The organism is Bacillus sp. F2HM (assembly GCF_019266135.1).
GTDB lineage: Bacteria > Bacillota > Bacilli > Bacillales > Bacillaceae > Bacillus > Bacillus safensis.
Genome location: NZ_LRMO01000001.1, coordinates 346,029 through 389,916, shown reverse-complemented (window position 1 = coordinate 389,916; position 43,888 = coordinate 346,029). Strand labels below are relative to the sequence as shown.

Sequence of the window (43,888 nt, the reverse complement as noted above, 5' to 3'; positions counted from 1 at the left end):
GTAGAAGAACACTTTTTAGATAACGCAGTACATATGGGCATCAAGAATGCCAAAAGCATTGTGAAGGATCAAAAAAAGGCACTCAAAACCATTTTTCAAGACATTGATGACCTCATTTCTCTAGAGGTATTTGATAGTCAAACCTTTGATGAAAAAATAGAGGATGCGGAAGATGAACGAAAAAAGACGGTCAAAGATCTGAGAGAGCTTGATCAAAATTTAAAAGATGAATATGCTTTGTCAGAGACGGAGCAGCAAGCTACAATGGCATTGTATGCTGAAATGATGAATGCGACAAATGACGGAAAAGCGATTTCGCCTATGAATTTTGACAAGAAAGCGTATCAAAATAGCGACATCTACAAGGCAAAAAGCGATATTGAGAAGCAAACTTCTGAATATCTGAAAATCAAAAAAGAACAAGAAGAAGCCCGCGAGATCGCAAAGGAACAAGAAGCGCTCGCCAACCGTCCTTGGTATGAAAAAGCACTCGATTATGGTGGAAACATCGTGAATGAACTGACAGGTGTGAACGATGCAAAACGTGCCGCAACGGGCATTGATCCAATCACAGGCGAGGAACTCACCGCAGGACAGCGAGTCGCCGCAGGAGGCATGGCAGCAGCAGGCTACATCCCAATCGTCGGCTGGGCAGGACGCATTTTCAAAGGCGGAAAGGCTGTCTATAAAACGACTCAAGCCACATCAGCCGCAGTCAGAGCAGTCGACATCTACAAGACATCTCAAAAATCCTTTGACGCCTTAAAAACATCTCAAAAAGGACTATATGGCCTCACCGCCACCAACGGATTCAGCGAAGCGATTACAGGCCGAGACATGTTTGGAAATAAGATCTCCAAAGAACAGCAGGAAGCGAGTATGAACGCGGCGCTTGGAATGTTTTTGCCGTTTGGTAAAAAGAGCATCAATGGTAGTCTGAGGATCGGTGAAAAAAAAGTTGCTGAGAAAATTATAGCAGAAAGAACCAAGGGATTAGATTTAAGGAAGCACCCTATACAAAGAAAGCAGTTAAGTGCTAAGAAGATGAAAGAGCTGAAAGACAAATTTGAGAATAGGACGATTACGAAATTAGAATATGAAAATTATAAATGGAATAAAAAGTTTGCCAAACATAGAAACACTGGTGTGAATGAGTTTTGGTATCAGGAACGTCAAAGGATTTTGAATAAAGAGGATCCAACCAGAAACTGGGATAAACAGCAATTAAGTGATATTCTAAATGGTAAGAAGCCTAAAGTAGATGGAAAAACTGTGCAAGGTCACCATTCTTACAGTGCATCACAATATCCACATTTAGCGAACAAAGGTGAAATTATATATCCAGCTACACCAAATGAACATTTTAATGGTTGGCATGGAGGTAATTGGAAGAATAGTCTGCCTGGAGAAAGAATTAAACCTATTGACGATTTCTAATCTTATGGAGGAGAAACTAAATGCCTAAAATGAAAATGCGAATAGAGAAAGATGATGATCAAATCAAATATATCTCGATTCTAAGAAAACATACAGATAAAAGTATTTCTGAAATAAAAGAAGCAATAAATAAAAATGATTTTATTTTATCTTATAATTTATTAGATATTGATGAATTGAAAGAGATGAAAAATATTATCAGTTTACTAGAAAAAGCTGGAGCTAAAATGCATATTTATGAAGATAGTCGAGAGGTTAGTGTTGAATTTTTAGATAATCTTATTGAATCTTATTTAGATACAGAAAAGTATCTAGAAGAAGTTGATGAGCAAATAAATGAAGATTAAATTTTGTGGCTTTGAAACAGATGACGAGTTGGACTGTATAAATTATTCACTATAAACCTTTAATATGAAGGTGATTAACTTATATGAAGTATTCATATGAATTTAAGTAAGATCAATTTGGTAACTTAGCAATAATACTTCCAGAAGAAATAAGTATTTTCGCAGATTTTATACAAGATATTTCAACAGTAGAAGAAGAGTATATAGGATATATTCAAAATGTTATAGATGGAGAATACGAAAACTTTGAAATTACATTGAATACTACAAGTGTCATTATCAAAAAAAATGAAACAATAGTTGAACACAATTATAGGATTGAAGAACCTCTTGAAAATAAAATGGAAACGAAGGAATTCATAGAGCTGTTGTTGATTTGGAAAGGGAAAATACCAGAAATATTTGAAGATTAAATATAGATTAAATATTATTATTGACGAGTAGAAACATAATGATTCAGGCACTTGATTAGTCCTTCAGGCTACAAGTGCTTTTGTTTAATTAGAAATCTGAAGATGTTTGAATACAAAAAGTAAGTTAACCCTAAAATGGTGATTTCTATGAATAACAACAGAAAATCAAAAATCAAAACCTTAAAAAGAAAAAGCAGAAGAAAACACTTAATAACGAATTAAGCGATATGACACTTCCAGAACACCCCTTTTTAGACATCGAAGAAAATCAATTATTTTGTCAGAAGGTGTTTGCTTTCCTTCAATCGAGAGAACATAAAATCCAAATACATGGAGAACACTATCGAGAGCATGAAATTGCAGCACTTTAATTGAATGTGAAAAAAGCCTTTATTCATTTAAATCGCCTACTTGAGCAAACAAAATTTTTAAGTGGGTATGGGGATTTTATTTTAGTGGCAGAGGATTTCCGTTTTGGATTATGCATCGAGAGAACGGAATATTTTTATGATCTAAGTATTTGGGGGCTGCGATGAACAGAATTGAGACATCATTTAAGGAGTGGCAGTTAACCACTCCTTTTTTTATCGATGGTGTCATACGCTTGATCAATGAATTCCCTTCAAATTTAAGCAATTCACTATCTTTACCTTTCGCATTCGTATAAAATAAGAGCAGTGAAAAATTGAAGAAATGCTTGATACATGAAGGGCGTGTAAGCTGTGAGCTGCATGACATGATGAGATGTATGAACGTGAAGGCTGCAAAGCTGTTCTTCCTCACATATGAGATCTTGTAAGCGTAACCATTATTTGTCACTTCATTGCGATGGTGTTGAGGGGTGTGTCAGGATGAGGAATCCGTATGTGAGAACGGCTTCTAGTCTGTATATTAATTATTTTTTATTAGGTATGGTCAATATTATTTTGGCTTCAAATATGCCATTTTTAATCAAACAATTAGATACCAATAGTGCGGGAATTAGTTATATGATTTCAGCGCTTGGCATTGGCAGGGTGCTCACGTATGGTTTATCAGGCGTACTGTCAGATCGTTTTGGGCGAAAACCGGTCATTTTGGTTTCTGGTGTGCTGATGGCGGTGTTCCTCATCGGAATCCCATTGTCTCCGAATTATCAAATCGCGTTTGCGTTTGCGATTTTGGCAGGGGTCGCGAATTCGGCAATGGATGCAGGAACGTATCCTGCGTTAATGGAGGCGTTTCCGCAAAACTCGGGATCTGCGAATGTGATGGTGAAGGCCTTTATCTCCATTGGGGCAACCATTTTGCCACTGGCGATTTACTTTTTAGCAGAGCATGATTTGTTTTATGGAATGGCATTTTTTGTTCCTGCTCTGATCTATCTTGTGAATGTTTTGATGCTGTGGACCTTGCCATTTCCGAATCATCGCAAGGTGGAGCAAGTCCAGGTAACGGAGTATGACGGACTTCCGCGCTTCTCGACAGAGCCTACATTTTGGAGGGAAGGGATCGCACTCATTGTGATCAGCTTTACGTCAAATGGACTGTATGCGTTGCCGCAAATTTGGCTTCCTACGTACGGTGAGGCCATCTTGGGGATGGCATCGGGCAGTGCAGTAAAACTGCTCAGTTACTATAGCATGGGCGGGCTGCTGTCTGTCGTGATGCTCGCGTTTCTGCTGCGCCGTTTTGTCCGTCCGGTCACTGTACTGCTGATCTACCCAATCATTACACTTGTTTCCATTTGTGTGCTCTTGGTCGTGAAATCACCAGTTATAGGAACCGTCAATGCGTTTGTATTGGGATTTTCAACGGCAGGAGTTTTTCAGCTGACGTTAACTGTGATGGCTGAATTCTTCTGGAAAAACAAAGGGACGATGACAGGGATTATCTCTACAGCGGGCGGCGTGTCGGCTATCGTCATCCCGGTCGTAACAGGTTTAATTCAGAGTCACGCGTCCATTTTACAAATCTTTATGTTCGATGCAGTGGTGGCTGTTGCGGCCATTATCGGCGCACTATATATCCTGTATCGATACCGTCAAGTTATGGTACATGATTAAAAAAAGACGACCTCCGCTTAGGAAGTCGTCTTTCTTTTATTTTAGAAACGGTCATTTTCAAAAAGAATTTGTTTTACTTGATCAACTGGCATATCTTCACCAGTAAAGAGTTTGTAAGCAAGTGCACCTTGCCATAACATCATTCCAAGACCGTTAATGGTTTTGGCGCCAACTTCCTGTGCTTGCGCAAGAAGCTTTGTTTTTTGCGGGTTGTATACGACATCTGTCACGATCAAATCTTCACGAAGTACATCAAGTGTATCATCGATAATGCTGAGTTGATCCAGTGGTTTCATGCCAAGACTTGTCCCATTTGCCAGGATCGCACTTTCTGCTACTTCACGGCGGAATGCGTCTTTGTCTTCAAGTGGGAAAATGTTTGCTTTGACACCGAAGGATTTCATTTCGTTGTTGATGTAATTTACATTTTCTTCTGCTTGAACAAAGTATTGATCATTACGAGCAAAAATGCTAATTTCACGAATGCCGGACTGTGCAAGCTGAATCGCAATCGGAGTCGCAGCGCCGCCAGAGCCAACAAGTGTAACTTTCTTGCCGGCTAATTCAACGCCATGTTCAATCAAGTTTCTTACATATCCAAGACCATCTGTGTTGTAGCCGATGAGCTTACCATCCTTGTTCACTACAGTGTTACTAGCACGTGTATATCTTGCAGAATCATCTAGTTCGTCTAAGTAATCCAGTACTTTCATTTTGTTCGGCATAGAGACGTTAAATCCAGCTGCACCCATTGCTTTCATACCATTTACGGCTGCTTCTAGTTCATCATTCCCTACTTCAAATGCAAGGTAAGCATAGTTGATACCTGTTAGTGTATAGCCAAGGTTATGCATACGTGGTGAAAGGCTGTGCCCGATTGGTGTAGCAAGAAGGCCGACTAAATTTGTTTTCCCATCAATATTTCGTTCATGTATGTTTGTCATGATTGACATCTCCTTTAATTATCTAAATAATTTTTTCATGCGTCCAAGAACAAAGACCGCTAGTAATACGCTAATAACTGCGATGATCATATCGAAAAATAACGTCATTTTAATATCGTACGAGCTGACCAATCCACTTGTAATGAGCGGCACGAGAATAAACGCTGAGCTTGCCGCAATGTTGACGTAGGATGAAGCCGTTGCTTTGTTTGTCGGGAACAATTTCATCATAATACTCATCGCCAGCTGGAAGATTCCCGCTGTAAATAGTCCTAAGAAGAAGGTGCTGACAATGACAATGCTGTACGTTTCGATTTGGAAAAGTGAAAGCATTGCAAGGAACGCCCCAATTGGATAAATGATCGCGACCATAATCGGTGAAATGAATTTATCTAAGACGATCGAAAGCAATAGAACAGATACCAGTGCACCAATACTAAAATAAGATAGAAGCTGTGTGGCTTGTTCTGTGCCAAGTCCGATTAGTTTTAACCCGAGCTGCGGAAGCCATGTCTGCCATACGACAAACAATGCAGTCGATGTGAATCCCATCAGTACAACAGCTAAACCTTCGCCAAGCATTTTTGGTTCTTCCTTCAGCTGGTCCTGTACTGGAAGAGCCTCTTGTGAAGAAACTTGCTTATGGTTCGGGAATGGCATAAAGATTAAGTAAATTCCTACAAGTAAATAAAGAAGCCCTAGTCCAAAGAATGCCCAGCCCCAGAAGATATCATGTGCCACTAGGAACGCCAAGATAAATGGAAGAACAGTCGCCCCAATGGATACAGACGCTTTCACTAAAACAGAAGCCGAACTTGCTTTTTTCGGAAATGACTCTGTCAAAGCAGGATAGGTTCCTGAATCAAGCAGTGAGTTGGCAATCCCTGCTGAGATCGCAAAGATAAATGCCAGTGTATAACTTGTTGTCGTTGGAATACCGATTAAGAATAATAAGTAAAGAAAATTACCTGTAATAATGACAGGCTTACGTCCCCAGCTGTCGGCTAACCGGCCTGAGAAAAAGAGCGCAATAAGTTTACCAATTCCGATCGCCGATACAAGCAAGCTGATTTTCGGAATATCTACATGGTAGCGTTCAGATAAGCTGTCCATGTTGGAAGCTACAATAATATTGATCATGCCAAGCATGAAGTAGTTTAAATACATGCCAAGTGACGATTTTATATAAGGATTTTTCATGTTCCCACTCCTATATTTGAAACCCCATTTAAGGTCAAATTCTTTGTATACCCTTTGTTATTGTTTCCTTCAAAATGAATAATATGAAGCCCATCACAACACCCCTTATGTGATTGATGAAAAAATAATGAATATTCATCTGTTCTTCAATCAAGTACATCGTTCTACTAAAATGCAAAAAATAATAACACCCTTGATTAGAAAGTGAAACTTCATGATTTGATCAGAATCATAAAAAATCACTTTCAACTGTTTTTTGATAGAAATAAAGATATGACGAAACAGGTATAACGATATACTAAAAGAAGCAACGAGATAAATATACTCCTGCATTTTAAATGTGTCAAGTTTATGACTTTGTGATTTAAAAAAAGAAAAATGAAACAAAGAAATAGTTGACTTGATCAATAAAAAAAGAGAATTGCTGCACGCAATTCTCTTTTTTATGATGAGGTAGAGGTTTCTCTAATATGAAGTTGAGGCTTTAAAATCAATCGCTGCAGCTCTTCATCCTGCTCGTTCATTTTATGATATAAAAGGTTCGCTGCTTTTACCCCGATGGATCGGGGGAAGGAGGATACAGTAGTGAGCGGCGGATGATACATTTCCGCTTCAGGAACATTATCGAATCCAACGACATCGATATCTTCACCAGGCTGGATGCCCCGTGCTGACAGTGCTTGAATGACCCCAAAAGCGAATAAGTCACTAAAACAAAAAATAGCAGTAGGGGGCTCAGGCTGATCCATCACTTGGGCAAGTGCTTCTTTCCCGCCTTCACGAGTAGGTTCTATATCAATAATAAGAGAATCATCAATCGTCACATTTTCTTCGTCATGAGCTCTTTTGAAACCTTTCATCCGCTCAATCCAAGTCGAAGAAGTCTTGATGCCGCCTAAAAAAGCGATGCGGCGATGCCCCTTTTGAAGAAGATGATGAACCGCCATCCAAGTACCTTGTTCATAATCAACACCGACATAGTCACATTGCACATCTGATAATTCACGATTTGCCAGTACTTTTGGGGTGCGAATTTGATTTAATTGTTTGACCGTTCGAGCAGAGCTTTTCGAAGCTGGGTTTAAAATAATCCCGCCCACTCGGTGCTCTACCATGGTGGAAATGAGCCGCTCCTGTTTATCCACACTGTCAAAGGTTGTACCAAGTAAAACAGTATAGCCCAGTGATTCAAGCGTGGTCTGTACGCCAATTAAAAACTCCGAAATAAAGGTGTTAGAAATATCCGTCACAATCACACCAACGATATTTGAGCTTTTTGACCGCATGTTGGCAGCAACGCGGTCGTATACGTATCCTAAGTCCTCCATGGATTGCAGTACTTTGTTTCGAGTGGCTTCAGAGATTCTAGGATTATTTCGAACAACGAGTGATGCCGTTGAAGTCGAGACACCGGCATGCTTGGCGACTTCCTGTAATGTGACACGCTGTTTGTTCATTTTTTTCATTTATCTTCACCAACTTCAATGGATTGCCTAACTTTGTTCATCATCAAGAGGGATTTCTCTATCAGACGAGCCGAACATCTTTTGATTTATTATACATGAATCAGGGGGGATTGATGAAGTGAAGACATATGAGTAACGCCGTAAATCCATAAAAGATTACCATTGACAGCTTTCAGATTGAGGCGTAAAATATGAAATTATTCAGAAATAGCAACATTTTAATTAAATAACGAAGGCTATGAATGCTGTGGGTCACACTATAGCAGGAGCAGCTTCTGGAGAGACCGCATGTATGTGCGGCGCCGAAGGGTTCACAATCTCAGGCAAAAGGACAGAAGAGTACGAAATATTGTATTTGTGATGCATGGATGATGCCGTGTATGACTTTTCTCTATTTTGCTATTCTTTTATGACCGTGAGATTGGAGCGCATCCAATCTCTTTTTTTATGGACTTTTTAAAGGGTTCATTATTTCAGGATAAGATCGTGTCGTAGGAGGGTGTTAGCATTGGCACAACAAGAATTAAAACGAGATTTATCAAACCGTCATGTGCAATTGATTGCCATTGGCGGAACCATTGGAACAGGGCTGTTTTTAGGCTCTGGAAAAGCTATTCAATTGGCAGGTCCCTCAATCATTTTTGCTTATTTAATTGTCGGGATGGCCATCTTTTTTGTCATGAGGGCACTTGGAGAATTGCTTTTATCGAAGGCGGGCTATCAGTCATTAACCGATATTGCGGAGGACTATCTCGGCCCGTGGGCATCCTTTGTAACAGGGTGGACGTATTGGTTTTGCTGGATTATGACAGCGATGGCGGATGTCATTGCGGTCGGGGTGTATGTGCAGTATTGGTTTGACATCCCGCAGTGGATTCCTGCCATCATTTGTTTGTTGATTTTACTAGGATTTAATTTGTTAACAGTGAAGCTTTTTGGAGAAATGGAATTTTGGTTTGCACTCATTAAAGTGATTACGATTCTATTATTGATCGGTGTTGGAATTGTTCTTTTAATCATTGGTTTTCAAACAGATGCCGGACCGGTGACAGTAACGAATTTATGGTCTCATGGTGGGTTTTTCCCGAATGGTGTCACAGGCTTCTTGCTGTCATTCCAGATGGTGATTTTTGCGTATGTGGGAGTTGAACTGGTTGGTGTATCCGCAGCAGAAACAGCCAATCCGCAAAAAAACATCCCCTCTGCGATTAATAAGATTCCATTAAGAATTCTATTTTTCTATGTAGGTGCGATCTTTGTTTTACTATGTATCAACCCATGGACTGAGCTCAGTGCATCAGAAAGTCCTTTTGTGAAAACCTTTGGACTCATTGGGATACCAGTAGCAGCGGGGCTTATCAATTTTGTTGTGTTGACGTCTGCGGCATCAGCTTGTAATAGCGGCATGTTCTCGACAAGCCGTATTCTGTATAATCTCAGTCATCAAAAGCAGGGGCCAGCTTCCTTTGGACGTTTGAACAAGCACGCTGTCCCTAGTAATGCGCTATTCGTTTCAACGATTGTAGTATCGGTCGGTGCTCTTTTAAGCAAGCTGATTCCAGAACAAGCCTTTGGGATTGTTACCACGATCAGTGCCATTTGTTTCATTTGGGTATGGAGTATTATTTTAATTTGTCATTTGAAATATAAAAAAACACGGCCTGAACTGCATGCAGCATCTACCTTTAAAGCACCGTTCACACCTTTTGTGAATGTTTGCGTTCTTGCGCTCTTTGCTGCCATTCTCGTGATCATGCTCTTCGCAGATGCAACACGTCCAGCGCTGCTATTGACACCGGTATGGTTTGGTTTCTTATTTTTGATTTATGCACGAAAGAAACGCCGTGCATCGTAACGTACGGAAAAAGCACAGCCTTTTGACAGAGCTGTGCTTTTTATCATTTAACGATTTCTAATCCTCAACACATAATTTGCATTCAAAATGATCAAAACAACCCCAATGACCACGATCGAGAAGAGTTGAGAGTGATTGGCTCCGAGGGAATACACAATCAAAATAAACATGGCACTGGTCAATAGGATATTCATCATTTGATACGTGTGAAACAGTCCGCCAAGCATGACATGCTTTTCCCCTTCGTCTGAAATGGCGAGCAGCTTTTTACTATAGTCTTTGTCGGACGGATTTGGCAGATTGCGATTAGGATAGACAAGTTTGAGGACGGATATCGCTGCATAAGAACTGATAATGGTGACGATAAATAAAGCAGCATTCACCAGAATCAACCAGAGTGGCTGCTCGGTGACGATGGTTATACCGATGGCAATAATGGACAAAATCGTACTCACCGTATTGGCTAATGTCGAATCAGTAAAGGTCCGATATTGCTTTGCCTCCAGTTCATCTTCCTCATCTCCAGAGACCGAAAGAGACACTCTTTTTTTCATACGTGAAATCCCTGAAAAACAATAAATAATCAATAAAATCGTCAATCCACTGATGACAAGAGTTGCTTCAAATGCAATATCAAGAAGTGTCATCTCAAATTCGGCTGCCAGCAGACAGTAAGCACCGAGAAAGCCAAGGAGAGCACCTAAGAGCATTTTGTATACAGTTTTCATGATAGTTCATCCTCCTCGAATAGAAAAATACGTTCAATGGGTTCCTGAAAAATTCGTGAAAGCTTAACAGCGAGCAAGAGAGACGGCATTAATTCATCTCGTTCCATTAAGCTGATGGTTTGACGAGAGACCTTTGCACGCTTTGCAAGCTCAGTTTGGTTTAAACCATCACGCGCACGAAGCTCTTTTAACCGATTTTTCATTCTGTCACCTCAAGTTTTGATTGAAATCTTTCCTTGATTGTAAAGCATTATATTCATTTTGACAAGTAAAGTTGTCAAAATGATAAAAATAATTGTCAGAAAGATCATCTTTATTCAAAAGGTGAACCATGATACGCTAAAGGAAAGAGAAACAGAAAACAGGTGATGGCCGTGTTCATTGATCAATTAAAAAATGACTTACATCAATCACAACCGTTGTTCATTGGAGAAGAGACAGCGTTCAAAGCAGCAGTCCTTATCCCTTTAGTACAAGTAAATGGAGAATGGCATATATTATTTGAGGTACGATCACTGTCGATGAGAAAACAGCCGGGGGATATTAGCTTTCCTGGGGGCAAGCTCGACGGCAGCGAAACAGCACAGGAAGCTGCACTGCGAGAAACACATGAAGAGCTGGGCATCCCGCCAGAATCGGTCGAAATCCTTGGACAGCTCAGTCCTTATATCGCTTCTCCATCCTTTGTCGTATACCCATATGTCGGTATCATTGATGAGCAAAAAGTGAAACACTCCTATAATCAAGAAGAAGTAGAAGAAACCTTTACCGTGCCTCTATCATGGCTCAGCCAATATGAGCCGTACCTACATCATGTATCCGTTCAGCCAACACCAGGAGAGGACTTCCCTTATGAAAAAATCATGAATGGTGAAAAATACAGCTGGGGGAGCCGTTCGATTGAGGAATGGTTTTATGATTACGAAAACTACACCATATGGGGATTAACAGCCCGCATATTAAAGCATTTTGTGACCGTTGCAAAAGGAAATTCCTAGAGAATCGTTCTCTAGGAATTTGTTGTATTCAGACGTTCCTTCGCTGTTTGTTTTTCTTTACCAATTGGAATAGGCGCTCTCGCTTGGCTCAGTCCGTAGGAAGGCATGTTCACGTAGACGGATTCATACGAGCCGGCTTGAATTTGGTATGTGATAAATGCCGACTGCATCATTATTTCGTGCCATTTGGTTAAATCTTTTCCAAGCAGCCAAATGCTTCTCCATCTTGGCATAGGCAAGGAGGTCATCTGTTGATTTCCAATATTGAATCATTGCTGTCGTACGTAATCCAAAGTAATTTTCTGTCCCAAGAAGACCTAGCTCCTCTTGATGGGTATACAGCTCCTTGATCATGCCAGGCATCGCCATGAACACAGGCATCCATTGATGAATGGCCCAGCGTTTGTTGATTCTCATTCCGATAATGAACACAACAATCGAATCAGAATTGTCCGTTGTAAATCTGCCAGCACGTATGTCTTTTTTCATTCATTTATCCTTCCTTCTTCATCGAATGGAATGTCTCCACGCACCAATCAATTCCAGCTTGAGCCACTCTTTTCCCATAATCTAAAGTAAACAGCCAATACTTCGCATCCGCTTCATCTAGGTAAAGCTCTTGAATGTTTTGTTCAATCGCAACATATGTCTCATAACGAATACGGAGCTGCCTCTCATAATCCTGTAAAAGCGCTAGTTTCTCCTCAAACGAAAGATATTGACCGAGATGCAACATCAATTAAATGTTCTTTTAAAATGGCAGGCGGTACAATAGAATTTAAAGCTATCACGAAAGAGGAATATCAAGAACAAACGGAAGCATTCAAAAAGCAGGCTGAAGAAAAAATAGATGATGATAACCAGATGGGTCATTTTAAATTTATCTGTTTTTTAAACGAAAATTGTTTTTGGTGATGACAAAAGGAAATTTTTTGTATAGAAAAGTGGGAGGTTACTTCAACTATGAAAGAAGAGCAATTTAGGTATATAGACCTTTATAATTTTTAGAAAAATAAATGTTGACGCTTTCATATAATACATATATACTAAAAACAAATCCAATATGAATAAATTAGACATGTGACTGGTCATGCAGGCAGGATCTAAAAACGATGAATTTTTCTTTTATTTGTCGTTTTAGGTCCTTTTTTTATTGCCGAAATATAGGTCTCGTGTATGAGAAAAGGGGGAGAAAAATGAATTACACACAAGTTGCCAAAGACGTTTTACAGCATGTAGGTGGCAAAGAAAACATTGCGCACCTTGAGCATTGTTCAACAAGACTTCGCTTCACACTAATTGATCAGAAAAAAGCAGATGTACCAGCACTGGAAAAAACACCGGGTGTCATAGCTGTTAGAATGACAGGACAATGCCAAGTAGTCATTGGGAATGATGTCATTGAGGTGTATCAAAAGGTAACAAGTTTAATAGGCAGCAGCTCATCAAGCCAAGACGTGCCATCCAATCAGCCAAAAGAAAAAAGAAAAGCAGGCACAGTTCTGTTAGATTTCATTGTCGGTGTCTTCCAGCCGCTTGTACCAGCTATCGCAGGCGGAGGAATTTTAAAATCATTTCTTCTCCTTTTCTCTTTATTAGGCTGGATGGATGCAAAGGGACAAACCTATCAAATACTGAACATGGTAGGTGACGCACCACTTTACTTTCTGCCTTTACTAGTTGCTGTAACGACGGCGAATAAACTAAAAGTAAATCCACTGGTCGCACTATCAGCAGTCGGTGCGCTTCTTCTGCCGAACATGACGGCGATGCTTACAGAAGGTGCACAATTACTCTCATTCGATGTAAAAAATATAGCTTATGCGTATCAAGTGTTTCCGGCAATCCTTTCTGTATTGCTTTACGCGCAAATGGAAAAATTCTTTACACGGTTTTCACCAAAACCAATTCGGATTTTCTTCGTTCCGATGATGTCATTGGTCATTACTGTACCAGTTACGCTACTTCTGTTAGGACCGATTGGTTTTACAGCGGGGCAAGGTTTTTCATCTATTATTCTTGCGATGTTTAATACGGTAGGCTGGGTAGCTGTCGCCATTTTAGCAGCGGTCCTCCCATTCATGGTTGCATCGGGCATGCATAAAGCAATGGTTCCTTATGCAGTCACAACGATGGGAACCCTTGGGAAAGAAGCACTTTACTTACCGGCATCACTTGCGCATAATATTGCGGAAAGTGGAGCGTGTTTCGCTGTGGCACTTCGAACAAAAGACAAGGTACTTAGATCAACAGCCATTTCGGCAGGGATATCAGCCTTTTTTGGCATCACAGAGCCAGCGCTGTATGGTGTGACACTGCAAAATAAGCGAGTTCTAGGAAGTGTCATGATTGGTTCGTTTGTTGGCGGAATTTTCATTGGATTAGTTGGTATACAAGCCTTTGTGCTTGTTGGTCCTGGTTTAGCAAGCATGTCGATGTTTATATCAGATGAGCTCCCGCGAAATCTGATGTTTGCTATCATTGGAGCAGTGATTTCGTTTATTGTCGCCTTTATCGCTGCTTTTGTATTAGGTAAAGATCGAACAATAGAAGAAAAGACAAAGGACCAAGCTGGGTTTGCTGAAAAAATTGGAGCAGGAGAAACATTCAAGAGCCCTGTGATTGGCCAAATGATCTCTCTATCCGAAGTGAAAGATGATATTTTCTCTTCAAAGGTCATGGGAGAAGGAATTGCCATTGTACCTTCAAAAGGAGCACTTTATGCACCTGTAGATGGAGAGGTAACCTTGCTGTTCGAAACAAACCATGCACTTGGTATGAAAACGGACCATGGAGTTGAAGTATTATTCCACATCGGCATTGACACCGTTCAGTTGGAAGGGCAGTATTTCCATCCAAAAGTACAGGCTGGAGATCGTGTTCAAGCGGGTGATTTATTGATTGAATTTGATCTAGAAAAAATCATGGAAGCAGGATATGATCCAGTAACACTTGCTGTAGTCACAAATACAGATCAATATGATATTAAGGTACAGCCATTACAAGAGGTCAATCGTCAAGATACATTGATGGTTGTTACACAATTAGGAGGCTAATCATATGACAGAAATCAAAGGTTTTCCAAAAGGATTTTTATGGGGCGGCGCTATTGCTGCTAACCAGGCAGAAGGCGCCTGGAATATAGATGGAAAGGGACCGTCTGTTGCAGATATTGCAATGTACCGTTCCAACTTGAGTGTAGAAGATTATGAAGGTCATCTTGCTGTTACCACTGAAAATATAGATCGTGCGATGAAAGATCCAGACGATAAAAAATACCCAAAACGCAGAGGGGTCGATTTTTATCATCACTATAAAGAGGATTTGGCTCTTTTTGCTGAAATGGGATTTCAAACACTTCGAATTTCTATTGCATGGAGTCGTATCTTCCCTACTGGAGAAGAAGCGGAACCAAATGAAAAAGGGCTGCAATTTTATGATCGTGTCTTTGCAGAAATGAAAAAACACAACATAGAACCGATCGTGACTCTCTCTCATTATGAAATGCCTTTAGCCCTTAGTGTGAAATATAACGGCTGGGTTGAAAGAAAAGTAATCGACCTCTTTGTGAAATTCGCCAATGTTTGTTTCGAACGTTATAAAGATGATGTGAAATATTGGCTTACCTTTAATGAAATTGATAGTATTCACCGCCACTCTTTCATTACAGCGGGAATTATCCCTGATCGCTGCCCAGAAGGAAAAGTAGAAGAGACGGTGTACCAAGCACTTCATCATCAATTTGTCGCATCTGCTCTCGTAACAGCAGATTGCCATCGTATCATCCCAGGCAGCCAGGTAGGATGTATGCTGACAAAATTGACAACGTATCCGCATACGTGCCACCCGAATGATGTAGAACAAGCTTTGAAACAAAACTTAGAAAACTATTTCTATGCAGATGTGCAGGTGTTTGGTGAGTATCCGCCGCTGATCAAGCGCATGCTTGAGAGAAAAGATATTCATATTCAAATGGAAGCAGATGACGTTACCATTTTAAAAGAAAACACAGTAGATTTTATCTCATTTAGCTACTATATGTCTTTAACGGAATCAGCCCAAGATGGATTAGAAGAGACAGAAGGGAATACCATTCGTGGAGTCAAAAACCCTTATCTTCCTTCAACGGAATGGGGCTGGCAAATTGATCCGGTTGGTCTGAAAATTTCTTTGATCGAACTGTATGATCGCTATCAAAAACCTCTTATCATTGTCGAGAACGGCATGGGTGCAAAGGATGTAGTTGAAAGTGATGGCTCAATCCATGACGACTATCGTATTAACTATTTCAAAGAGCATTTCCGTCAAATGAGAGAAGCCATTGAAGAAGGCGTCGATCTCTTTGGATATACGAGCTGGGGCTCTATTGATATTATTAGTGCAGGTACATCGCAAATGTCAAAACGTTACGGCTTCATTCACGTAGATCAAGATGATGACGGGAACGGGACATTAAAACGATCTCGAAAAGATTCATTTTATTGGTACCAAAAAGTCATTGAGACAAATGGTGAATCGCTTGATTGAACACCACAATCATGAAAACAGGTGATGACGATGTTTAAAATCAAAAAAGTTTTAAACTCGAGCGTGGTCCTGGCTGAAGATCAGAACCAACAGGAGATGGTTTTGTTCGGCCGAGGAATTGGCTATGGCCAGAAACCAGGTCAAATGATAGAAGAGAAAAAAGCGGACCAAGTCTTTATGTCAGTCGATAACATGAGAGCAAAAGAATTTCTTCAATTGTTAGATTCAATGCCTCAGGATTTTATCGATTTAACTCAGCAAATTGTCAAATATGCAGAAAAACGTTTAAACTCAACTTTAAATTCAGGTGTTTATTTTACCTTAATGGATCATTTGAATTTTGCAGTGGAACGTCATAAAAAGAATATTAATATTACAAATCGTGTGTATTGGGAAATCAAAAATTACTATACAGAAGAATTTGAAGTAGGGAATTACGCACTTGAGTTAGTCAATGACACATTGGGCATACAATTACCAAAAGAAGAAGCTGCCAATATTGCTTTTCACTTAATTAATGCATTAGGTGAAGAGTCCGAGTCGAAAGATGGTATGAAATACGCCAAGATGATCGGAAGTATTGTTAATCTTGTGCGCTATACGTTGAATATGAAAATGGATCAAGAGAATATTCATTACAGCCGGTTCATTACACATGTGAAATTCTTTGTAGAAAGATTTTATGCTGATAAATTATTATCAGATCAAGAAAATGAGTTATTTGAACAAATTGCACATTTATATCCTCAAGCGATGGATGTTGCTTTTAAGATCAAAGACTATATTAAACAGGTGCATAGTATCGTCATTCCTAATGATGAGCTTACTTATCTTGCGGTACATATACACCGCCTCATTTCTTATCAGCAACTAAAATAAATGTGGAACCACTTGCCTTGATGAGGCGAGTGGTTCTTTATTTGGCAAATGTTTATATTAAGTTCCGATAGGTCGTTCTGTAGTACCATTTTCATCATTTAATGAATTGAAAGTCCCTGTGTGTCCTAAAACAACGATGGTCAAAGTGATAATCAATAAACTCATTTTTTTCATTAGAATTCCCCCAGTCAATGATAGGATGTTTCACGCGATCAGCTTCCTTTAGAAAGAGATAGGCTTGATGAATTGCTCCCAGCTCTTCAAAGTGTTTTGCTGCTAATGCACTTAATTCACAGACTCCTTCAGCATCTTTTAATTTTTTAAGAATGCTGATTTCATCGAAACAGGCTTGAGCTTTTTGAGCCATATCTTCAGTGAAATATAGATGGTAAAGCAAATTCATTTTTGCTGTATAGATGGGGCATTTCTCTGATTCATGTTTTTGGTTAACCAATTCGAAGTAATAGAGAGCTTGTGTTCTTTCATCGATAGAAAGCAGCTCTTTCATTAACATGTACATGGAGTGATGGAAGTAGCACGATGAGAGATAGTCTTCGTCACTAAGAGCCTTTTCTAGGGCATCGATACATTTTTTTGATTCGCCAGCTTCGGCGTACAAAATACTGATATTATGATAAAGCTGTGATGTTAGAAAATGATCGTTTAGACTGTCTGCGATGTGTAATGCTTTTTTGTAGTAATTTTCTGCCCTTATAAAGTCGCCAATGTCCATATGATTAGCAGCGGCGATGACAAAGGCTGCAGCTAGTCTTCTTTCATATCCTTCATGGCTTTTGAAAATATCAATAGCATTCTGAATATAGTGTAGAGAAATTAGGCTTTGACGAAGCAGCATATATAAGTTGGCGATTTTCGTATGGAATTCTGCTACTTCTATTTCATCAGGAATGTGTTGTAGTTTTTTCTCAGCAATTTTAAACAGTCCAATGGCTGATGCATAGTCTCTTTTATATGACGCGTAAAGGGCTTTGTATAGGTAAAAATAGTATTCAATTAAGTCGTTTGTTTTAGAGAGGCAATCTGGTTCTGTCTGTTCCTTCAGTTTTATACCTCTTCGTTCATATAACATGAGCTTATACTTGCCTTCTAGCAATGAGTAATAGGTCAAGACCTCCTGATTCTCTTCCATTTTTTGAAGTAATTCCTTTACTTCTGTATACATTGCTTTTGCACTGTGTACATCATGCTTGCGAATTGCAATTCTCCAATCATTTAAACGATTCCCCACCTGTTCAGCAGAAATGATAGCCATGGAAATTTCACCTCTTTAAGTTCCTTTCACCTGTTTCATAAAAAACGATATCACAATTTTTGGTAAAATATAATCGTTTCGGTGAGGTGATTGACAAGAGGTAATAAAAAGGACCTAAGGTCATGCCATGTACGACATTGTAAGGGTGATTGCTTGTTAACACAAATGAATAAAATCTCTTTTTGGAAATCTAAAAAAGGGATATATACAATGGATTTTATGATAATGAACGGAAATATCACTCATATATTTGGAATAAAGAAGTTTTAGCTATTTCAGAGGGAAAATGAAAGGTCGATCTAGGAAAGAAAATCAGGTATGATGTTGCTAGATCATGAGATAAGAAACTGATAGATGACGACAAAAGTAAGTATTAAACACAAAATCCGACCTTTTAGAAAGGATGTTGAAATGAAAAAAAGATTTCAAAGCTTAAACAGACAAATCACAGTCATTATCACGACTCTATTACTTGTTTTAGTGACTCTATATATGTCAAAGAGATACTTTTATAGCAAAGAAATTGAGCTGATGACAGAATCTTGTCAACAAGCTGGCGGCAAAATTATCTTAGAAACAAATAGTTTGTCTATGGATTACTCGTTTGAGTGTCAGAAAAAGTAGAACAGGCAGTTTCCTGCCTGGTTTTACTCAAATTAAAAACCTAAATTTTGCAGCCATTGATTTAATCTCATTTCTCGGTTCTCGGCAGTTGAACGATCATATCTTCCTAATTGTAAACTGTCTGCCATTTCTCCGTCATTCATAAACATGATTCTTTCAGAACGAAGAGCCACCTTGGGGTCATGTGTGACAAGTAGCAGTGTTGCTCCTTCAAAGTGGATTCTTGAAAAAATATTCATCACTTCCTTTGTTGTACTGGAATTAAGAGCACCTGTTGGTTCATCAGCGAAAAGTATGTCTGGTTCATTCATGAGCGCTCGGCAGATAGCGGCTCTTTGAAGCTGTCCTCCCGATACTTCTGTCAAATATCTATTTGCCAAATGATCAATTTCAAGTTTTTCCATTAAATATTGAGCTCGTTCATTCACTTCTTGTCTTGGCTTTTTCTTTGCTAAATAAGCTGCTGCAATGATGTTGTCAAATAGATTAAGATTTTTTAATAAGTGGCTGTGCTGAAAGACAAATCCCATCTCAGTTAAGCGCAGAGCACTTAACTGTTTTTCTGTCATTTCTGATAGTGATCGGCCTTTATATTTGATCTCTCCTGTTGAAGCTGTTTCTATGCCGCTAAGCTGATAAAGTAAGGATGTTTTTCCACATCCAGAAGGTCCCATAATGGTCACGAATTCCCCGCGCTTTATCGATAAATGAATATCCTTAAGAATCGTTTGTTTCTGTCCTTTTAATGAATTGATATGCAATGACAATCGCTTCGTTTCAATCAAGTGTTCCATGTGAAACATCTCCTTATAAAAGTGTATGCCTTGTCGTTTGACTAGAAAAAAACGTCTTCAATAACCAGGTGATCAAAGCTAAATTGACAATAAATAGTGTGAGTGGATACACAACCGACACCCATTGCGGTGAGAGCCACTGAAGGCTCGACGCCCCTAATGAAGCTCCACCGACACTCATCAAAGCAGGACCAATTGTATTGACCGCGATTGTTCCAATAAAGGCGCCAAAAGAGAGAACAACGATAAAACTTGTTATATATTGTGCTGTTATATCTGTTATAGAAAATCCAATTGTTCTTAACATGTTGTTCCGGCTTGAATCTTTCGCCTTTAACATGTGCAGAAACATGAAAAGCATTAAGCTGGCGGTTCCAAAGGCAGCTAATGCAGCAAAAAATGCAACGACTTTTACGATAGCTGCTGTGCTGCCGATCGTTTGATGAACGTATTCTTTCATATCTGTCACTTTTGCAGGAGATGCCTTTTTTTCAAATATTACCTTTTTATCTGCAATATTTACTCTTGGTTTTAGTTGGATTTGAATGGTTTTCCAAAGAGCTGATTGAGGAAATGGCTGTGATATTGCTTTTGCTGTTTTGCCTCCATTGGTGACGTCCTGATAAATACCTGTCACCGTTCTTTGCGTTTCATGCCCGTTAGTTACGAGAGTGATTCTTTCTCCTATCTTTTTCTGAAGTGAATCCGCATTTAACACGGATAAGGCAATTTCATCATTCTTAAAAGGCTGCCGCCCTTGTAAATAGGTTAGTGGAAATGCTGAGAGCTCACCTGTTTCTAAGTAGAGCGTTTCTAATGTGTTCTCCTTTGATTTCGCCTGAAGAGAAGTAGTTTCATAGATGGCTGCTGTTTGAATGCTCTGATCCTCACGAATCATTGATTCTATTTCGTTTGTATTTTTCGCTAGATGATTTCCTTGGCGTATATCAATTCGAAGGTCACTTTTACCAGAGCCAAGGTAGGTGATGAAATTCGGTGATTGTAAGGTATGCCATAGCTGAATAGGCATCAGCATTAAAAATGTACAAAGTGCAATAATACAAGTAATCGTTGTGTACAACTTCTTTCGTGATATCAGGTCTTTTAAACCAAGCCAAATATGGATCGGTATAAACCTGCTTTTCTTGAGGTGCATAGGTGTTTTCTTCTTATGATTCGGTGAATTGATACCACCTTGAAGGGCTTGAGCAGCTGATATTTGACCAAACTTTCTTAGGACAGCATAGCTGCAAGAGATGACGATCATTGCCGTCATAATAGAAACAAAAAGCGGGATTAACAAATGAATAAAAGAAGGCTGATTCCCCATGTATTGCTGAATATTGGCCGTAAACATATCACCAAATATAAGTGTTAACACATAGCCTGCTATACATCCTGCAAAAGCAAGCACGGCATACTTTCCAACGTATAATTGCTTAATTTTTGTTAAAGGAATCCCAATTACCTTCAGTATGCCAATTTCACGTTCATCTTCTTCTATAGAAGCTGTCATAGCAAGATGGAGTGAGAGAAGGGCTATACTAATGAGCAGCAGGCAAACAAGCAGGAGAATGGCAATCACCATTCCATCTGTTAATGCATTCAGCATACGCAGCAAAGGCAGTGTGACAGCTGGGCCTTGTTGTGGCAGCTGTGATGATTGGTAGATTGCTTGAAAAGCATCTGTCTGCGCGGCATCATGCAGTAAAAATTCGATTAAGTACTCTTTTTGTTGAAACACTTGATTTATTGCATCCCAATCCTCGTTATGAAGAAGAAATCTTTTTGAACTGACAAGACTGGGGTTCATTTGTGCATCTCGCAAGAACGCTTTGATGCGAAAGGTGAATTGATTCGCCCCTTTCTCAATCAGTAACGTTTCACCTATGTTGAGCTGATACTTTTGTTGAAAATAAATTGGGACAGCCACTTCACCTTTATTGACCGTGAGCTTTTCGTTTTGTTGATTTAAAAGAAAATCAAAATTGCGATTTTGCTTCACAAATAAATGATCCATCACACCTGCTTTGGCAGGCTCATGTCCGAACCTGATGTTTGCATGTTCAATTGGTATCATTGGGACGATTTGATGAGCTTTTACCATGGACTGCTTACTTGAAAATGCTTCAATGTCTTTTTCATTTAGGTCGCCGTCATGCATTTGGACAAAGTCTGGCGCTTTAGCAGAATGGAGCAGGCCAGAAATGGACCCATTCAGCTGTACTGTCATTTGAGCTGCACTTGCTGCGAGAAATGAAGTCATCATGATGCAAATGGTTAAACCAATTGAAATAAGACGGTGGCGGGTTAAGTCTTTCTTTATAAAGGCGAATCTCATGAGGCTGATTCCCCTTCATGTTGAAGCATATTTTTTGTTAGGTAGGCTAGGGCAAACATGAAAACACTGACGATTAACACAGTCACATACATGTTGGCTGAAAACGTATTAAACAAGAACCCATACATCATTTGACCAAGCGGAACTGCACATTGAGAAACCATTGTTAGGTTGGCCATCACTTTTCCTAATTGGTGATTTGGTGTTTTCTTTTGAATATGTGATATCACAACGACCGAGATCATTGTAAGCAACATAGCAATTGGAAGACATCCTGCTAAAAAGAGAAAATAAGCTGGATAAGTGCCAAATTGTAGAGCCATAGTCGATGTTGAGAACGCCACAGGCAACAGGATGATGGCGATGACAAGCATCCAGCGATATAAAGTAGGAATGCGCCAATGCTTCGCTACAAGTCCAACTAGCAGAGCACCTGCGATGACAGCGAACTCAATCAAGCCCATTCCTACTCCATACATGATGTCACTGGTTTTCATTGTGACCCTTAAAATGATTGGGCCACCTACGATAAAAAATGGTGTAAGGATGAAATTTAACATTGCAGCAAGCAGCATGGTTCTTTTTAGAAACGGCTGGCTGCCGATATAAGAAAATCCTTGTTTCATATCTTTTATGAGCACTTTGCCCATAGAATCTGTCAGCGGACTAGAGGAGAAGGGTATTTTTAAACGTAAGAGCATGCACGCAGATAGGAAAAATACGATGGCACTGGCACCTATAATGAATTGACTTCCAATCATTCCGTATAGAACTCCGCCGATAACAGGTGCGAGAACACCAGAAAGTGCCTGAACGCCATTGACGATGCCGTTGGCTTGTTCTAATTGATCTTCTTTCACTAGCTGTGGAATGCTGGACATCACAGTAGGTGCATAAAACGTACTCATCACACCAAGAAGTATCATGACAGCTCCTATCATGTAGAGTGAATCATTTCCAGATAATAACCAGAAATAAAAAGCCAGAATCATGATACCGGTGAGGACATCAAATAAAATCATCAAGTTCCTTCTGTTAAACCGGTCAGCGACTGCACCAGATAATGGAGAAAGGAGAAACGGGATATTGGATAAAGCGAAAAGTAAGGCAAATAAATCAACTCGTTGTGTCATATCCAGCACATGTAAAGATAGAACAAACCGAATGAGAGAAGATCCGAAAACGGAAATAATCTGTCCGAGGACGAGGTAGATAAAGTGGGATGAATCTCTTTTGAATAATACATTCATAAATATCACTCTCCTTTTAGACCGACCGTCAGTCTATAATGTTGCAGGATTGGTATTGAAGTGACCAATCACTGATTATTTTCATCCGGCTCTCCAGATAATCGCTTCAGCAGGAAGGAAAAGCTTCCCTTTTCTGCATGCAATGAGGATTCGAGTATATCGATAAAAGCTAAAGCGCGTTGTATACTTTCTTCGGCTGACCATTGAAAGAGGCCTTCATCAAATATGACCTGTGCAGAAGCAAGAAGGAATTCAACCGTCTCTTGCGGATACTTCGTTTTGAATGTCCCTTCCTCTACACCTTGCTGAATGACATCTGCCAACACTGGTGATAGTTCTTTAATGGCTTTGATTAAGCTTTTTTGATGCATTTCTGCATTAGAAGGCTGATGGAACTGATCGATCATCCCTTGTTTATGGCTTCCTTGCTGAGGTGATTGCGCCATGATGATACGAAATAGTTTGTCAACGACTGGAAGGTCTGGATCAGCGGCAATACGCTTTGCCACGATGATATCTTCTTTGATGATCCTGTCAATAATGGCATCCATTACTTCTTCTTTGGATGCAAAGTAGTAATAAAAGGTGCCTTTGGCAATGCCAACGGCTTTTAATATGTCAATAATCGTTGTTTTCTGGTAGCCTTTGGTTGAAAAAAGCGCTTCTGCTGCGTTTAATATGTCATTTTTACGTTCCTCAGGATGTTTAACGGTTCTCATAAAGCCATCCTTTCTTTTAACTAGACTGTCGGTCGGTCTTTGATTTGATTAAACACTTTTTAGGGTGTCTTTGTCAATGGCTGGTTAAACACTTTGCATTTATTGTTCAAAGACACTATGATACATTGAATGAAAAACACCTTCAGGAGAGATGCCTCATGCAATTTTTAACCAGTGAATTGGCTCAAGAAATGGTTGAACGTACGATGCATATTTTACATAAAAACATCAATGTGATGAATGCAGATGGTGTCATTATTGGTTCTGGTGAACGAAACAGGATCGGCCAGAAACATGATGGTGCACGACTTGTGCTGACAAGCGGGAACAGTGTGGAAATTGACCAGGAGACCTCCTTGCGCTTAGAAGGAGTGAGACCGGGGATCAACCTGCCTATTTGCTTTCATGAACAAGTAGTTGGTGTGATTGGGATTACTGGTGAGCCAGAGGACATTCGGCATCATGCCGAGCTGGTGAAGATGGCAGCTGAACTGGTGTTAGAGCAATCTTTTCTGCTCGAACGGGTTCAATGGCGTCATCGAATAGAGAGTGAAATTGTCAATCAGTTGATTTCATATTCTGATGTTGGGGATCATCAGCTGAAAAATCGAGCTGCTTGGCTGGGAATGGATTTAGACAAGCGCCGAAGGGCTATTGTTTTTCAGCCAGTTCCATCCTCAGAGGATGCTGTTCATAAATTGATGCATGCGATTCAATATGATAAGAAGGCGGATGATTTACTTGGTATGACCTTTTGTCATGAATTGATTCTTTTAAGTCATTCCATACCTGAACATCAATTAAAGCAGGTGGCAGGTCACCTGCAAAGAACAATGCAAAGAGCAATAGGAGGCCAAGTGTTAGTGGGGATAGGGACTGTCGCTGACGACATCAGCCAGCTGCCAATTTCTTTTCAGCATGCGAGAGAAGCTCTGAGATTAGGGAAGGCTCTTGATCCGGAAGAAAGCATGTATTTCTTTGAGTCTTATCAGCTGGAAAGCGTATTTATGATTGCGGGAATTGCTGAAAAGAAAAGTCGATGGACTGACTTTTACAAGCCGCTGACACAAGAAGCAGAGCTCGCCCATACATTAAGGGTTTACATTCAAGAGGGCGGTGATTTGCAGAGCATTGTTGATCGTTTATTTATTCATCGGAATACATTGCGTTATCGTTTAGACAAAATTCAAGAATTGACCGGAAAAGACCCTCGTCATGTAAAACAGTTAATCGAGCTTTATATGGCGCAGTTAATGAATCAATTATCTTGATTGTGCAAATGCACAATTGAGTAGAGCGATAAATGCAAAAAGTTCATCCAGATTCACAACACAATCCCTTTGGGTAAACGCTTACAATTGGAGAAAGATATTTTTGGGGGGATTGAGGATGAGTGGAGATGTAACGGTAAGTACTCTGGGAGCTATGGCGGCGCTTTTGATCGCGATTGTTCTCATTCTAAAAAAAGTATCACCTGCTTATGGCATGCTGGCAGGTGCATTTATAGGCGGCTTGGTTGGCGGTGTAGATATTGTTCAGACCGTCAACGTCATGATGGAAGGTGCTAAGGACATGATTCCGGCTGTCCTTAGAATTATGGCGGCAGGTGTACTGGCTGGTGTTCTCATTGAGTCGGGTGCAGCGTTATCGATCGCTGAGGCCATCGTGAGAAGGCTTGGTGAGGCGAGGGCACTATTAGCACTCGCACTTGCAACGATGATTTTAACAACAGTGGGCGTTTTTGTAGATGTTGCGGTTATTACGGTAGCGCCCATCGCACTTGCCATTGCCAAACGCGCAAAGCTCTCAAAAACAGGAATTCTTCTTGCTATGATTGGAGGCGGGAAGGCAGGAAATATCATGTCACCGAATCCGAATGCCATTGCCGCTTCAGATGCTTTTGGTGTACCTCTGACTTCAATGATGGCTGCGGGTGTCATTCCAGCTGTGTTCGGGCTGGCGGTTACATATGTATTAGCTAAAAAGCTTGCAAACAAGGGGACACCCGTTCTTGAAGAGGAAACCGGGCAAAGTAAAGTTCAAATACCTGCTTTTTTTCAAGCACTGGCTGGTCCGCTGGTTACCATTTTATTGTTGACTTTAAGGCCGCTTTTTCAAATCAATATAGATCCAATGATCGCCTTACCGATTGGAGGGATTGTGGGCGCTCTTTTCATGAAAAAAGGGAAATTTCTCAATGATTATGCGATGTCGGGGCTTCATAAAATGTCAGGTGTCGCGATCATGTTATTAGGGACAGGTACATTAGCAGGAATCGTATCGAATTCTTCCTTAAAAGATGTGTTTATTCAGGCACTGGATGCATCGGGTTTACCTCCATATTTACTTGCACCAACTTCAGGGATATTTATGTCAGCCGCTACTGCTTCGACAACAGCAGGAACGGCGGTAGCGAGTGGTGTTTTTAGCGGAACACTGATTGGGCTTGGTGTGTCTGCTCTTTCAGGGGCAGCCATGATTCATGCTGGCGCAACAGTGCTTGACCATATGCCGCACGGGAGCTTTTTCCATGCAACAGCAGGAAGTGTTCAAATGGATATTAAAGAGCGTTTGAAGCTCATGCCTTTTGAATCGTTAATCGGTTTGACGTTAACCGTTGTATCGACCATTATTTTTGGCGTTTTCCAGCTGTTTGGCTGAGGACATGATAAGAAAAGAGGGGCTTTAGGATGAAAATTGTGATTGCACCAGATTCATTTAAAGAAAGTTTATCTGCTTATGAGACAGCATGTGCCATTGAACGAGGATTTCGTTCTATTTTGCCAAACGCAGAATATATCAAACTGCCAATGGCAGATGGAGGTGAGGGGACCGTTCAATCATTGGTCGATGCGACTGGCGGACATATTGTTCATCAAGTGGTCACGGGCCCGCTTGGTGAGCCAGTGGATGCCTTTTTTGGCATGTTAGGAGACGGTCAAACTGCTGTCATAGAGATGGCTGCAGCCTCTGGTTTACATCTTGTACCGCGAGAAAAACGTAATCCGTTATGGACGACATCGAGAGGAACTGGTGAATTAATACTTGCAGCGCTGGATAAAGGAGCGAAGCATGTGATCATTGGGCTTGGCGGAAGTGCAACAAATGATGGCGGCGTTGGAATGATGCAAGGATTAGGTGCAGCTTTCCTAGATAACACAGGACATTCCCTGACGTCAGGCGGCGGGGCACTTCATCAATTAGCTTCAATTGATTTATCTGGACTCGATCCAAGACTGCAATCCGTCCGTCTGGAGGCGGCTTGTGATGTGGATAATCCTTTAACAGGTGAGAGAGGAGCGTCTGCTGTTTTCGGCCCTCAAAAGGGAGCAGATGAAGAAATGATTCAAGTATTAGACAAGAACCTTGCTCATTTTGCACGAGTAGCTGAAAAGCAGTTCAATGTATCCTTTAGAGAAGCAGCAGGGGCGGGAGCGGCAGGAGGACTTGGCGCAAGTTTATTAGGCTTTTTACAAGCCGATTTGCAAAGAGGAATCGATATTGTGCTGAAGGCTGTTCATTTTGATGACGTTATCAAGGGGGCAGACCTTGTCATTACGGGAGAAGGCCGAATTGACCGGCAGACCATTTATGGAAAAACGCCAATCGGTGTAGCCAAAGCAGCGAAGCAGTATAATCTGCCCGTGATTGGCATTGCAGGCTCTCTTTCAAAAGGCAGTGCAGTCGTACATGATCATGGAATTGATGCACTTTTTAGTATCGTTCCAGGTATTACCTCTCTTTCTGAGGCGATACGCGATGCGGAAATTCATGTAGAAAGAACAGCTCGGAATATCGCAGCTGTGTTAGAATTTGGAATAAAAAAGTAAACGATGAAAAATGTTTCCTTTTCCATCACATTCCTTTTATAGAAATGTGGTAAAATCGATATAAATGATGTAGAAAGTTGGAGGAAACAAAAATGTCTAATCTACCGAATTGTCCTTCGTGCAGCTCACCTTATACTTACGAGGACGGCAGTCTGCTGGTTTGTCCTGAGTGTGCGCATGAATGGTCACTTGAACAAGAACAAGCGGCAGAGGAACAGCTTGTGGTCAAAGATGCGAATGGGAATCTGTTAAGTGATGGAGACACGGTCTCTGTCATTAAAGACCTAAAAGTAAAAGGTTCTTCATCCGTTTTAAAAATAGGGACGAAGGTCAAAGGCATTCGTTTAGTTGAAGGCGACCATAACATTGATTGTAAAATTCCTAGCTTCGGCGCAATGAAATTAAAATCAGAGTTTGTGAAAAAGATATAATGTATGGAAAGAGGCTGTAAGAGGCCTCTTTTCTTTATTTATAGGTGAAAGGAATAATCTCAAACAAAATTCCATACATATATACCTGTTGAAAAAGGTTCATTTTTTAAAAAATCAAGCCTCTTTTCACATAAAAACCCGCAGTTTTCTTAACTCTACCTTAAAAAAGGCAGATGATTCGCTAAATTTTGGCTAATCCCCTTCACAACTTTTGGGCATTGCTGTACCATATGGAAGTGTTCTTCTATTTTTGACGGATCATGGAGTTTATCAGGAAATAGAATGATAGATGATACTTAGACAAAGAAGGAGAGGTAACGTGACGAACGTTTTAGAACTGCATAATGTATCTAGACATATTAGCGGGAAAAAGATTGTTCAAGACTTGAGCTTTTCTGTCCAAGCGGGCGAAGTCTTTGGCTTCTTAGGACCTAATGGTGCAGGGAAAACAACAACCATTCGTATGATGGTCGGTCTTTCTCCCATTACATCTGGTGACATTCTGATTAATGGTCATAGTATTCAAACATCCTATCAGCATGCCATCCAACATGTCGGTGCGATTATTGAAAATCCAGAAATGTATAATCATTTAACAGCAAGACAAAATCTTGTTCACTTTGCCAGAATGAATGGGAAAGTGGATGAAGCGCGAATTGATGAGCTGTTAGAGCTAGTCAGCTTACAGCATGTGAAGCATAAGCGTGTGCGTACATTTTCATTAGGAATGAAACAGCGATTGGGCATTGCGCAGGCACTCATACATAGACCGAAACTGCTAATCTTAGATGAGCCAACCAATGGACTTGATCCTGAGGGAATTCGAATGATACGAGATTACTTGAGAAGTCTTGCGAAGGAAGAAGGACTGGCTGTAATTGTTTCAAGCCACCTCATGTCAGAGATGGAATTGATGTGTGATCGCTTTGCAATTATCCAAACCGGAAAGCTGATTGCGATTGAGGATCAGCGTGCTGAGACGAAGCAGGATGATTTGGTTAATTATCGAATGAAGGTAGCAGCCGGGGAGCTTGAAGAAGCACAGAAGCTCATTGATGCATTTGAGGAAGGCGTCATTGTAAGAGAAGAGGAGCAGTACTTATTTTTCTCTATGCCAGAACAAAAAATGCCAGAATTAATCCGTCATTTGAGCAGCGCGTCTATTCATTTGTACGAGATCAAAATTGAAAAACAAACCTTAGAAGATAAGTTCTTAAGCTTAACAGGTAAAAAGGAGGCAGATGTATGATTCGCCTCATTCAAAACGAGTGGATGAAAATCAGTTATCGTGTTGGAACTTGGATTATGGTTGGGCTTCTTGTGTTAGGTATGGTTGCCACGCTGATCTTTGTAGTGAAAACAAATGACAAAGATCAAGCTTCAGGTGATTGGAAAACCCAGCTAGAAATGATGAATAAGGAAAACAAGAAGGAGCTCAAAGAGACAGAGAATGGTTTCTTTAAAAGAGAGCTTGAAAAAGAGATCGCTATTAATGATTATCGAATCAAGCATAACTTGCCGCCGGCTGATCAGTTTAGCGACAGTGTATGGGACTATGTGAAAACAAACGCCAATTTACTTCAACTAGTCGGTGTGTTTGTGATCATTATTGCTTCCACCATTGTATCGGCTGAATACAAGCATGGTACAATTAAATTATTATTGATTCGTCCACCATCAAGGCTAAAGATCCTAATATCTAAATATATTACGGTGCAGCTGTATGCTCTTTTACTTGTTGTGGTGCTATTTATCTTGTCATTCATATTGGGTGCTATTTTCTTTGGACTTAACACTGATTATGTGAATTTGGTGTATCAAAATGGTGAAGTGATTGAACGTTCGCAGTTTGCAAATATGGTCTATTATTATCTTGCTCATTGTGCAATGTTTGTCGTTTTGGGAACCCTTTCGTTCGCCATTTCTACAGTGTTTAGAAGTGAAGCTATCTCTATTGCCATTAGTGTGTTAGCGTATATTGTGGGTGGATCAGTCACAGGTATTTTAATGCTCTTCTTTGATTGGTCAAAATATCTGTTATTTGCAAACGATCCATCCCAATACTTTATGGAACAGGTTACTCTTATCGAAGGTATGTCCCTAGGATTCTCACTAACCGTCCTAGTCATCTATTGGGCTATTTTCTTAGCTATTGCCTTAATCGTCTTCCAAAAGCGAGAAGTGAAAACAGGTTAATTTAACTTTTTAGGAGGTTTACACATGATTAAACGTAAAGGTGAAAAAATTATGGGGATTATTAGTATTGTCCTCAATGCCATTGGTGTCGGCTTTGGGGCATTAATCCTTTCTGTGGGTCCATCTTTTTATGATGAAATCAATGAAGTGTTAAAAGAGGAAGGGGAAACATTGCCGATTGAAACGCTCCAGGCTTCGGTTCATGCATTTGGTACTCAGTTCATGGTCGTTTCCGCAATTGCGGCTGTGCTGTCGATTGTAGGTGTGATTTTCTTGAAAACTGACCGTCGTGCCGTGCTTTCAGGTATTCTTTTCTTGGTTTCTGCTGTGACTCTTTTAATTGGAACAGTTGGCCTTGCATTCGCTCCAATGGTTCTATTGTTTATCATTGGATTAATGTCTCTTATTAGAAAGCCGAATTCAGACATTCACACAAGTGAATATCCTTCATAATGAAAAAAGACATGCGTCGCTGTGCGCATGTCTTTTTTATTTAAATAATGCCTATCAGTTTGGCAACGATCAATAAAACAATACTGAATCCCCACATCCAGAAGAAAGAGTAGCGAATATGTTTCCCCATATCGACTCCTGCAAGACCGATCGCAAGCCAAACGGCTGGAGCGAGAGGACTGACAAAGGTTCCTATGATGTTTCCGATCATCATGGCATACGCCGCAGAAGTGCCCGTCACGCCGACCTCAGATGTGATTGATTCGACAATTGGCAGAAGGGCGTAATAATAAGCGTCTGTACTTGTCAGCATATCCAGTGGTACCCCAAACATCCCGACAATGATATGTAAAAATGGAAGCAGGAAAGCAGGTAGAATCTGAATGCTGTCCACAGCAATAGCTTTTAGCATTCCTGTTCCTTCGAGAATTCCTAGAAACGAACCTGCGGAGAAAATAACGGCGGCCATCATGAGTGCACTAGGTGCATGCGCCTTGATTCTCTCCATTTGTACATCCACTTTCGGATAGTTAATTAATAGTGCGAGAGAAAGACCAATCATAAACATATAACTAGCCGGAATCACGTTGAGCACAAGAAGGACAACTACGGCTATAAACAGAATGAAATTCACCCAGATCAAGTGATAACGTTTTAAAGCGGCATCACCTGTCTCGCTAATGGATTGAATAGCCCGGTCCCAATCTGCGCCTTCTAATTGAACAGCAGCGATTTCATTTGCGGCGATTTTCACCCGAATGCGTTTTTCTTCCCTTTTTCCTAAAATAAATGCCATTCCTAATACGAGAACGACCCCAATGAGCTGAATGGGAATGAGCGGCACCCAAAGTTCAGATGGGTCCATATTCAACACACTTGCTGCCCGCCCTGTGGGGCCAGCCCACGGCACCATATTCGTTAAGCCAGCACTTGTCCCGATCAATAACAGCAATAAATACGGACTCATATGTAATTTTTTGTAAAGTGGAAGTAGTGCAGGTACAGTTAATAAAAATGTAGTCGCTCCTGCTCCGTCTAAATGAGCGATGACTCCTATTAGAGCTGTCCCAATCGCAACCGTGACAACATTTCCCTTTGTCAGTTTAATCAGCGTTTTTATTACAGGTTCAAAGAACCCTGTATCTTGTAAAATGCCAAAAAATAAAATGGCGAAGATAAACATGGTCGCCACTGGCAGTACTTTAATAATCCCTTCTTCAAAGAATGATTGAATGTCATTAATCCCAAAGCCTGCGATGAATGCCCCAATTAAAGGCACCATGACCATGGCGACAATTGGACTTGCTTTCCCCAAAATCAGCAGCACAACAATCGTTAAAATAATCATCAATCCAACAAACGTTAACATAAGCCCCTCCCCCTACAAATAAAACGTTTACATTTGTCTATACTTTTCATCCAATGCATTCCCACAAGTGCATTGAAAAAAAAGGGTATCAAATTTATGAGTATTAAGCAACCGCTTTCATACCTATACAATGGTAAAAAAGGATGGAGAGGCCAGTCGTGTTGCGGCATCAAATATTGTAAAAAAATTTAGATAAAAATAACGATTAAAGTTCATAATAATTAATATAGGTATTTAGACTCATTAAATTAAAAAGCGCCCAATAAATGGACGCTTCTTTCAACGATTTTTCAAGATGACATACTCGTAAGGGTCAAGTTGAAGCTGCTCAGGCACTTGCTGTCCAGTCAGCATATTCTCATAGTTTGCCTCTGAATCTAGTGACATGTTCTGCTGCTCTTCTGTGAAATTCATCAAAAACACATAGTCCTGCGTACCGTCTGTTCGTTTTTGTACACTGACTCCTTCTGGAATTGCAGTGGATAGGACGGGCTGTATGCCAATACCTGCGATAAGGTCTTCGTAAAACTCATCATAGAAACCCTGCTCATTTTCTGAGGCCATATAGTATGCTTTCCCTTTTTCTAATGAACGGACAGTCAGGGCCGGCTGTCCTTCGTAGCAGCCATTCTCAAAATGCCCTAACACAGAGGCCGTTTCAGGATGTATAGATTCGCAATATTGTCCGACATGATAGGTGCGTCCATTCCCTGTGGTCATTAACACATGTTCATCTGGCATTAATGTGTTGATTTCCTCTGCCCAAATGCCAAGTACATGGCGGAGAGGACCAGGGAAACCGCCGAGGAAACAGAGATCATTTTCGTCGACTATGCCGCTCCAGTATGTCGCGATAAAAATGCCGCCCGCTTTGACAAAGGCTTCAATTTTTTCTGCAACGCCTGGTTTGATCATGTAGAGCATTGGCCCAATGAGCACACGATAGGATGAGAAATCCTTTTCCATCCCGACAATGTCAACAGGGATGCCTTTTTTCCAAAAGCTTCGATAGTGAGTTTGACAAGCCTCTACATAGCGTTTGTTTGTGTTATTTAAGCCTTGCGCATCATCAATGGCCCAGTGATTTTCCCAATCGTAAATGATGGCGACCTCTGGCTGAACGGACGTGCCCGCAATTGGCTGCAGCTGCTCCAGTTGTTTCCCTAGATCAGCCACTTCTTGGAACACACGCGTATGTTCATGACCAGAATGATCGACAACGGCACCGTGGAATTTCTCAGAGGCGCCTCGGCCTTGCCGCCACTGGAAATAAAGCACGGAGTCTGATCCGTGGGCAACTGCCTGCATGGCAGAAAGGTGTGCCATGCCTTTATGTTTGACTTTGTTCACTTCATGCCAGTTCACAAGGCTCGGCGTACTCTCCATGACGAGAAACGGCTGTCCGTCCTTTAAGGAACGATACAAATCATGTACAAAGGCAACGTTTGATGCTAATTCGGCCGTTGTTTCTCTGCCGCTATGCCAAGCTGGATAGCTATCCCATGAGATCACATCGACCTCTTTTGCAAATTGATGATAATCCAGACCAAGGAATGGACGCATATGCGGGTAGTCGCCCATAAAGTTCGTGGTGACTGGGATATGAGGTGTTAATTCCCGCAGCGGCTCAATTTCATTTAGATAAAAATTGATCGTTTGTGCTGTGACAAAGCGTTTCCAATCCAGGTTCATGCCGTGAATCATGTGCTCCCCGTGCGGTGCAGGTGACTCGATTTGTGACCAATCGCTATACGTGTGGCTCCAAAATCCCGTCCACCATGCTTGATTCAAAGCCTCAAGATCGTGGTTGTATTTGTTCTTCAAATAGTCTCGAAATGCTTCCTGGCACAGGTCGCAATGACACTCGCCGCCGTACTCATTCGAAATGTGCCACATGATCAGTGCTGGATGATCCTTGTAGCGTTCCGCAAGCAGCCGGTTGAGTGTATTCGTTTTTTCTCGATAAACCGGAGAGGTGAAGCAATGATTATGGCGCAGTCCATGTAAGTTACGCTGACGATTCGCTTCGACGCGTAAAACCTCAGGATAAGCTTGTGACAGCCAAGCAGGTCTTGCCCCGCTTGGCGTTGCGAGAATGGCGTGTGCCCCCTGCGCTGCCAAGCGGTCCATGATGTCATCCAGCCATGCAAAGTCATACTGACCTTCTGCTGGCTCTAGCTTACTCCATGCGAAAATGTTGATGGAGAATGTTTGACAGTGTGCAAGCTTCATTAATCGAAAATCTTCGTCAATGATCTCTGGCATATGGAGCCATTGATCTGGATTGTAATCGCCACCATGCAAAAAGCCTTTCACATTTGGGTGAACGAGTGGGTAACGCTTTCCCATTTTGTCACGTCCTATCCTTTTAGTTACGGTGTCATTTGTTTAAATACATCAAGAGATGGCAGTGCTTTTCCGTTGAAATCAAACATCGCTTGATTTTCCCACGCATTTCCGACAGTCCCGGTTGTTTGGATATAAGCGAGCCCGTATTGACTAGACCACGACGCGCCTTTTGCTGGAATCCAAAGCGGCTCCCAATAAAAGAACCCCTTCCCGCGGTTGTTGTTTACTTGTGAAATCTTTTCGGATAGATCTCGTATAAAAGATGCCTGGCCTTGAGGTGAGGCTGGATAGCCGGCTGTATTCACAGAGTCTTGATTAAATGAGTTATCTAGGTTGTCACCGTTTGCTGTCGTAAAGCCGTAAGCAGTTTCTACCACGATGACGTCTTTATTATAGCGGGCACTAATATCATTCATATTGGACGTAAGACCGCTAAAGCCGCCGTCCCAATACGGGTAATAAGATAAACCGATCGTATCGAAGGAGACGCCTCGTTTTGTGATTTCATCAAACCACCAGCGGGATGCACCATTGTCTCCGCCATGTGCAAGGTGAAGCATGATTTTGATGTTTGAATCGACAGAGCGGACGGCATTTGTGCCAGCTTTTAGCAGAGCAGCGAGCCGGTCAAATTCACCACCGCCTTCACCCCAGCTTTTTCCGTTGGGCCATAGCATGCCTGAGTTTAACTCATTCCCGACCTGTACCATATTTGGTAGGGCATTTTGTGCTTTCATCGCTTTAAGTACATCGCTTGTGTAAGTGCCAACAGCTTTTTCTAAATCGCTTTGGGAGAGATTGATCCAAGCTTTCGGTTTGAACTGTTTACCGGGATCGGTCCAGAAATCACTGTAGTGAAAATCAAGCAGCACTTTCATGTTTTGTGCTTTTGCACGTTTCGATAAAGCGATGGCTGTATTGAGATCATTTGTACCGCCGTTATAGGCACGGCCTTGATTGTCATATGGATGGTTCCACAGTCTGATACGCACATAGTTGACGCCTTTATCTTTTAATAGTTTGAGCGGGTCAACCTGCTTTCCGTTCTGATCGTAGTATCTGCCGCCGCTTCTCTCCACTTCTGCAAGCATGGAGATATCGGCTCCTTTGATGAAATCACCTTGCAGGCCATTGATCGGTTTCACAGAAATCGTATCGGCCTTTGCTTCAGGCAGAATACCTAACCCCATCAGAAAGAAAACGACAACAGTGACGAGCAACCATTTCTTCATCAAATCTCCCCTTATCCTTTTGTCCCGCCTTGTGTAAGGCCGGATACAAATTGTTTTTGTAAAACAAGAAACAATAAAGCGACTGGAATCGCAATGAGTAAAGCCCCGGCTGCAAAGGTCGTGTAGCTGGCACCCATTTTGTCTGACACAAGATTGTACAGACCGATTGGGAGCGTATACATTTCGGGTGAGCGGACAATGACACTGGAAATGATGAAATCCCCCAGTGGACCTGTAAATGAGTTGATGGCGACAACGGCTAAGATGGGTTTAGCGAGTGGCATAATAATTTGGATGAAAATCCGGAAATGCCCTGCGCCGTCCATTCTGGCTGATTCATCGAGATCCTTTGGAATTGCATCAAGATAGCCTTTCATTAAATACGTATTCATCGGAATTTGTCCACCTGCATAAATCAAAATCAGGGCAAGGTGGCTGTTAATGAGTCCAAGCATTTGAGCAAGAACAAAAATCGCGATCAGCGCTGAAAATTGAGGAATCATTTGCAGCAGCAAAAAGAGCATCAGCCCATTTTTCCGTCCTTTGAAGCGGAATCTGGAAAAGGCATAGCCTGTAAAACTGACAAGAACCAGCGTTAAAACCATTGTGGCAATACTGATCTTCATTGAGTTCCAATACCATTTTGCATAAAGTGCCCCCTGCCCAAAGAACAGCTCGGTGAAGTGGCTGAACGTTGGATTCTTCGGAAACATGCTTGTACTCATGAGGCTATTCCCAGGGTTAAAAGAAGCACCGATCGTCCAAAGCAGTGGATATAGAATACAAATGGAGGCAATGAAAAGGATAAAATAAGTGATGCTCAGGCGAATGAGCTTGTTTTGTTTTGATCCCATATCACATCATGTCCTCCTCTTTGAATGAATTCGTTCTCTTAAACTGCCAGAGTGCAATGGCGATGACAAAGATCGAAAGTAAGATCGTGACAGCGGCAGCAAGTGCATATTGAGAAGACTGCATCGTGAGTTTGTAAATCCAAGAAACCAAGATGTCCGTTCCCCCAGCAGTTGAGCCAGCGACAGGCGGTCCTCCGCCATTAAATAAGTAGATGATATTAAAGTTGTTAAAGTTAAACGTATATTGCGTGATTAATATAGGCGCAATGGAATAAAGGACAAGCGGTAACGTGATGGACCGGAATTTCTGAAAGAAGTTTGCCCCATCAATGGTCGCAGCTTCGTATAGATCCTCTGGAATTGCTTGCAAAACACCGGTTGTCATAATGAAAACAAAAGGAAATCCAAGCCAAGTCTGCATCGCAATGAGGGCAATTTTGCTCCAAAATGGATCTGTCAGCCATGGTTTTGGATCAATTCCAATCGATGCAAAAAGTGTGTTGTTAATGGCTCCAAATGTATCGTTGAACAGTCCGGCAAACACCAAAATGGTCACAAAACCTGGAACAGCCCAAGGAAGAATCAAAATCGTTCTAAAAAACCGTTTGCCTTTTAAATCCTTCTGATTGAGCAGAACCGCTAGAAAGATGCCGACAGCACATTGAAGGGTCGAAGCAGCCAACGTCCATACAACGGTCCAGCCAAGTACATCAATGAAAGTGTCTCTCCAAATATCAATTGAAAAGATATTTTGAAAGTTCTTGATCCCTACCCAATCGATCAGATTGGCAGGAGGCGAGTGGTATAAATCGTAGTTCGTAAAGGCAAGCGCAAAGCTGAACATAATAGGAAAGACAACAGAGAATAGAAGTAAAAAGAAAGCAGGAGTGCTCATTAAGTAAGGAAAGCCTTGGTCGATCAGCTGATGATATTGAGCTCGGATGGAATGGAGCGGAATCCCTTGATCACGTTTCTTTCCGTTCATAAAAGCATCACGCATCATGAGTACGTAAAAGCCGATACCAAAACCAGCTGTTAACAGCGCAATAATCCCTTTTGCTAAAAGGAAAACAGAATTGTCACGAGGCAGCATTGTACCAAGTGTGAACAGCCCCCAAAAGCCAATATTGAATAAATCATAAAATACGATGAAAAAAGAGACGCCGAACAGGAAAAAAAGTGCCCCTTTGCCGTACTGTTTGTTGTATATCTGCCCCATCCCGGGTATTAAGGAGAACATTAGCGCCCGTCTCCGGTGTGTCTTTGATTCCACTATGTGTGTGCGGTCTAGTTCAAGGTTACCCGTCACGTCTAACACCTACTTCATATGAAATTAGATCAAATACGGGCAGCTTGATAGACTTAAAAGCTACCCGTGTTTGATGATTATTTAGAGTGATTTGCTTTAATTTGAGAGTCAATTTGATTGACGGCATCATCAAATGCCTTTTTCACATCTGTGCGGCCTGTTGCAATGAGACCTAACGCGCTGTCAATCGGCTTCCACACCTCTGCCATTTCAGGGGTATTCGGTGTCAGCGTGGCATATTTCGTTTGTTTTGAAACAGCATCCGCATTGGCGTTTCCAGTAATAATTGGATCCTTCATCAGCTTTTTCACTGGTGGAATTTCCTCTGTTACTTCGAATCGCTTCTTCGAATTTTTTTCATTCGTGATAAACTCAACAAATTTCTCAGCAAGGTCTTTATTTTTAGAATAAGAGGAGACGTTGTAGCTCTTTACACCTAAGAATGAGCTCATATGCTTTCCATTAGGGAGTGTTGGCAGCTCTGTTACGCCATAGTCAATTCCAGCTTCTTTATATGGACCAAATGACCATGGCCCAGAAATGACAGCTGCCGCCTTTTTCTCTGTGAATAAGGAGTTGAGGACATTGATTCCTTGTTCACCAATGATGCCTTTAGGGAAAAGTCCTTCGCTAAAGAATGTTTGAATGTATTTTCCGCCTTCAACCGCGCCATCGTTGTTCAGTCCAATATCATTCACATCATAGGAGCCATCGCTTTTCTGTTTGAAAATATAGCCCCCTGATCCTCCTAATACACTTTGGGCATAGTAAATTTCATCCCATTTCGCAACAAAACCGTATTTCCCGTCTTTTGTCAGCTTTTTCGAAAGGTCATACCAGCCATCAAGTGTAGTCGGTGCCTTTTTGACAAGGTCTTTGTTATAGAAAAGCACTGTCGTTTCAACGGATTTAGGAAGGCCATACAGCTTGCCGTCTACCGTTTGTGATTGAATGGATTCGTCTGTAAAGGAATTGATCACTTTTTGATCAGGCTTGATTTCCTGTAACAGTCCCTCAGTGACAGCTGATCCAATTTGATCGTGAGGCATCGTGATGACGTCTGGGCCTGTCCCGGCTGCTCCATCAAGGCGGAGAGCTTCGATTTGGTCGGCATACGCTTTTTCGACCACTTTGATTTTCACATCGTTTTGTTTTTCAAATTCTTTTACAGCGTCTTGAATCCCATCAGACTTTTTGACATCCTCCCATACTAGCAAGGTCTTTGTACCTGTAGATGCTGGCTGTGTCCCGCTTGAATTGTCATCTCCTGGCCCGCATGCTGAAAGCAGAAGCACAGCAGTACCAACGACTGCTGATAATGTCGCCCATTTTCCCTTTTTCATTGGTAATCCCCTCTCGTTCTTTTTTCACAGATGATAAGAAAACGCTTTCTTAATGTGAGAATATCAACTTAAGTAAAAAAAGTAAACATATTTTATTAAATTTATTAAGTAAAATTTTTTACTCGTATAGAGAGAAAAGAAGCCCTCCACTTTGGCAGGACTTCCAGTTTGTTTATATGGTGCTTTTCCGAAAGACAGGCTCTGAGGCAATCAGCACAGTTTTAGGCAATGTTCTGCCGTCCACAAGTCTTTCTAAAAGTAAATCGATCGCTGTCTCACAAAGTAATGACGTATGGATATGATACGTGGTGAGCGGCGGCGACACATATTGAGACACATGAATATCGTTGATACTAAAGACGCTGACGCGGTTCGGCAGAGAAAATCCTCGCTCATTTAATGCTTGTAAGCAGCCGATGGCAAGAGGGTCACTAGCGACACAAAAAGCGGTGGGCAGATCATCACCAAGCTCGTCGATCGCCTTCATCATCAGCGAATAGCCTTCATCTACTGAGAAATGGTGGCCGATATAGACCAATCGCTCATCAAGCATATGGCGGGCCAGCATGTATTCACGGAAAGTCGTTTCACGAATATCTGGAATGTGCACGTTCGTATTGAGATCAAGGTCTGTACCGCCAATGAATCCAATGGATTGGTGCTCTTTTTCGATAAAGGAATCGATGATCTTTTCAACAATTCGTTTCAGGTTCGGTTTTACTGAATCAAAACGGTCTTCATCAGGCGTTGTATCAATAAAGACAATATGCGGAGTGATCGCATATAATTGGTCAAGCTCTGACGTTTTAAAGCGGCCGATGGCGATGATTCCTTCTGTAGCAGAATCAATGGAATCAAGCCCATCAGATGGATTGTAAGCGGTGACATTTAAGCTCCGAGTATTGGTGAGTTCCTCAATACCGAGTCGAATGGATTTAAAATAAATATCTTCAAGCTCTTCCTTTTCGGTCATCCAATAGAGAAAGGCGATTTTTTTTAATGAATGTTTGAATGTCTTCTTTTGGTAGGACAAAGCTTCTGCGGCGGCATATACTTTTTCGCGTGTTTGATCGGTGACAGATAGGTTGGGATCTTGGTTCAGTACGCGAGATACCGTTGCAATGGATAAGCCTGCTTTTTCTGCAATGTCCTTTATTTTAGCTGCCAAATCAGCACCTCCTATAGGAAATATCTCCTCTTAGTATAGAGTCTTTAAAAAAATTAGTAAATATTTTTATTAAATTGTTTTCGTTTAGGCGGTTCTTTACGTGCTGGAGAGGAATTAGTAAGATATATATAGGTAAGGTGTTGGATTAAGTTTTCTGATAGGAGAGGGACCGATGTATTACGATGCACTGAAGACATTTGTGACAGTGGTGGAGGAGAAGAACTTTACAAAAGCAGCCCAAAAGCTGCGAATTTCTCAGCCGAGTGTCAGTCTTCATATTAAGAACTTGGAGCAGGAATTCCAGACCGTTCTGCTGAATCGTTCACCAAAGCAATTAACCGTTACACCAACTGGGGATATGCTGTACCATCGATCAAAACAAATCATTCGTCTCTATGAACAGGCGAAGCAGGACATTTATGAGCATCATCATTTGGCAAGAGGAAAGCTGACCATCGGGGCGAGTTTCACAATTGGTGAGTATGTGCTCCCGCAAATATTGGCGGAATTTCATCAGCTCTATCCGCATGTTGATATTGAAGTGGTCATTGATAATACAGAGGCGATCGCCAGACATGTCCGTTTATTCCATGTCGACATCGGTTTGATCGAAGGACAGACCAATGACAAGGAGCTTTCTGTAGAAACTTTTCTAGAGGACGAGCTTTATATTGTGGCGCCATTAGATCATCCTTTTGCCAAGAAAAAAGATGTCACCATTGATCAATTACAAAACGAAACATGGATTACGAGAGAAGAGGGATCAGGGACAGGAGAATATTTACAGCATGTCCTGAAATCAAATGGACTGAAAGCGCGAACTTTTGTGACTTTTAGCAGCAATCAAGCGATTAAAGAAGCTGTGATCCATGGAATGGGTCTTTCTGTTTTATCTAAATATGTCCTCCAGCGAGGCAGCATTGGCGGTGAATTGGCTGTTATTTCTGTGAGAGGCATGGATTTCAAACGAAAGTTCTCCTATGTCGAGTCACCGATGACCGGGGGAAATAAAAATAAGGAATTGCTCGTTGAATTGTTAAGGAAAGAGAAAGAAGAAGCTTCTCCTCAGTAGGAGAAGCTTCTTTTTTATAACCCTTTAATTTTGATTTCATCGACTGGAAGGAAGATCTCACCTGTATCAGTGTATTTCATGGTGATCTGATCGCCCTCTTTTAAATAAATGACGAGAGGTTCCTTTTCAGATGACATGGTGTAGCTTTTTCCATCGTCTAGCAGGAAGGTGACGGTTGTATAATCACCGGTCTTTTCTTTGTAGACTCGTTTGACCTTCCCTGCTGCTTCTTTCTTTTCCTGCTTAGAGGAACTGTTAACAGTACCGCCGCCCTTTTGAAGAGCTGTCTTATAGGCTCTCAGTGCTTCGTTTGGTGTAGAAGCGTACGCAGCGATTTCTGGATTGGCTGCAGAAACGATAAAGTAGTTTTGCAGGAACCCATTTGAATCGAGAACAGGTGTGAGCCAGCTGGCTTCCCCATAGAAATTATAGAGAATCGGCATGCGGCCTTTCCATTTTTTCTCGATGAATCGTTTCTCAATAATTTGCAGAGCGCCCTGAGAATCCATGTAGGATTCTTCAAGATTTCCGGTATAATAAGTCGCTTTTCCTGTTCGGGCATTTGTCAGGGCATATCCGAGCATGGAATCAACGCCCTCTTTCGGACTTGTGAAATCTGTGAAGTAATACATATCTCCTTTTGAATCAAATACCGGGCTCACATTGGCTTCCGTTCCTTCATCGGAAGGCAGCTTTACATCTGACTTTCCAAACATACTATTCCAGAATCCGTGAATATAGTTTCCGAAATAGCTGTTTTGCAGACTGACCGCCTCTGGTGAAACAGCACCGTCGATAAAGGCAGGTACTTGATCTAGAGCATATTTCTTCGTCGCACCTGTTTTGGCATCAACAACGACGACACCGGAAGCTTTAAAGCCGTTTCGGGCAGAGATGAAATCGCCATACGTTTGAATGTAATAAGGCTTGCCGTCATCATTGATTTCCAGCTGTGTACCGCCGTAGAAAATCAAATCTGGGTACTGGAGACGGATATGCCGCTCAATTTCTTTGTTGAAATAGGAAGAAGGCGTATAGACCATCTCTGTTTTCACGAACTTTGGATTAGCAGAGGAGTCGGTCGCACTTAATGTAAAGTAACCCGGCGTGCTGCCTGCACGAATCCATTTAAAGAAGTCCGAGAACTCCACTGGAGCGATGTATACATACTCACCGTTGACCTTCTGAATTTGCAAGCTGCCAAGCTCATAGTAGCTTGTGTTTGGCACCTGTCCGAACGATTTCTTCATTTTGTTCCGAGCAAATTGAGGCGGCACACTCGCAGGTGTTTCTTTTTCATCAAATGCTTTGATTTCTACTTTTTGCTCCATTTTGGAGACATCGAATTTCTCATTCGCATTGAATAGAAAAGCTGTCGCCATATAAACACCGAGCAGCAATAGAACAAGGAACAGCACGCCTTTGATTTTACGCTCCAATCCAACTGACAAAAAGGCGCCTGCTGCTGTCACAACAAGACCAATCAGCCATAGGGATGAAGGGTTCCGATCTAAATTGGTGATGTAATAGAATACAAAAATACCGATCATAAACAGCAAAGCAAGGCCTGCAATCCACATAAGCGGCACCTGCTGTTCTGTTCCTTTCTTTCTAACGATCAACCTGAGCGGTGTGAGCAAAAGGGTCAAGACAAGACCGATCACTACCGTAAATAACAAAATATATCCCACAAACAGATCTCCTTTCAAATCAATCACTCTTTTAGTATATACGAGTGAAGCGGGGAAAAGATTCAGAAGAATCATACCAATTCGATTTTATGAAAAAATGAGTTGAAAAGGGCCTTTTAATATTTCGGTAGGTTAAATGATATTGTCAATTGCGCTAGATTTTATTCATTACTTTATGAATTTATATTGTAATAAATAAGATTTTAAAAGATAGAGATATCTTTTAAACAGTATAAAGATTCATTTTAATTTTCTACAGAATGAAATAGTTATAACGTTCCTAGTATGTTATATTGTGTTTTATATAGTTAATATTAGGAGGTAATTTAAATTGAAAAGACGTATTCCTTTTCTCATTATTTTTACTTTAATTGTATCGTTATTTTCACCGTCTATAACATTCAATATTAATCGAGAGGCTTCTTCAAGAGACAAAAGTGTCCAAATTGGTTATAAAGAAGCCGATGCTGTATGGGGTCTTGTCATCCGGACTATTTTTGTAAACGGGGTGAAAGCAAGTAAACATTTGTATAAATCAATAAAATATGCCCCTAAATATCCTGCTGGTTTTAAAGCTGTTCAAAATGGAACTAAAAAAGTTACAGTAAATAATAAGAAGTTGTTATCTGAGTTAAAACAGATTGAAGGAGGGACTTGGAAAAAAGTATATAAAGATGGCTATAAAGACGGAAAAAAGGTTTCTGTACATTATTTTCAAAGTAAATCTGGGTTGGTGTATGATGTGAAAGTT

The 43,888-nt window shown here is 41.0% G+C and carries 38 protein-coding genes, 2 pseudogenes and 1 riboswitch (1 of these 41 running past the window's edge); of the genes and pseudogenes, 20 read left to right on the top strand and 20 right to left on the bottom strand.

The genetic code is table 11. The annotated features are described in order from the left end of the window. The 5 genes and pseudogenes from AWT60_RS01910 to AWT60_RS01900 all read left to right on the top strand — a co-directional run. The coding region (locus AWT60_RS01910; protein ID WP_218676808.1) for a pre-toxin TG domain-containing protein at positions 1-1,437 on the top strand (1,437 nt) is incomplete at its 5' end. A 20-nt stretch (positions 1,438-1,457) separates the two neighbouring features. Further along, a complete protein-coding gene (locus tag AWT60_RS01905; protein WP_061110319.1) occupies positions 1,458-1,784 on the top strand; it encodes a hypothetical protein in 327 nt (108 codons plus the stop codon). A 131-nt stretch (positions 1,785-1,915) separates the two neighbouring features. Further along, positions 1,916-2,197 carry a tRNA-Val4 gene (locus AWT60_RS18480; protein WP_229137099.1) on the top strand — a complete coding sequence of 94 codons (282 nt, stop codon included), beginning with the start codon at positions 1,916-1,918 and terminating at the stop codon, positions 2,195-2,197. A gap of 227 nt (positions 2,198-2,424) precedes the next feature. Then, a pseudogene (locus AWT60_RS18800) lies at positions 2,425-2,733 on the top strand (YxiF family protein). A gap of 315 nt (positions 2,734-3,048) precedes the next feature. Continuing rightward, on the top strand, positions 3,049-4,242 hold the full coding sequence (locus AWT60_RS01900) for an MFS transporter (protein WP_218676807.1): 1,194 nt from the start codon (positions 3,049-3,051) through the stop codon (positions 4,240-4,242). Positions 4,243-4,283: 41 nt separating this feature from the next. Here AWT60_RS01900 and AWT60_RS01895 read toward each other — a convergent pair whose 3' ends face one another. The 3 genes from AWT60_RS01895 to AWT60_RS01885 all read right to left on the bottom strand — a co-directional run bounded on the left by AWT60_RS01895 (position 4,284) and on the right by AWT60_RS01885 (position 7,852). After that, positions 4,284-5,186: a quinate/shikimate dehydrogenase gene (locus AWT60_RS01895; RefSeq protein ID WP_218676806.1), complete on the bottom strand. Its 903-nt coding sequence runs from the start codon at positions 5,184-5,186 to the stop codon at positions 4,284-4,286. 18 nt (positions 5,187-5,204) lie between these two features. After that, the gene (locus tag AWT60_RS01890; RefSeq protein WP_218676805.1) at positions 5,205-6,386 is read right to left on the bottom strand and encodes an MFS transporter; all 1,182 of its coding nucleotides are present in this window, start codon (positions 6,384-6,386) and stop codon (positions 5,205-5,207) included. A 443-nt stretch (positions 6,387-6,829) separates the two neighbouring features. Beyond that, the gene (locus AWT60_RS01885; RefSeq protein ID WP_056765236.1) at positions 6,830-7,852 is read right to left on the bottom strand and encodes a LacI family DNA-binding transcriptional regulator; all 1,023 of its coding nucleotides are present in this window, start codon (positions 7,850-7,852) and stop codon (positions 6,830-6,832) included. A gap of 265 nt (positions 7,853-8,117) precedes the next feature. Beyond that, positions 8,118-8,197: riboswitch (glycine riboswitch) on the top strand. Between the two features lie 163 nt (positions 8,198-8,360). Between AWT60_RS01885 and AWT60_RS01880 the strand changes: the two genes are divergently transcribed. Continuing rightward, entirely contained in the window at positions 8,361-9,707 is a 1,347-nt protein-coding gene (locus AWT60_RS01880) for an amino acid permease (RefSeq protein WP_218676804.1), read from the top strand. A 47-nt stretch (positions 9,708-9,754) separates the two neighbouring features. Here the strand turns inward: AWT60_RS01880 and AWT60_RS01875 are convergent, their stop codons facing one another. Both AWT60_RS01875 and AWT60_RS01870 read right to left on the bottom strand, forming a co-directional pair. Then, on the bottom strand, positions 9,755-10,435 hold the full coding sequence (locus AWT60_RS01875) for a DUF3169 family protein (protein ID WP_041087434.1): 681 nt from the start codon (positions 10,433-10,435) through the stop codon (positions 9,755-9,757). Further along, positions 10,432-10,638 (bottom strand): helix-turn-helix transcriptional regulator, encoded by a 207-nt coding sequence (locus AWT60_RS01870; RefSeq protein ID WP_003215336.1) that lies wholly within the window; start codon positions 10,636-10,638, stop codon positions 10,432-10,434. Before AWT60_RS01870 ends, AWT60_RS01875 begins: the two co-directional genes overlap by 4 nt. Positions 10,639-10,809: 171 nt before the next feature. Here AWT60_RS01870 and AWT60_RS01865 point away from each other — a divergent pair, with 171 nt between their 5' ends. Then, positions 10,810-11,433 carry an NUDIX hydrolase gene (locus AWT60_RS01865; RefSeq protein WP_041088583.1) on the top strand — a complete coding sequence of 208 codons (624 nt, stop codon included), beginning with the start codon at positions 10,810-10,812 and terminating at the stop codon, positions 11,431-11,433. Positions 11,434-11,444: 11 nt separating this feature from the next. Here the strand turns inward: AWT60_RS01865 and AWT60_RS01860 are convergent. After that, positions 11,445-11,922, bottom strand: a pseudogene (locus tag AWT60_RS01860) (DUF4188 domain-containing protein). A 4-nt stretch (positions 11,923-11,926) separates the two neighbouring features. After that, positions 11,927-12,169 (bottom strand): virulence activator alpha C-terminal domain-containing protein, encoded by a 243-nt coding sequence (locus AWT60_RS01855; RefSeq protein ID WP_256928158.1) that lies wholly within the window; start codon positions 12,167-12,169, stop codon positions 11,927-11,929. A gap of 20 nt (positions 12,170-12,189) precedes the next feature. On the opposite strand from AWT60_RS01855, the gene AWT60_RS01850 reads away from it, so the two are divergent. From AWT60_RS01850 to AWT60_RS01835, 4 genes are all read left to right on the top strand, one after another. Beyond that, entirely contained in the window at positions 12,190-12,348 is a 159-nt protein-coding gene (locus tag AWT60_RS01850; protein WP_175297146.1) for a hypothetical protein, read from the top strand. 281 nt (positions 12,349-12,629) lie between these two features. Then, positions 12,630-14,489, top strand: a complete 1,860-nt coding sequence (locus AWT60_RS01845; RefSeq protein ID WP_218676803.1) for a beta-glucoside-specific PTS transporter subunit IIABC — start codon at positions 12,630-12,632, stop codon at positions 14,487-14,489. A gap of 4 nt (positions 14,490-14,493) precedes the next feature. Further along, positions 14,494-15,960, top strand: coding sequence for a glycoside hydrolase family 1 protein (locus AWT60_RS01840; protein ID WP_218676802.1), 1,467 nt, complete (start codon positions 14,494-14,496; stop codon positions 15,958-15,960). 30 nt (positions 15,961-15,990) lie between these two features. Continuing rightward, positions 15,991-16,839, top strand: coding sequence for a PRD domain-containing protein (locus AWT60_RS01835; RefSeq protein ID WP_073979552.1), 849 nt, complete (start codon positions 15,991-15,993; stop codon positions 16,837-16,839). A gap of 94 nt (positions 16,840-16,933) precedes the next feature. Here the strand turns inward: AWT60_RS01835 and AWT60_RS01830 are convergent, their stop codons facing one another. From AWT60_RS01830 to AWT60_RS01810, 5 genes are all read right to left on the bottom strand, one after another. Then, on the bottom strand, positions 16,934-18,112 hold the full coding sequence (locus AWT60_RS01830; RefSeq protein WP_218676801.1) for a Rap family tetratricopeptide repeat protein: 1,179 nt from the start codon (positions 18,110-18,112) through the stop codon (positions 16,934-16,936). A gap of 656 nt (positions 18,113-18,768) precedes the next feature. Beyond that, positions 18,769-19,530 (bottom strand): ABC transporter ATP-binding protein, encoded by a 762-nt coding sequence (locus AWT60_RS01825; protein WP_041087447.1) that lies wholly within the window; start codon positions 19,528-19,530, stop codon positions 18,769-18,771. Between the two features lie 13 nt (positions 19,531-19,543). Then, positions 19,544-21,871, bottom strand: coding sequence for an FtsX-like permease family protein (locus AWT60_RS01820; RefSeq protein ID WP_218676800.1), 2,328 nt, complete (start codon positions 21,869-21,871; stop codon positions 19,544-19,546). Continuing rightward, a complete protein-coding gene (locus AWT60_RS01815) occupies positions 21,868-23,121 on the bottom strand; it encodes an MFS transporter (RefSeq protein ID WP_073979549.1) in 1,254 nt (417 codons plus the stop codon). The genes AWT60_RS01820 and AWT60_RS01815 overlap by 4 nt, the downstream gene beginning before the upstream one ends. A gap of 68 nt (positions 23,122-23,189) precedes the next feature. Next, positions 23,190-23,840: a TetR/AcrR family transcriptional regulator gene (locus AWT60_RS01810; protein ID WP_041087453.1), complete on the bottom strand. Its 651-nt coding sequence runs from the start codon at positions 23,838-23,840 to the stop codon at positions 23,190-23,192. A 158-nt stretch (positions 23,841-23,998) separates the two neighbouring features. On the opposite strand from AWT60_RS01810, the gene AWT60_RS01805 reads away from it, so the two are divergent. The 7 genes from AWT60_RS01805 (at position 23,999) to AWT60_RS01775 (ending at position 30,750) form a co-directional block, all read left to right on the top strand. Then, a complete protein-coding gene (locus AWT60_RS01805) occupies positions 23,999-25,111 on the top strand; it encodes a CdaR family transcriptional regulator (protein ID WP_073979548.1) in 1,113 nt (370 codons plus the stop codon). Positions 25,112-25,229: 118 nt separating this feature from the next. Further along, positions 25,230-26,501, top strand: a complete 1,272-nt coding sequence (locus AWT60_RS01800) for a GntP family permease (protein WP_218676799.1) — start codon at positions 25,230-25,232, stop codon at positions 26,499-26,501. Between the two features lie 29 nt (positions 26,502-26,530). Further along, positions 26,531-27,670 (top strand): glycerate kinase, encoded by a 1,140-nt coding sequence (locus AWT60_RS01795; RefSeq protein WP_218676798.1) that lies wholly within the window; start codon positions 26,531-26,533, stop codon positions 27,668-27,670. A 92-nt stretch (positions 27,671-27,762) separates the two neighbouring features. Next, on the top strand, positions 27,763-28,101 hold the full coding sequence (locus AWT60_RS01790; protein WP_024423969.1) for a zinc ribbon domain-containing protein YjdM: 339 nt from the start codon (positions 27,763-27,765) through the stop codon (positions 28,099-28,101). Between the two features lie 319 nt (positions 28,102-28,420). Further along, positions 28,421-29,350, top strand: a complete 930-nt coding sequence (locus AWT60_RS01785; protein ID WP_218676797.1) for an ABC transporter ATP-binding protein — start codon at positions 28,421-28,423, stop codon at positions 29,348-29,350. Beyond that, positions 29,347-30,297 carry an ABC transporter permease gene (locus AWT60_RS01780; protein WP_041105772.1) on the top strand — a complete coding sequence of 317 codons (951 nt, stop codon included), beginning with the start codon at positions 29,347-29,349 and terminating at the stop codon, positions 30,295-30,297. The genes AWT60_RS01785 and AWT60_RS01780 overlap by 4 nt, the downstream gene beginning before the upstream one ends. A 24-nt stretch (positions 30,298-30,321) precedes the next feature. After that, a complete protein-coding gene (locus AWT60_RS01775; protein WP_024427571.1) occupies positions 30,322-30,750 on the top strand; it encodes a DUF4064 domain-containing protein in 429 nt (142 codons plus the stop codon). 40 nt (positions 30,751-30,790) lie between these two features. On the opposite strand, the gene AWT60_RS01770 is transcribed toward AWT60_RS01775, so the two are convergent. From AWT60_RS01770 to AWT60_RS01740, 7 genes are all read right to left on the bottom strand, one after another. After that, positions 30,791-32,119, bottom strand: coding sequence for a CitMHS family transporter (locus AWT60_RS01770; protein WP_218676796.1), 1,329 nt, complete (start codon positions 32,117-32,119; stop codon positions 30,791-30,793). Between the two features lie 279 nt (positions 32,120-32,398). Continuing rightward, positions 32,399-34,468: a beta-galactosidase gene (locus AWT60_RS01765; RefSeq protein ID WP_218676795.1), complete on the bottom strand. Its 2,070-nt coding sequence runs from the start codon at positions 34,466-34,468 to the stop codon at positions 32,399-32,401. Positions 34,469-34,491: 23 nt separating this feature from the next. After that, the gene (locus tag AWT60_RS01760; RefSeq protein ID WP_041105765.1) at positions 34,492-35,700 is read right to left on the bottom strand and encodes a glycoside hydrolase family 53 protein; all 1,209 of its coding nucleotides are present in this window, start codon (positions 35,698-35,700) and stop codon (positions 34,492-34,494) included. An 11-nt stretch (positions 35,701-35,711) separates the two neighbouring features. Continuing rightward, positions 35,712-36,554: a sugar ABC transporter permease gene (locus AWT60_RS01755; RefSeq protein WP_024423962.1), complete on the bottom strand. Its 843-nt coding sequence runs from the start codon at positions 36,552-36,554 to the stop codon at positions 35,712-35,714. Position 36,555: 1 nt separating this feature from the next. Beyond that, entirely contained in the window at positions 36,556-37,794 is a 1,239-nt protein-coding gene (ganP, locus tag AWT60_RS01750; RefSeq protein WP_056765307.1) for a carbohydrate ABC transporter permease, read from the bottom strand. A 146-nt stretch (positions 37,795-37,940) separates the two neighbouring features. Next, positions 37,941-39,206, bottom strand: a complete 1,266-nt coding sequence (gene ganS / locus AWT60_RS01745; protein ID WP_041105761.1) for a galactooligosaccharide ABC transporter substrate-binding protein GanS — start codon at positions 39,204-39,206, stop codon at positions 37,941-37,943. 172 nt (positions 39,207-39,378) lie between these two features. After that, positions 39,379-40,374 (bottom strand): LacI family DNA-binding transcriptional regulator, encoded by a 996-nt coding sequence (locus AWT60_RS01740; protein WP_041105759.1) that lies wholly within the window; start codon positions 40,372-40,374, stop codon positions 39,379-39,381. A 172-nt stretch (positions 40,375-40,546) separates the two neighbouring features. Between AWT60_RS01740 and AWT60_RS01735 the strand changes: the two genes are divergently transcribed. Next, complete coding sequence (locus tag AWT60_RS01735; protein WP_056765311.1) at positions 40,547-41,446, top strand: LysR family transcriptional regulator; 900 nt, start codon at positions 40,547-40,549, stop codon at positions 41,444-41,446. A 14-nt stretch (positions 41,447-41,460) separates the two neighbouring features. Here the strand turns inward: AWT60_RS01735 and AWT60_RS01730 are convergent, their stop codons facing one another. Beyond that, the gene (locus AWT60_RS01730) at positions 41,461-43,137 is read right to left on the bottom strand and encodes a hypothetical protein (RefSeq protein ID WP_218676794.1); all 1,677 of its coding nucleotides are present in this window, start codon (positions 43,135-43,137) and stop codon (positions 41,461-41,463) included. A 331-nt stretch (positions 43,138-43,468) separates the two neighbouring features. On the opposite strand from AWT60_RS01730, the gene AWT60_RS01725 reads away from it, so the two are divergent. Beyond that, on the top strand, positions 43,469-43,888 hold the 5' portion of the coding sequence (locus tag AWT60_RS01725) for a hypothetical protein (protein WP_041105755.1). Its footprint extends 24 nt past the window's final position; only the first 420 of its 444 coding nucleotides appear in the window; its start codon is at positions 43,469-43,471; its stop codon lies beyond the right edge, outside the window.

Coding starts and splice junctions, on each gene's coding strand:
- AWT60_RS01905 (WP_061110319.1), top strand. CDS start 1,458: ATGCCTAAAATGAAAATGCGAATAGAGAAAGATGATGATCAAATCAAA.
- AWT60_RS01900 (WP_218676807.1), top strand. CDS start 3,049: ATGAGGAATCCGTATGTGAGAACGGCTTCTAGTCTGTATATTAATTAT.
- AWT60_RS01895 (WP_218676806.1), bottom strand. CDS start 5,186: ATGACAAACATACATGAACGAAATATTGATGGGAAAACAAATTTAGTC.
- AWT60_RS01890 (WP_218676805.1), bottom strand. CDS start 6,386: ATGAAAAATCCTTATATAAAATCGTCACTTGGCATGTATTTAAACTAC.
- AWT60_RS01885 (WP_056765236.1), bottom strand. CDS start 7,852: ATGAAAAAAATGAACAAACAGCGTGTCACATTACAGGAAGTCGCCAAG.
- AWT60_RS01875 (WP_041087434.1), bottom strand. CDS start 10,435: ATGAAAACTGTATACAAAATGCTCTTAGGTGCTCTCCTTGGCTTTCTC.
- AWT60_RS01870 (WP_003215336.1), bottom strand. CDS start 10,638: ATGAAAAATCGGTTAAAAGAGCTTCGTGCGCGTGATGGTTTAAACCAA.
- AWT60_RS01855 (WP_256928158.1), bottom strand. CDS start 12,169: ATGTTGCATCTCGGTCAATATCTTTCGTTTGAGGAGAAACTAGCGCTT.
- AWT60_RS01850 (WP_175297146.1), top strand. CDS start 12,190: ATGGCAGGCGGTACAATAGAATTTAAAGCTATCACGAAAGAGGAATAT.
- AWT60_RS01845 (WP_218676803.1), top strand. CDS start 12,630: ATGAATTACACACAAGTTGCCAAAGACGTTTTACAGCATGTAGGTGGC.
- AWT60_RS01840 (WP_218676802.1), top strand. CDS start 14,494: ATGACAGAAATCAAAGGTTTTCCAAAAGGATTTTTATGGGGCGGCGCT.
- AWT60_RS01835 (WP_073979552.1), top strand. CDS start 15,991: ATGTTTAAAATCAAAAAAGTTTTAAACTCGAGCGTGGTCCTGGCTGAA.
- AWT60_RS01830 (WP_218676801.1), bottom strand. CDS start 18,112: ATGGCTATCATTTCTGCTGAACAGGTGGGGAATCGTTTAAATGATTGG.
- AWT60_RS01825 (WP_041087447.1), bottom strand. CDS start 19,530: ATGGAACACTTGATTGAAACGAAGCGATTGTCATTGCATATCAATTCA.
- AWT60_RS01820 (WP_218676800.1), bottom strand. CDS start 21,871: ATGAGATTCGCCTTTATAAAGAAAGACTTAACCCGCCACCGTCTTATT.
- AWT60_RS01815 (WP_073979549.1), bottom strand. CDS start 23,121: ATGAATGTATTATTCAAAAGAGATTCATCCCACTTTATCTACCTCGTC.
- AWT60_RS01810 (WP_041087453.1), bottom strand. CDS start 23,840: ATGAGAACCGTTAAACATCCTGAGGAACGTAAAAATGACATATTAAAC.
- AWT60_RS01805 (WP_073979548.1), top strand. CDS start 23,999: ATGCAATTTTTAACCAGTGAATTGGCTCAAGAAATGGTTGAACGTACG.
- AWT60_RS01800 (WP_218676799.1), top strand. CDS start 25,230: ATGAGTGGAGATGTAACGGTAAGTACTCTGGGAGCTATGGCGGCGCTT.
- AWT60_RS01795 (WP_218676798.1), top strand. CDS start 26,531: ATGAAAATTGTGATTGCACCAGATTCATTTAAAGAAAGTTTATCTGCT.
- AWT60_RS01790 (WP_024423969.1), top strand. CDS start 27,763: ATGTCTAATCTACCGAATTGTCCTTCGTGCAGCTCACCTTATACTTAC.
- AWT60_RS01780 (WP_041105772.1), top strand. CDS start 29,347: ATGATTCGCCTCATTCAAAACGAGTGGATGAAAATCAGTTATCGTGTT.
- AWT60_RS01775 (WP_024427571.1), top strand. CDS start 30,322: ATGATTAAACGTAAAGGTGAAAAAATTATGGGGATTATTAGTATTGTC.
- AWT60_RS01770 (WP_218676796.1), bottom strand. CDS start 32,119: ATGTTAACGTTTGTTGGATTGATGATTATTTTAACGATTGTTGTGCTG.
- AWT60_RS01765 (WP_218676795.1), bottom strand. CDS start 34,468: ATGGGAAAGCGTTACCCACTCGTTCACCCAAATGTGAAAGGCTTTTTG.
- AWT60_RS01760 (WP_041105765.1), bottom strand. CDS start 35,700: ATGAAGAAATGGTTGCTCGTCACTGTTGTCGTTTTCTTTCTGATGGGG.
- AWT60_RS01755 (WP_024423962.1), bottom strand. CDS start 36,554: ATGGGATCAAAACAAAACAAGCTCATTCGCCTGAGCATCACTTATTTT.
- ganP (WP_056765307.1), bottom strand. CDS start 37,794: ATGTTCTCCTTAATACCCGGGATGGGGCAGATATACAACAAACAGTAC.
- ganS (WP_041105761.1), bottom strand. CDS start 39,206: ATGAAAAAGGGAAAATGGGCGACATTATCAGCAGTCGTTGGTACTGCT.
- AWT60_RS01735 (WP_056765311.1), top strand. CDS start 40,547: ATGTATTACGATGCACTGAAGACATTTGTGACAGTGGTGGAGGAGAAG.